Genomic DNA, 57,671 nt, shown 5'->3' with positions numbered 1-57,671 from the left:
CGTCTTCGCTCAGTTCGTCGGCTGCCATGAGCGGCTTGGTGGTCTCCCTGGCGACGGCCACCCACACGTCCTGCGCGATGTCGTCGGCCAGCTCCCGTGCCTGGAGACGGTCCATGCCGTAGTTCATCAGCTTGCGGGCCGCGTATCGCTCCAGGCGGCCCCCGCCGAACTCCGCGTACAGCTCAGCCAGCCGCTCCGACTGCTTGGGCGTGAGAGCGATGATCTCGCCCCGCTCCAGCTTCCGCCCCCCCGGGCCATTGCCCCGAGACGCGGTCTGCTCGGCCCTACGTTCCGTCTTGGTTCCAGGCATGATGGATTTGCCCCTTCGAGGGTCGGGGAGCGGCTGACTGCTTGGCGGTAGGTGGCCGCTCCTTGCTGTGTCGGGCCATGGCGACGTATGCGCGTCATGGCCCGCCTTGCGTTCCAATCTGGTGCGCACCAGTAGATTGGCATCTGGTGCGCACCAGATGCAAGGGGGTGTGCGCAGAATCCGTGAGGTCCGCGGTTGCTGCATGCTTCGAGGGAACGCCCGAGAAGGGGTGTGTCGGTAGCCAACAGGCCTTAATGGCCGGGGTGTTAAGACTGGTGTTAACCCCTTCCGACCTGCGGGATTTGGTGCATGCTGGTGTGAAGTCCGAACGGCCTAGCGACTGGGGGCGGTATGCGTGAGTGAACGGCTGAGGGAAGCTCGAAATGCTCGCGGTTGGTCTCAGGAACGTCTCGTGCGGGAGATCGAGCGATACGCCCGCCAGCACGCGCTTGACGTCCCGACGACCGCGAGCCTCCGCGTCTACGTCTCTGAGTGGGAGAACGGCAGGCGCAAGATCTCAGCGCGGTTCACAGCGATCCTCCGGCCTCTTCTTGGGCTCACTGATGGGGAGTTGCTCGGGGAGATGCAGACGGCCGGGCCGCCGCTGGTAGGCGGCTACGACGAGCTGATCAGCCGAATCGATTCGGCCGGGAGCGTCGGCCTCAGCATGGTGAAGACCTTCACTGATCAAACCGAGTTGTTCCGCACGATGGACAGGCAGATGGGGGCCGCTTCCCTCGTCGACCAGATGACGGGCCATCTGGCCCGGCTCGAAGATGCGCTCACGTTCGCTGTCCTCCCCGACACCCGCCGGCCGGTTGCTCAGGCGCTGGCTGCCGCCGCGACGCTCGCGGCCTGGCAGGCCCTGGACGCGGGGGCCGTCGAACGGGCTTGGCGAAACTACGAGTTGGGCAAGCGGGCGGCGCAGGAAGCCGGAGAGCCCATGTACCTTGCGCACGCCATGGCGGAACAGGCGTACGTGCTCGGCGAGGCGGGGCGGCCGGAACTGGCCGTGGCGCTCGTGCGCGACGCTCGCAGGGCAGCAGACGGCCACGTGTCGCCCCGCCTTCAAGCGTGGCTGTACGCGGCCGAAGCGGAGCTGTGCGCCAAGGCCGGGCCCGAACTGGCCGACGACTGCCGCCGGGCTCTGGACATGGCCGCGTCCGTGCTCCCGCCCGGCGATGACGCCAGGGACCCAGACATGTTGAGCATCTTCCTGAACGGCTCGCACCTGGCTCGCTGGCGGGGCAACGCCCTTGCGATGCTTGGGGACGACGACGCGGTGGGCAGCCTCTACCAGGCGCTTGACTCGCTCGATTCCACGTTCGTGCGCGCCGAATCCGGGCTGAGGTGCGACCTTGCCCAAGCGCACTTGGCGCGCGGCGAGTACGGCCAGGCGCAAGAACACCTGCGGACTGCGCGCCTACTGGCGAGCCGCACCGGATCGGCGCGGCATCGCCGTAGGATCGATCAACTCACGCAGAGGCTGTAGACGCGTTCGTCCTGTTCGCGAGCACGTGCAGCAGGGCAACGAGGGTGCCGGACCCCATGAGCTGACCGCGCCCCATCAGGTCGGGGATGTCGGCGAGCGGTACCCACTCGACGCGGCCCGCTTCCTCCGTGTCCGTCGGCTCGCCTACGTGCTCGGCACTGTGCGCTACGAAGATCTCGTGCGGCGAGTCCACCATCCCGACCATGGGCTGATAGGTGACGACGTGGTCAAGGTTGGCAGGGCGCCAGCCTGTCTCTTCCTCAACCTCCCGCGCGGCACACGCGCGGGCATCTTCGTCCGCGTCGACGATGCCGCCAGGGAGCTCCCAGCCCCACTGGTCCGGCACGAAGCGGTAGCGCCACAGCATGAGCACACGGTCTTGGTCGTCCAGCACGGCCGTGATTGCGACGTGCTGTAGCCGCACCACGTGGTGTTCAAAGCGCTTCACGCCCGGGGGCTCGACGTCGACCAGGTCGAGCCGGACCCAGCGGTTGTCATACACGGGCCGCTCGCCGTAGATCTGCCACGGTTCCAGCTCTCCCGAGCTGGCGCCCATGCGTCGCTGAGTGGGGGAGGACGCCGGCACTCGGTACGAACTCCGGCCGTGCACCTCCAGCACGCCTTCCGCTACGAGTCGAGCTAGCACCTGCCTCAGGGCGGTGCGGCCGATGTCGAGTTCCTCCGTCAGCGTGCGCTCAGACGGCATCTTGTCGCCCGGCGAGAACTTCCCCCCTCCGACCCACTCACGGATCGTGCGCTCCACCCGAGCCGTCTTGGTTTCTGCCATTCCCGCAGCACGCTCCCCATTCGTTGGCTGGTGCACACCAGCGTAGTCAGTTGGTGTCCTCCCCTGTGGGGGCCACCTTCAAGAGTCTTCAAGGCGTAGTACGGAGCGGCCTACGGCCGCGCGACCTTTGGCAGCTCGCTGCGCTCGCGCGCGACAGCCGTCGGAGCTCCCAAGCGCCATCGCGCGCTTCCGGCGGGCTCGTTGCCGCGCAAGAGACCACCCGGCGCGGGGTGTCTCTTCGGCGTTCTGGATGAGTCAGCGTCCGCAGCGTCCGCAACCTGCCCCCATCTAAGAGTCGCTCTGACCTGCGGAAACGCGCTACTAGTAACAGAGCGTGCCCGGACGCTGCGGACGCTAGCGGACGCTAAACATTTTGTTTAGCGTCCGCAGGAACAGTGCAGGTCGGAAGGGGTGGACGCCGCCCGGCGGACGCTGCGGACGCTATTTCCCCTCAACTCTCCAGTAAGAGAGTGAAGGACGGCTCTTCAGGTGAGGGCTCGCGGTGCGCACGGTTGCCTGTCCCCCTCTGAAGAGCCGTGGTGAGCCGCATAGAGCGGGAGGGCCCAGCGACACTCACCCACGTCTGCCGCCCCCCTTGGAAGGCCCCCGGACGGCATTCCAGGCGGGCGGGCAGGTCCGTCGCCCGCTCCTGGATTGCCGTCCTCGCGTACAAGCAAGAGGAGCACCACGGCGCCGCGGGGGGTGCTCCTCTTGCTTGTACGCGCCTTGCATTCGGCCGTCATCCCGCCCGATTTAGGGTGGTTGCAGCCGTCGGATGCATCGACAAGGCCGGTTGACCCCCTGCAACCGCCTCTGACCTGTGGGTTTCTCAGTTTCCACGGTTTCCGGGGAGGGGTCCCAATGCGCACGCGCGCGTACGGAGGCGGAAACTGCCGTCCCACGGCGCCTCCGTGAGGCCATTGGCGGCCGTTCGCCATCCCAAGGGTCTTCCACCCCTCGCGAGGGGGGCCAGGCACTCTGAGGGGCGTTCACGGCCTTCGCCCACACGGCGGTCGCCGCGCGAGCGCAGCGAGCTGCCAAGGGACGTGCGGCCGTAGGCCGTTCCTTCCTGCTCTTCCTCCCCCGACGCACTGGCAGCCTGCTGGCACCCCCCACTTGTCGCTTGTCGCTTGTCGCTTGTCGTGAGGAGGTAGGGCCGCACTGCGCGGGAGTCGAAACAGGCTCTGACCTGCGAGCCGACAAGCGACAAGACAAGCGACAAGCGACAAGCCTCCCAGGCCCGATAGCGATCCGGCCGGCGCCCCTCTCAGAAGCGCCGAACGGCACGATTCCGGGGTCTGCCCAGATAGCTCGCTAACCGCTAACGTGCTGGTCACGAGCGACTTTGGTCGCTAGCGGGGTCGCTAACGTTAGCGCTCCCTGCCGCTAGCGCTAGCGGCAGATCGGGCCCTGGCCCGGGCCGTCTGTGGGCCGTCCGAGGGCGGCCAGCGACGACAGACAACGACAGACGACGAGTGCTTCATCCCTGGTTGCGGGGGCATTGGGTACCCCATGTGCAGGTAGGCGAGACGTGTCACGAGTCTATGGTGATCAGGTGAGCGAGCAGACGACGACGTCGCGGCGGGTGGTGGTGGTCGGCGCGGGCATGGCCGGCGTGCAGACCGCGGTCGCCCTGCGGGAACAGGGCTTCACGGGCACGGTGCGGGTGATCGGCGCCGAGCCCCACCAGCCCTACGACCGCCCCCCGCTGTCCAAGGCCGTCCTGCTCGGCAAGGCCGAGGGATCCGCCTTCGACGTGGACTTCGAGGCGCTCGGCATCGAACTCGACCTCGGCCGCGAGGTGCTGGGCGTGCGCCCCGCCGACCATGAGCTGGACACCGCCGAAGGCCCGGTCCCGTACGACGTCCTGGTCCTCGCCACCGGTGCCGAACCGATCCGGCTGCCGGGCGCCGAGGGCGTGCCCGGAGTGCATCTGCTGCGCACCCTGGACGACGCCGAGCGGCTGCGGCCCGTGCTCGCCCGGCAGCACGACATCGTGGTCGTCGGCGCGGGCTGGATCGGCGCCGAGTTCGCCACCGCCGCGCGCGAGGCGGGCTGCTCGGTGACGGTCGTCGAGGCCGCGGACCGGCCGCTCGCGGGCGCGCTGCCCGCCGAGGTGGCCGCGCCGATGACCGCCTGGTACGCCGACAGCGGGGCCGAACTGCGCACCCACGCGCGCGTGGCGCGCGTCGAGCCCGGCGCGGTCGTCCTCGACGACGGCTCGCGGCTGCCCGCGGACGCCGTCGTGGTCGGCATCGGCGCCCGTCCCGCCACCGCCTGGCTGGCCGGCTCCGGCATCGAGCTCGGCGCGCACGGCGAAGTGGTGGCCGACGACCATCTGCGCACCTCCGCGCCCGACGTCTGGGCGGTCGGCGACTGCGCCTCCTTCCCCTCCGACCGGTACGGCGAGCGACTCCTCGTCCACCACTGGGACAACGCCCTGCAGGGCCCGCGCACGGTCGCCGCCGACATCATCGGCGAGGCCCCCGTGGTCTACGACCCGGTCCCGTACTTCTGGTCCGAGCAGTTCGGCCGCTTCGTCCAGTACGCCGGCCATCACGCCTCGGCCGACACCACCCTGTGGCGCGGCGACCCGACCGGCCCCGCCTGGACGGTCTGCTGGCTCCGCGAGGGCCGCCTGATCGCCCTGCTGGCGGTGGGCCGGCCCCGGGACCTGGCGCAGGGGCGGCGGCTGATCGAGGCGGGGGCGCGGATGGACCCGACGCTGCTGACGGACCCGGCGCGGCCCCTGAAGGCGGCGACGGTATAGCCCCTGGTCGGACGGGCCTGGCTTCCTGATGTCAGTGCGGGATGGCAGGCTTGTCCTGTGACCGAGATTGACGCAAAGATCGATGCTCTCGTCCCCGCCTGGCTCACCCTCCCCGACATCGCCGAACAGCTCGGCGTCGAGGTGACACGTGTGCGGCAGCTGGTCAAGGAGGGCCAGCTCATCGCCGTACGCCGTGGTGAGAACCGCGCGCTGCACGTCCCCGCCGCCTTCATCGACGGAGACAAGGTCGTCAAGGGCCTGTCCGGGACCCTGACGCTGCTGCGGGACGACGGCTTCACCGACGAAGAGATGCTGGAGTGGCTCTTCACCCCCGACGAGAGCCTGCCCGGCACCCCCGCGCAGGCCCTGAGCGAGAATCGCGGCACGGAGGTGAAGCGCCGCGCCCAGGCGCTCGCCGTCTGAACCGATCAACAGTCCCGGTGTACGGGCCGCGGGGCGCCCGGGGCCCGTACACCACCGATCACGGGGGAACACGTATGCCCGCCACCGCACGCGAGCGTCTCTCCGACGCCCGGTTGTACCTCTGCACGGACGCCCGCAAGCGCCAGGGCGACCTCGCCGAGTTCCTGGACGCGGCCCTGGCGGGCGGTGTCGACATCGTGCAGCTGCGCGACAAGGGCATGGAGGCCGCCGAGGAGCTGGAGCACCTGGCGGTCCTCGCCGACGCCTGCGCGCGCCACGGCAAGCTCCTCGCGGTCAACGACCGCGCGGACGTCGCCCATGCCGTGGGCGCCGACGTCCTGCACCTCGGCCAGGGCGACCTCCCGGTCCCGGCCGCCCGGGCGATCCTCGGCGACGACGTCCTCATCGGCCGCTCCACGCACGCGGACTCCGAGGCCGAGGCTGCCGCCGTCCAGGAGGGCGCGGACTACTTCTGCACCGGCCCGTGCTGGCCCACCCCGACCAAGCCCGGCCGGCATGCCCCCGGCCTGGACCTGGTCCGGCACACCGCCGCCCTCGGCACCGACCGCCCCTGGTTCGCCATCGGCGGCATCGACCTGGGCAACCTCGACGAGGTGCTGGACGCGGGCGCCCGCCGGGTCGTCGTCGTACGGGCGATCACGGAAGCGGACGACCCGGGGGCCGCGGCGGCGGAGTTCACGAAGCGGCTGCGGCAGGCGTAACGGCCCTCGAAGCCCGTATCGGGCCGTCAGCGGACGCCGTTTGTCCACGGACTGGACAACAACCCGACAATTCGGGCAAATGCCAGCCATCTGGTTGGGGGGACCGTCGCCCCCTGACTAACCTTCGGGTATGGCCCTCGGCACCGCATCCACCAGGTCGGACCACGCTCGTACCGTGCGCGAGATGCTCGCGACCGGCAAGACGACGTACTCCTTCGAGTTCTACGCCCCGAAGACCCCGAAGGGCGAGCGGAACCTGTGGAACGCGCTGCGCCGGGTCGAGGCCGTGGCGCCCGACTTCGTCTCCGTGACCTACGGCGCGGGCGGCACCACCCGTGCCGGTACGGTCAAGGCGACCGAGGCCATCGCCTCCGACACCACGCTCACCCCGATCGCCCACCTCACGGCGGTCGACCACTCGGTGGCCGACCTGCGCAACATCATCGGGCAGTACGCCGACGCCGGGATCCGCAACATGCTCGCGCTGCGCGGCGACCCGCCCGGCGACCCCATGGGCGACTGGGTGCCGCACCCGCAGGGCCTGACCTACGCCGCCGACCTCGTCGAACTGATCAAGACGTCCGGCGACTTCTGCGTGGGCGTCGCGGCCTTCCCCGCGATGCACCCGCGCTCCGCGGAGTGGGAGACGGACGTACGGCACTTCGTCGACAAGTGCCGGGCCGGCGCGGACTACGCGATCACCCAGATGTTCTTCGATCCGGAGGACTATCTGCGGCTGCGTGACCGGGTCGACGCGGCCGGCTGTGCGACCCCGATCATCCCCGAGATCATGCCGATCGCCAGCGTGAAGACGCTGGAGCGCATCCCCTCCCTCACCAACGCCGCCTTCCCGGCGGCTCTGAAAGAGCGGATCCTCACAGCAAAAGACGATCCGGCCGCTGTACGCTCCATTGGCATCGAATTCGCCACGGAGTTCTGCGCGCGGCTGCTGGCCGAGGGAGTGCCGGGTCTGCACTTCATCACGCTCAACAACTCCACGGCGACACTGGAGATCTACGAGAACCTGGGCCTGCACCACCCATCGCGGGCCTAGACCGGCCGCACCGCTGTACGACACACTGCGTAACGGCCACTGGGAGAGGGGCGTACATGGGCTGGACGGTCCTCTACATTGCGTTCGGCATCGTCGCGCTGTGGCTGCTCGGTGAGGTGCTGCTGCAGTACAAGGCACGCCTGCGCTGGCGGCTGCTCGCCTTCGTCGGCTTCCTGGGCGTGGTGCTCGGGGTGCTGATGCCGTCCGTGATCGTCATCGGTGTCGGCGCGGCCGCCTTCGCGGTCGGCCAGACCTACGTCACGCTGTCGTTCCGCCGCGGCTTCGCCTCCGGCTGGGCCGTGAACGCTCCGGCGCTGGGCGGCTCCAAGCGCCGCCGCGGTGAGCCCGACTACCAGGACCCGACCCTGGAGGTCTCCGACCTCGAAGCGGGCGAGGGCCACTACGGCGACGAGGGCGGCTACGGCCGCGACAGCGCCGGCTACGGCCAGGACGACGCCTACGACCGCGACGACGTCTTCACGCCCTCACGCCCGGCGGGGCCCTCGGCCGCCGAGACCACCGCGGTCTACGAGCCGCAGCCCATGCCGGAGGACACCGGCTCCTACGGCGTCTACGGCGCCCAGCAGGACCCTTCCTACGCGGCCGCGGCCCAGTCCCAGGACCAGTACGCGACCGCGTCCCAGGGCACGGACCAGGGCTACGGCTACGACGGCTACACCGGTTACGACCAGCAGCAGTACGGCTACGACCCCACCGGTCAGCAGCAGTACGCCGCCTACTCCGACCCGTACATGGGCAACCAGACCTACGGCGGCGGCTCGTACGACGCGGGTTACGGCCAGCAGTACGGGCAGCAGGGCTACGCCCAGGACCAGTACGTCACCGGCACCTACACCGGCGAGACGACCCCGTCCGGCGGGGTGTGGGTCCCGCAGCAGCGCAGCACCGACGACCCCTACGGCGGCGAACTCCCGCCGGAGCAGCAGTACCCGTACCAGAGCGGCCAGGGGCAGCAGGGCGGCGGGTACGACGAGCAGTACCGCTTCTGACTCCTCACTGAGAGCCCCGGAAGTCTGGTCCCTCCACGATCAGCCCGGCGACCAGCGCGCCCGACATGCCCGCGTGGGGGAGACCCCCGCCGGGGTGCGACCAGCCGCCGACGCTGAACAGGCCCGGTATCCGTGTGCTGTTGGCCGGGTACAGGAAGGTCCCCTCGGCCGCGGCCAGCGCGGGCGCGGGCACTGCGCCGCCCTCGGCGCCCGTCTCCGCCTCGGTGTGCACCGGCGTACGGACCTCGCGCCACAGCGTCCGCTCGCGCAGTCCCGGTATCGCGCGCTCGGCGGCCTCGACCATCCGGTCCGCGAAGGAGTCGGCGGCGCCGGGCGCGGTCCAGTCGTACAGCGTCCCTGAGGGCACCGTCGCGGTGAGGACCACCGACTCGTGCTCCTCGTCGGGCCTGAGAGCGGGGTCGTCCGGGCGGTCGACGCGGACCGTCGGCCGCGCGGGCGGCTCACCGAGCCCGAAGGAGTCCAACTCGGCCCTGCGGTCCGGGGCGTGCACCACCGTCCGGTGCGCGGCACCCGCCTCGCGCGCACCACGCAGCGCCAGACAGACCACGACCCGGCCGCCCGCTCCCCCCTCCGGCCGGGGCTCCACGTCCTCCACGCCGTACAGCTCCCGGCCGCGCACCAGCTCGCCCAGCCGCCACGGCCCGGTGCCGACCACGAGATCCGCCTCCGCCACCGTCCCGTCCGCGAGCTCAAGCCCTGCCGCCCGGCCGTCCTTCTCCAGGACCGCGGTCACCTCGGCGCCGAAGTGGAACTCGACCTTCCGAGCCAGGCACCGCTCGTACACCACACGCGCCAGCTCCCGTATGCCGCCGAGGACGTACCAGGTGCCGAAGGCGTGCTCCATGTACGGCAGGACGGCCGCGCTCGCCGGAGCGGCCTCGGGGTCCAGGCCGTACGCGAGCGCGTGGCTCTCCAGCAGAGCGGTCAGCCGGGGATCACGCAGCTCCCAGGCGCCGATCTCGGCGAGGGTGGCGGCCCTGCGGGTGCGCAGCAGGCGCTTGTGCGGGACCGCCGGATAGGGCTCGCGCTCGGCCAGCACCCGCCAGTTGGGCCACAGGGGCTCCTCCAGGAGCGGTCTGCGGCTGCGGTCCCAGGACTCACGGGCCCGGACCAGGAAGTCGCCCCAGCGTCCGCCCGCTCCCGCGCCGAGCGCCTCGTCCAGGGCGGCGACGACTCCCGCGCGCGAGGCGTTCGGCAGCGACACCTCGGTGCCGTCCGCGAAGACATGCCGCGAGGACGGGTCGACCTGGAGCAGCTCGACGCGGTCCTCCAGAGGCTCCTTGCCGGTCTTGACGAACAGATCACGCCAGACGGCGGGCAGCGTCAGCAGACCGGGGCCGGTGTCGAAGGAGAAGCCGTCCCGCTCGAAGCGGCGCACCGCTCCGCCGTACGTCTCCGTACGCTCGTACACCGCCACCCGGTGGCCCGCGACGGCCAGCCGGGCAGCGGCCGCCATCGCGCCCGTCCCGGCGCCGATCACCGCAATCCGTGCCATGTCAGGGACTTTATCCGCCACCACTGACAGTCACGGCGCCGGAGGCCGCCCGGCCTGCCGGCCCCCAGGCCCCCGGGCGAGGGGGAGTACCGACACGGACGCGATCGTGACCAGTGGGCGGCGGGTCGGCGTGGGCCTGCGGGCGCAGGGCTGAGTACGCGTACCTAGGCGGTGAGATGAGTACGCGCGCGGATGGGGGACGACCTGCGTGAACGAGAGAGTGGAGGCACGGAGAAAGGGCACGGCTCCGGCACCGGCGACACGGGGCGCCGGAACGGAGCCGCCCTCGATCCGCTCCTTCCGCCGGCCCGAGCGTCGGCGGAAGCGAGACACGGGGAACCCGGAGGAACGACCGGACGGGGGACCAACGGGGGAAACGGGGGAACGAAGGAAGCGCCGGTTCGCGGTGGCCCGTTGGGGGACATGGCCATCTCGGACCGGCGCTTTCGTGTGCGCGGAAGGCCTCAGCGCCGGCCGCTCACCCGTCCTTGAAGCAGCCGTGACAGCGCCGCGTGCACATCGTCCAGCGAGCGCTCCGGCTGGAAGGACTGCCAGTCCAGGGCGGCCACCAGGACCATGCCGACCAACGCGGCGGCGGTCAGCTGGATGTCGATCTCGTCGCTGAACTCGCCGTTCGCCACACCGTCGCGCAGCACGCCCTCCACCACGGCGACCACGTCCTGCCGCACCACCATGAGCGTGGACTGCCAGGCCCGGTTGGTGCGCCACAGCTCGGCCACGTACAGCTGGGTGAAGGCCGGGTAGGCGGCGATGAAGCCGAGCCCCGCGCGGATCATCGCGTCCAGGGCGTCCACCTTGCTGCCGCCGTCCCGGTCCGTGCGCTCGGCCGCCTCCTTCAGAGAGGCGGCGAGCAGGCCCACGCCGTGCCGCAGCAGCTCCTCGAAGAGGACCGACTTGCTCGCGAAGTTGTAGTAGACCGTGCCCTTCGCGACCCCGGCCCGCTCGGCGATCTCGTCCACCGTGGTGGCGGAGAAGCCCTGCTCGGCGATGAGCGTGACGGCGGCCTCGTAGAGCTTCTGCCGGGTGGCCTCACGGCGGGTGCTGCCGCCCGACGCGGCGCTGCTGCTTTCCATGGCCATGATTGTCCCGCGCGCGGTCACAGGCTCAGCTCCGGGTGCAGCCGGTCGAGGGTCCACACCTGGCGACGGCGCGCCGACAGCGCGGTCAGCGCGAGAGCCCCCGCGGTGAAGGCGACGAGCACCACGCACGCGTGCCAGACCGGTTCGAGGCCGCCGCCCGTGATGAGCCTTCTGAGGGCCTCCACGACATAGCTCATCGGCAGGAAGGGGTGCAGGGCGTTGAAGAAGCCCGGACTGGTCTGCACGGGGTAGGTGCCGCCCGCGGACGTCAGCTGGAGCATCAGCAGGGCGAGGACGAGGATCCGCCCGGCCGCCCCGAAGCGGGCGTTCAGCCACTGCACCAGGGACGCGAAGCACGCCGTCACCAGGAACAGGAAGCCCACCGTCCCGGCCGCGCGGGCCATCTGGAGCCCGACCGCCCAGTGCAGCACCGACATCAGGGCCACCGTCTGGAGCACCCCGATCGCCACCACCGGCAGCCAGCCCGCCAGCGCGATCCGCCATGCCGAGGCACCCGCGGCGAGCGCCCGCCGGTTCATCGGCGCGATCAGCATGTACGCCACCATCGCGCCCACCCACAGGGACAGCGGGATGAAGTACGGGGCGAATCCGGTGCCGTAGTTGGGCGCCTTGTGCAGGTCCTCGGAGACCAGCCGGACCGGGTCGGACATCACCTCGGTGCGCTCGTCGCGGTCGCGCTTGTCGTAGTCGGGGATCTGCTCCGCGCCGTCGTGCAGCCCGTCCGAGAGCTCCCCGGAGCCGTCGACGAGCTTGTACAGGCCCGCCTTGAGGTCCTTGGCGCCGGTCTTGAGGTCGCCGACGCCCTTGTCCAGGTCCGTGGCCCCGGTCTTGGCCGTACCGAGGCCCGTGTGGAGCTTCTCGGCACCCGCGGCGACCTTGGCGGCGCCCTCGTTCAGGTCGTTGATCTTGGTGACGGCGTCGTCGAGGTCCTCGGAGAGGCGGGGCGCGCGGTCGGCGAGTGCCTGGGCCTGCTTCTCCAGGGTGGCCAGATGCTTGTCGAGCTTGTCCAGGTTGCCGTCCTGGTCGCTGATCAGCGTGTTGACGTCATCGGCGACCGCGGCCACCTTCGCGGCGGCGGTCCTGGCCGTCTTCAGGTCCGCGCAGGCCGAGTCGGGCAGTGCGGCGTCCTCGCAGCGCGCCTTGTATACGCGGTCGAGGTCGGCGGAGGCCTTGTGGGCGTCCTCGGCCGCCGTCGGCGCGCGCTCCACGAGGGCGTCGAGGTTGTCGCGGATCGCCCCGGAGGCGTCGGCGACCGACTGGGCGGTATCGCCGATCGTCTTCTCGTTGTCCTTCAGGAACGGACCGACCTTCTCGGCGGTCGCGTTGACCTTGTCGGCGAGCGTCTGCGTGCCCTCGGCGACCTTCTTCGAGCCGTCCTCCAGATCGCCCGCGCCCTTGTCGAGCTTCTTCAGACCCTTGGCCAGCTTGCTGCTGCCGCCCTTGGCGTCCTTCAGCCCGTCGGCGAGGTCCCGCGAGCCCTTCTCGGCCTTCCCGATGCCGGTCTCCAACTTGTCGGCGCCCTTGGCGGCCTGCACCGTCGCCCCGTGGATGTCGGAGAAGGAGATGAAGATCCGGTCCAGGAAGGACCGCGAGGTCTTGGTCGACGCGGCGTCGCGGACCTCGCCGAAGACCGTCCGGGAGATCTGCCCGACGATGTAGTTGTTGGCGTCGTTGGTGCGTACCTGGAGGGCCCCGGTCTCCGGGGAGTCGCCCGAACTCGACGCGATCCGCCTGCTGAAGTCGGCCGGCAGGGTCAGCGACAGGTAGTACCTGCCGTCCTCCACGCCCGCGCGTGCCTCCTTCGCGCTCACCTCGTGCCAGTCGAAGACCTGGCTCTCGCGCAGGCCCTCCACGATGTCGTCGCCGGCCGCGATCTTCTTCCCGTCGGCCTTCGCGCCCTTGTCGTCGTTCACCAGAGCCACGGGGATCCGGTCCAGACGGCTGTACGGATCCCAGAAGGACCACAGGTACAGGGCGCCGTACAGCAGGGGCAGCACGAGCAGCGCGACCATGGCGGCGCGCGGCAGCTTCCCGCGCCCGAAGCGCCGGATCTCAAGCGCGGCCAGCTTCGGCGAGCGCATCGGCGGGCACCTCCTTCGCCTCGTCCTGGGAGACGGTCGACACGGCCACGGCGCCCTCCGGCGCCTCACTGCACACCGCCACCACCGTCGTCCCGGCCTCGGTGATCGACCTCAACAGCGCCCAGACCTCGGCCCGTTCGGCGTCGGAGAGCTTGAGGTCGGTGTCATCGACGCCGAGCAGCCCCGGCTCACCGATCAGCGCCAGCGCCACGGACAGCCGCAGCGCCTCCACCCGCTCCAGATCGCGTACCGCGGTCCTGGACCCCTTCGGCAGGGCCTCCCGGTCGAGCCCGGCGGCGGCCAGCGCCCGGTCGATCACCAGCCGGGTCTCCGTCGCCCGCTCCGCGCGCGGGCGCAGCAGTCCGCGCAGGGAACCGCCGAACCGCCGCTGGAGCAGCGCCCGTTCGCGCAGATGCTCGGCGACGGTGAGCGCCGGGTCGAGATCGGTGACGCCCGGGACATGGGCGAGGGCGCTGAGGCGCCGCGCCGCCGAGAGCTGCTTCGGCAGCCCGGCCTCGCCCACGGCGGCCGTGCCCTCGGTGGGCCTCATCCGTCCGGTGAGCGCGAGCAGCAGACAGGTGCGCCCGGATCCGGACGGCCCCTCCACCGCGATCAGTGAGCCCGGGTCCGCCTCGAAGGAAACCCCACGGAACGCCCATCCGCGGGGCCCTTCGAGACCAAGGCCCTGGGCCGTGACGCCGACTCCGGCCACGGCTCCCCCATCCCCTGGTTTGAACTGACTGGTCAGTGCAAAAACTAGCCCGAACTGTCGATCGAAGCAAAGGCGCAGGTCAGAACGGATTGTCAGTGCCATACCTCACGATGGGCACATACGGCACCCGTGCCGTCACACAGACGACAGGAGGTTCGTCATGGCCAGCTACCACGCAGCCGCCGCGCGTCGGCGCCGCGCCACCGGCCCTGCCCCCTCACTGACCGGCCCGGCGAGCGATGTGCACCCCGTGCTGCGCCGGGCCACGGCCCCGCCCGCCGCCCTCGACCTGCTCGCCCAGGCCCGCGCCGGACTCGACGAGGCCGCCGTCCTGGAGAGCCCGAACGAGCGCTATGCGACGGCCCACCTCGCCGCCCTGCGCACCGCCGCCGCCGTCCTCGCCGCCCGAGGGCGCCCGGAGCCCAGCCCCCGACGCCGGGCCCGCATCAGGAGCGCCTGGGAAGTGCTCCCCGAGATAGCACCCGAACTCGCCGAATGGAGCGCGCTGTTCGCCTCGGGGGCCCGGCGCCGCGCCCGGGCCGAGGCGGGCATCCAGGGCGCGGCCAGCCGCCGGGACGCCGACGACCTGATACGCGACGTGGCGATGTTCCTGCGCCTCGTCGAGCGGATGCTGGTCCTCCAGCCGGTCCTGCCCCAGCCCCGCCAGGACACCGACCAGAGGGAGAAGCAGGGCCCCGGCCAAGGCTTTCCGGACGCGGGCTGACGGCACCGCGGTGACCTGGACCGGCCCCGGAGGCAATAGGGTGGGACACGCCTGAAGCCGTCCCGCTCCGGTACTCCGGGCCGGGCGGCACCCCGTTCGCTCCGCCGTACCAGAGGCGGTGCCGCGCCGAGGAGTCAACAGCCGTGTCGGATCCGATGCGCCCGCCCGTCGCCCACCACCACCCTCAACCGACGTCGCTGCGCTCCGACCCCCGCCCTCGCGCCTCCATCCGCACCGCGGTGGTGTGGGAGGTCCTCAAGGACGCCCTCGACCGTCAGCTCAAGGCCACCGGTCGGGAGACTCTGGACGTCCTCGACGCCGGAGGCGGCAGCGGCAAGTTCGCCGTGCAGGTCGCGAGCCTCGGCCACCGCGTCACCGTCGTCGACCCCAGCCCCAACGCCCTGTTCGCGCTGGAGCGCCGAGCCGCCGAGGCCGGCGTGGCCGACCGGGTCCAGGGCGTCCAGGGCGACGCCCACGGCCTGTTCGACGTGGTCGAGCGCGGCAGCTACGACGCGGTGCTGTGCCATGGCGTCCTGGAGTACGTGGACGACCCGGCCGAGGGCGTACGCAACGCCGTGGCCGCACTGCGCCCCGAGGGCATCCTCAGCCTGCTCGCGGCCGGCCTCGGCGGCGCCGTGCTCGCCCGCGCCCTCGCCGGTCACTTCACGGAGGCCAAGCAGGCTCTGGAGGACCCGAACGGCCGCTGGGGCGCCGGCGACCCCGTGCCGCACCGCTTCACCGCCGAGCAGCTCACCGCCCTGGTAGAGGCCGCGGGCCTGCGTGTCGGCGCCGTGCACGGCATCCGGGTCTTCGCCGACCTGGTGCCCGGCGTCCTCGTGGACACCGAGCCCGGCGCCCTGGAGGCGCTGCTGAAGCTGGAGGAGGCGGCGGCCGAGCTGCCAGCCTTCCACTCCGTTGCCACCCAGCTCCATGTGCTCGGCGAGACGCGGGGGACCGCCGAGGCCTGAGCCGGCTCCTGAGGTGCGCCGCTGATCAGGTACTTGGCTGCACATGGAGTACGCCACAGGCCCCCCGATCGGGCGCTCAGCGCCGTATGATCGAGGGAGACCGCCCGGCATGACGGGTCGGCTGCTGGGGAATGCAGATCTCAGCGAGCCGGGACGTCCATGACGGATCCCGGTTGGCCAATTGGCGTAGAGGGGCGGGTTTCACGGGGGCGATTCCCTGCCTATCCTGAAGGGACCCCCGGGTCGCCCCGGCGACTGCACGATGAGGAGGACTCCGTGCCGCTCTCGGAGCACGAGCAGCGCATGCTCGAGCAGATGGAGCGAGCGCTGTACGCCGAAGATCCCAAGTTCGCGACAGCGCTTGAGGGAAGCGGGCTGCGCACGTACACCCGTCGCCGGGTGTACCAGGCGGTAGCCGGCTTCCTCGTGGGTATCGCGCTCCTCATGGCTGGAATGGTCGCCAAGCAGGTCTGGCTCAGCGTGGTGGGATTCCTCGTCATGCTGGGCTGTGCGGTACTCGCCGTGACCGGCTGGCGCAAGGCCCCCAAGCCGGGCGAACAGCCCACAGGCGGTCAGCAGGCCAGCCGTCAGGGTCGGACCAAGCGCTCGATGATGGACCGTATCGAGCAGCGCTGGCAGCGGCGCCGCGACGAACAGGGCCACTAGCGCAACGAGCCGCAGCTCCTGGACACACGTGAGGGGGCGACCACCGCAGGGTGGTCGCCCCCTCACGCACGCGTTCACGCCGACCAGCCGGCGTTCCCGGTCTCAGTTGTGCTGCCCCGACGGCTTGCTCACCGGCGGCCGGGCCGCGGACACCCGCGCCTTGACCCCGGCCCACCATGCCGCTGCCGCCCACACCACACGCACGGTCGAACGCGGCAGGAACAGCGCTCGAAGCCGGGTACTCCGGCTGAGCGTGGTCGGCAGGGCGGCGGCCACCCGGCGGACGTCCGCCGAGAGCCCCGGCGTCGGCTGCGGCCGCGGCGCGTACAGCACCTGCTCCACGGCGTCGGCCACCCGGTGCACCGAGGCCGCGGCCTCCGGGTCGAGGTGTCCCAGCCGTACGATCCGGGCCGCCGCCTTGCGCGGGGTCTGCGACTCGTCCGGCGCGATGCCGTAGTCCCACGCCGTGTCGGTCAGCTCCTGCCAGACCGCCAGGATGTGCGGGGCCGCGTCCGCCTCACCGCGGCCGTGCGCTCCGAGCCGTACGGCCCGGGTGCGCAGCCGCCACAGCATCGGCGACAGCGGGATCAGCAGGGCCGCGAGTCCGGCGAGGGACCAGGCCAGGGCGACGTACCACTTCGGGCCGTCGTCGTCCTTGGCCAGGGCGGCCTGCGGGGACTCGCTCGCGCACAGCTCCGGGTTGCCGGCCGCCGCGCAGCTCTCGCTCTCCGAGGGCGCGGCGCTCGGGGCCGAGCTCGCCGACTGGGTCGGCCGCGCCACGTCCGGCAGGGTGCTGCCGGGCGCCTGAGTCTGGGTGTACGACGGCACCGAGCCCCGGGTCGGGGTCGGCTCGAAGCGGGTCCAGCCGACGCCCTCGAAGTACAGCTCCGGCCAGGCATGGGCGTCCTTCAGGCCCACCGACACCGACTCGTCGCCCTGCGGGGTGCCGGGCGCGAAGCCCACCGCCACCCGGGCCGGTATGCCCAGCGAGCGGGCCATCGCCGCCATCGAGAAGGAGAAGTGGACACAGAAGCCCTGCTTGTCCCGCAGGAACCGGACGATCGCGCCTGAGCCGCTGCCGACCTGCACCTCGGTGTCGTACTGGAAGCCGCCGGTGACGGCGAAGTACTCCTGGAGCCTGACCGCCTGCTCGTAGTGGCTGTTCGCGCCCTCGGTGACCTCGCGCGCGGTCTGCGCCACCTCCTCCGGCAGCGAGGAGGGCAGCTCGGTGAACTCCCGCTTGATGGCCGCCGAGGGCTCAGGGGCGTCGGCGAGCTGATCGGCGGTCGGCTGCACATCGAGGCTGCGCACCGTGTAGGTCATGCCGCGGGTGTTCTGGCCGTGGTCGCCGACGAGGGTCATGCCGAGCGGTTCGTAACGCCAGTTGCCCTCGATGTCCACGCCGCTCGGCGGGTAGGGCATCGGCAGCCAGTCCTGGGCGTACCAGTTCGCGGCCGAGATCCGGGTCTCGACCTCCGCGCGCTTGGTGTCGGGGCCGAGGCCGATGGGGGTGGGGAACTCCTGCGGCACCGAGGTGATGTTCCGCTTGGACGGTTTCCAGGTGGTGCCGTCGAAGTCGTCCAGGGACACGATCCGCAGATACATGTTGGACAGGTCGTCGGTGTTGGTGCGCAGGGAGAGGACCTGGCGGTCCTCGTCCACGTTCAGGCTGTCGCGCAGCGACACCAGCGGGTTCACCGCGGAGATGGTGCCGCCGCTCCCGGACCCGGAGCCCACTCCGGTGCCCGCGCCGTCCAGCAGGCCGCCGCTCATCGCGGGCAGCCCGAGCGGCACCACCAGGGCGATGCCGAGCGCGACCACGCCGATCCGCCGCCCGGTGCGCACCGGTGCGACGGCGCCACTCGGCTCGCCGCTCGGGGTGCGCGGGGCGCCGCCGAAGACCCGGCCCCACTGCGAGAGCCGGTCCCGGCCCTCGGCCAGCAGCAGCATCAGATAGCCGGCCGCCGCGACCAGGAACCACAGCCAGTCGGCGCCGCCGTCGGAAAGACCCGCGGCGACCGAGTACAGGGCGAGCAGCGGCAGCCCGGCCGGGGCGGCGCTGCGGAAGGTCACCGCCAGGGTGTCCACCGCGAGACCGATGATCAGCACACCGCCGACGAGCATCAGCCGGATGCCGTCGGACAGCGGCGCCGGGATGGCATACCGCCCGACGTCGTCGGTGCCCGTCTGGAACAGGTCGGCGAAGCGCGTGAACGCCTCCGGACCCGGAATCAGCCCCAGCAGCGCCTGCTCCCGGGCGAAGGCCAGGGTCAGCAGCATCAGCGTGACCAGGGCCTGCGCGGCGACGGTCAGCGCCCGGGCCAGCGGCACCCGGCGGGCCGCCATGCCCACGCCGGTCTGCACGGCCAGCAGGAAGACCGCCTGGAAGAGCCAGGTGGCCTCCTCGACGAGCGGCAGCAGAGCGCAGGCCGCGGCCAGTGTGGCCACGGCGGCGCACAGTGCCAGTCGTGCCCGCCCGCTCATGCCGGTCCCTCCCCACCACTCGCGGCCACGACGCCTATGCGCTCACGGTCCGCCTGGCGCCACAGCTCCTCCAGGGAAGCGCCCCGCGGCACGCCCAGGGCCGTCCAGCCCGCCTCCCGCAGCATCCGCAGCCGCTCCCCGCTCCTGTCCAACGGCTCGGCCACGTCGGCCGGTTCCCGCACCCAGGTCTCGCTGTCCAGCAGGAAGGCGACCGCGCCCCCGCTGCGCTGGCGCATCTTGGCGGCCACCGCGGCCTGTTCCTCGTCGAGGTCGCCGAAGAACGCCACCAGCAGCCCCTCGTTCCCGCCGCGCAGCACGTCGTAGGCCCGGGACAGGCCGGTGCCGTCGGAGTGGTCGATCACCGCGAGGGTGTCCATCATCAGCCCGGCCGCGTCCGCCGACTCCTGGCTGGCCCCGGCGAAACCGTCGGCGCCCTCACCGGGCACCGAGCTGCCGGTGTCCGTCAACAGCCGTACCGAGAAGCCCCGCTCCAGCATGTGCACGAGGACGGACGCCGCGCCCGACACGGCCCACTCGAAGGCCGAGTCCGGCCCCGCGCCCTGGAAGGCCAGGCCCCGGGTGTCCAGCAGCACCGTGCAGCGGGCGCGCTGCGGCTGCTCCTCGCGGCGCACCATCAGCTCGCCGTAGCGCGCGGTGGAGCGCCAGTGCACGCGGCGCAGATCGTCGCCGTAGCGGTAGCCGCGCGGGATCACGTCGTCCTCGCCGGCCAGCGCCAGCGAGCGCTGCCGTCCGTCGCCGTACCCCTTGGCCTCGCCGCTCAGCCGCACCGGCGGGAGCGGCTCCACGCGCGGGATCACCGTCAGGGTGTCGTACGTGGAGAAGGACCGGGTCAGCTCGCACATGCCGAAGGGGTCGCTCAGACGCAGCTGGAGCGGGCCGAGCGGATAGCGGCCGCGCAGGTCGGAGCGGACGCGGTAGGACACCTCGCGGCGGCCGCCCGCCTCCACCCGGTCCAGCACGAAGCGGGGGCGCGGGCCGAGGACGTAGGGCACCCGGTCCTGGAGCATCAGCAGGCCGGTGGGCAGCCGGGAGACGTTGTCCATCCGCAGATGGACCCGCGCCTCGCTGCCGGCGGGCACGCGCGCGGGGGAGAGCCGGCGGCTGCCGGCGACCCGGTAGCGCGTGCGGTAGAGCACGGTCGCGCACACCAGGGGCAGCACCGCGAGCAGCAGACCCACGCGCAGCAGATCGCTCTGCCCGAGGACGTACGCGCAGATCGCGGCCGCCACCCCGGCGGCCAGGAAGGAGCGGCCGCGGGTGGTCAGACCCGCCAGCGCGGTGCGCACCCCGCCCTGCTCGCCCCGGTCGGCCTCCGCGTGCCCCGTCCCCCCGGTGCTCATCACAGCCTCCGCGGCGGCTGCTGGGGATACGCCGGGGTGCCGCGGCCGAGGCCGCCCAAGCCGCTCTGCTGGGGAGCCGCGGGCACCGGGGTGCGCTGCAGGATCTCCTGGACGACCTGCTCCGACGTACGGCGGTTGAGCTGGGCCTGGGCGGTGGGCAGCAGCCGGTGGGCCAGCACCGCCACGGCGAGCGCCTGCACATCGTCCGGCAGGGCGTACTCCCGGCCGCTCAGCGCGGCGGACGCCTTCGACGCGCGCAACAGATGCAGCGTCGCGCGCGGGGAGGCGCCGAGTCTGAGGTCGGGGTGGGTACGCGTGGCGGCGACCAGGTCCACGGCGTAGCGCCGGACCGGTTCGGCGACATGGACACCGCGGACGGCGTCGATCAGCTTCACGATGTCGTGCGCGTGCGCCACCGGCTGGAGGTCGTCCAGCGGGTTCACCCCGCCGTGGATGTCGAGCATCTCCAGCTCGGCCTCCGGGCTCGGGTAGCCGATGGAGACACGGGCCATGAAACGGTCGCGCTGGGCCTCGGGAAGCGGGTAGGTGCCCTCCATCTCGACCGGGTTCTGGGTGGCCACCACCATGAAGGGGCTGGGCAGCTCGTAGGTCTGCCCGTCGATGGTGACCTGCCGCTCCTCCATGGACTCCAGCAGCGCGGACTGGGTCTTGGGGGAGGCGCGGTTGATCTCGTCGCCGATCACGATCTGCGCGAAGATCGCGCCCGGCTTGAACTCGAAGTCCCGGCGCTGCTGGTCCCAGATGGACACACCGGTGATGTCCGAGGGCAGCAGGTCGGGGGTGAACTGGATACGCCGCACCGAACAGTCGATCGACCGTGCCAGCGTCTTGGCCAGCATCGTCTTGCCCACGCCCGGGACGTCCTCGATCAGAAGATGTCCCTCGGCGAGCAGCACGGTCAGCGAAAGCCGTACGACCTCGGGCTTGCCCTCGATCACTCCCTCCACCGAACTGCGGACACGCTCGACGGTGGCGGTCAGATCAGTGAGGCTCGCTCGATCGTCATAGGTCGTCACCCGGCCCTCCTCGGCCCGTTCTTTCCGGGCCGACGCTCTGCGATGCGGACCGGCCCACCCCGAAACACGGACACCACACGTGAAAAGTTCCGTGTGACGTCACACCCGCATTCTTGCCGCCGTTACCGATTCGTGTCACTCGCCTGTGGACAACTGTCAGCGATATGTCGGGTCTTACGGTCTTTTGGGCACCCCGGAACCGGAAATCAACAGCGAAACGACAGCTTTGGCGGGAGGTTACGCGGGGTCGATCTCGCGCAGCAGACCCGTCTTCACATCGAAGACGAAGCCGCGCACATCGTCGGTGTGCACCAGGAACGGCGAGGTCCTCACGCGCTGCATGGACTGGCGTACGTCCTGGTCGACGTCCCGGAAGGCCTCCACGGCCCAGGCCGGGCGCTGGCCGACCTCCATCTCCAGGTCGTGCCGGAAATCCTCGGTGAGGGTCTCCAGGCCGCAGCCGGTGTGGTGGATGAGGACGACGCTGCGGGTGCCGAGGGCCCGCTGGCTGATGGTGAGGGAGCGGATCACGTCGTCGGTGACCACGCCGCCGGCGTTGCGGATGGTGTGGCAGTCGCCGAGCTCAAGGCCGAGCGCGGCGTGCAGGTCGAGTCGGGCGTCCATGCAGGCCACGACGGCGACGTGGAGGACCGGGCGGGCGTCCATGCCGGGGTCGGCGAAGGCGGCGGCGTACCGCTCGTTTGCCTCGACGAGACGGTCGGTGACCGTGCCGCCGTCGGCTATGGAGCCGTGGGGACCTGCGGGAACCGATGCAGATGTCGTCATACCCATGACGGTACTGGTCACCTCCGGCCCCGTCCCGCTGTGAGAGGGGACAAAGAACGTCATTGAGTCCTGTTGTGAGCTAACCCACAAGGGGGGCACGAGCGCGCCTGTAGGAGTGAATTCCCCGGCTCCCGGCTTCACGCCGCCCCTGGGGCGCGACGCGCAGGCCGGTTGATTGACCGCGAGACAGGGTGGACTAAAGTGACGCGAAGCGGGAGGCGAGGCCTCCCTGCTGGACTGAACTTCCCGTAGGACCCGGCGCGCCCGCCGGAGATCTCCCCACGTGCGCGGCGCGTACGTACGGCTCGGCCTCCTCCCGCTCCCGGCCGGCTGACGCTTTTGGCGCCGGCAGGCCTCCCCTTCACTGGGGGTCCCCCAGCTTGCTGGGGGAGGGCGGGGACCCGGCAGTGCGTACCGCCCGCCGGACCTGAGAGGGCCCCTTGAGCAACAGTCGACACGTCCCGGTGATGCTCCAGCGGTGCCTGGACATGTTGGCCCCCGCCCTCCAGGCCCCCGGAGCCGTCGTCGTCGACTGCACCCTCGGCCTCGGCGGCCACAGCGAGGCCCTCCTCCAGCGGTTCCCCGAGGCCCGGCTCGTCGCCCTGGACCGGGACAAGGAGGCCCTGCGCCTGTCCGCCGAGCGGCTCGCGCCGTACGGCGAGCGCGCGACCTTGGTGCACGCCGTCTACGACGAGCTCCCGGATGCCCTGGAAAAGCTCGGCATCGCGCGCGTGCAGGGCATCCTGTTCGACCTCGGTGTCTCCTCCATGCAGCTCGACGAGGCCGACCGCGGCTTCGCCTACGCCCAGGACGCCCCCCTGGACATGCGTATGGACCAGACGACCGGAATCAGCGCCGCCGAGGTCCTCAACACCTACCCCGCCGGGGAACTCGTGCGGATCCTGCGCGCGTACGGCGAGGAGAAGCAGGCCAAGCGGATCGTGGCCGCCATCGTCCGCGAGCGCGAGAAGGAGCCCTTCTCCAACAGCGCGCGGCTCGTGGAGCTCATCCGGGACGCGCTGCCGCAGGCCGCCAAGCGCACCGGCGGCAACCCGGCCAAGCGCACCTTCCAGGCGCTGCGCATCGAGGTCAACGGCGAGCTGTCCGTGCTGGAGCGGGCCGTCCCCGCCGCCGTGAAGGCCCTTGACGTCGGCGGACGGATCGCCGTGCTGTCGTACCACTCGCTGGAGGACCGGCTGGTCAAGCAGGTCTTCGCGGCCGGGGCCGCCACCACCGCCCCGCCCGGGCTGCCCGTCGTCCCCGAGCGGTACCAGCCGCGGCTCAAGCTGCTCACACGCGGTGCCGAACTTCCCACGGAAGCAGAGATCGCCGAGAACCGTCGGGCGGCACCGGCGCGACTGCGCGGGGCGGAGCGCATCAGGGAGGACGTCGAGTGAGCCGCACTCACGGGAGGGCGAGTGAGTAGGAAACCCGAACTGAGGGGCAGGGCCGCCCGGCTCGCGCGGCTCTTCCCGGCGGGACCGGGCCAGGCCGCCCGCACTCCCTTCGTGCTCCTCGTCGTCCTGCTCCTCGGCGGCGGTCTGATCGGACTGCTGGTGCTGAACTCCGCCCTGAGCGAGGGCGCGTTCCGGCTCGACGACCTCCAGAAGGAGACCAAGAGCCTCACCGACGAGGAACAGGCGCTCCAGCGGGACATCGACGCCTACTCCGCCTCCGAGGCCCTTCAGCGCCGGGCCCGTGAGCTCGGCATGGTGCCCGGCGGCGACCCCGCCTTCCTCGACCCCGACGGCACGGTCAAGGGCGTCCCCTCCCCGGCCCCCGCCGCCCGCCGGACGGCCGTACGGAATCCGCTGGTGCTGGCCCCCGAGGCGTTCGCGACCACGTCCCCGACCCCCACGACCCCCGGCAGGTGACGGAAGAGTGGCCGACTCAGGCAAGCAACCGCCGCGCCGCCGGGTGCCAGGGCCCGCACGGCCCGACCGCCCCGTCGGCCGGCGCACCCAGGGCCCCGGCGCCCGCCCGGCCCGTCGCCCGGCACCGCCCCGCCCCGCGGCCCCCCAGGTCATCCGGCTGGGCAGCCCCCGCCCCCGGCTGCGCATGGTCGGCCTGGCGCTCACCCTCGTCCTGATCGCCTTCGTCGTACGCCTCCTCCAGGTGCAGGCCGTCGACGCCGGCACCTACGCCGCCAAGGCCGAGAAGAACCGGTACGTCGGCTACACCCTGGCCGCCGAGCGCGGCGGCATCACCGACCGCAACGGCGTGGCCCTCGCGGCCAGCGTGGACGCGTACGACATCACCGCCGACCCCACGATGTTCACGCGCAAGTCGCTGAAGGTCGGCGACGGACCCGAGCAGGCCGCCGCCCTGCTCGCCCCGATCCTCGGCCAGGAGCAGGCGGCGCTGACCAAGAAGCTCAAGGCGAAGGGCCAGTACGTCCTGCTCTCCCGCCGGCAGACCCCGCAGGTCTGGAAGCAGATCAAGGACCTCAAGACCGCGCTCGCCACCAAGGCGGACACCGACCCCGGCACCGTCAACGTCCTCGCGGGCGTCTTCTCGGTCGCCAGCAGCAAGCGCGTGTACCCCAACGGCGACCTCGCCGCCGGGATACTGGGCTGGGTCAACTACGACGGCAACGGCGGCGGCGGAGTCGAGCGGCAGCTCGACAAGGAGCTGTCCGGCAAGGACGGCAAGATCCGTTACGCCCAGTCCGGCGGCCGCCAGGTGCCCACCGCCGGTTCCACCGAGACGCCCGCCGTGCCCGGCAGCGATGTCGAGCTCACCATCGACCGCGACATCCAGTGGGCCGCGCAGAACGCGATCAGCGAACAGGTGAAGGAGTCCAAGGCCGACCGCGGCTATGTGATCGTCCAGGACACCAGGACCGGCGAGATCCTCGCCATGGCCAACTCACCCGGGTTCGACCCCAACGACCTCTCCAAGGCAGACGCGAACTCCCTGCACAACTGGAGCGTGGAGGACGCCTACGAGCCCGGCTCCACGGCCAAGGTGATGTCGATGGCCGCCGTACTGGAGGAGGGCGCGGCCACGCCGGACACGCATGTCGTCGTGCCCAACCGGCTGCACCGCGGCGACCGGCTCTTCAGGGACGACATCGACCACGCCACCTGGTACCTCACCCTCAACGGCGTGCTCGCCAAGTCCAGCAACATCGGCACCATCCTGGCGACCGGGCAGCTGGGCAAGACGCAGCAGGAGTCCAACCAGGTCCTCTACTCCTATCTGCGCAAGTTCGGCCTCGGCAGTTACACCGGGCTCGGCTTCCCCGGCGAGACCAAGGGCATCCTCGCGCCGCCGGACCAGTGGTCGACCTCGCAGCAGTACACGATTCCTTTCGGCCAGGGTGTCTCCATCAACGCGATGCAGGCCGCCTCCGTCTACTCGACGATCGCCAACGGCGGCGTACGCGTCGAACCCACCCTGGTGCGCGGCACGAAGGGCCCCGACGGACGCTTCACCCCTGCCCAGAAGCCCGAGAAGACGCGGGTCGTGAGCGCCAAGACGGCGAAGACCCTCGCCCGGATGCTGGAGTCGGTGGTGGACGACCGCGAGGGCACGGGCACCAAGGCGCGGATCCCCGGTTACCGTGTCGCGGGCAAGACCGGTACGGCCAACCGCGTGGATCCGGCCACCGGCAAGTACCACGGCTACACCTCGTCGTTCGCCGGATTCGCGCCCGCCGACCAGCCGCGGGTCACCGTCTACTGCGCCATCCAGAACGCCACCAAGGGCAGCTACTTCGGCGGCCAGATCTGCGGTCCCGTCTACAAGCAGGTCATGGAGTTCGCCCTGAAGACCCTCCAGGTACCGCCGACCGGGGCCCCGGCCGCCAAGCTCCCGGTCACCTTCACGCCCTGATCAGCCCCGAGCAGCCAGGAACCACCTCGTGACAACGATCACCCCCGATTCCGGGAACCAAGCAGCGTCCGCCGCCTCGCTTCGCTCCGAGGCGGGTGGGCCCGGTACGCTCACCGCCGTGCCACACGCTGATCAGTCCCAATCCACCCAGAAGGGTGCACCCGTGACATATCCCGGGCCGCCCAGGCCGGTCCAGGTCTCCGCCACACCCCTCGCGGAGCTCGCCGGCCAGCTGGGTGCCGCAAGGCCGGGCCAGGACGCGGAGGTCACGGGCATCACCCACGACTCGCGCGCCGTCCTCCCCGGCGATCTGTACGCCGCTCTGCCGGGCGCCCGGCTGCACGGCGCCGACTTCGTCACCCAGGCCGCGGGCCTCGGCGCGGTCGCCGTGCTCACCGACCCGACCGGCGCCGAACGCGCCGCCGCCACGGGCCTGCCCGTGCTGGTCGTGGAGGACCCGCGCGGACAGATGGGCGAACTGGCGGCCACGATCTACGGCCGGCCCGGCCGCGATCTGCTCCAGATCGGCATCACCGGAACCTCAGGCAAGACCACCACCGCCTACCTCGTCGAGGGCGGTCTGAAGACCGACCGCAACACCGGTCTCATCGGCACGGTCGAGATGCGCATCGGCGACGAGCGCATCAAGTCCGAGCGCACCACCCCCGAGGCCACCGACCTCCAGGCCCTGTTCGCCGTCATGCGCGAACGCGGTGTCGAGGCGGTCGCCATGGAGGTCTCCAGCCATGCGCTGGTCCTCGGCCGGGTCGACGGCTGCGTCTTCGACATCGCCGTCTTCAACAACCTCAGCCCGGAACACATGGAGTTCCACTCCGACATGGAGGACTACTTCCGGGCCAAGGCGCAGCTGTTCACGCCGAAACGCAGCAGGCTCGGTGTGGTCAACCTCGACGACGAGTACGGCCGCAGGCTCACCAAGGAAGCCACGGTCCCCGTCGTCACCTTCTCCGCCGAGGGACACCCCGACGCCGACTGGCGCGCCGAGGACGTCCAGGTCGGGCCCATGGACTCGACGTTCACCGTGATCGGCCCCAAGGGGGAGCGGATCAGCGCCCGCTCGCCGCTGGCCGGCCCGTTCAACGTGGCCAACACCCTCGCCGCGATCGTCGCGCTGGCCGTCGCCGGCCTGGACCCGCAGTCCGCCGCCGACGGCATCGCCGCGGTCCCGGGCGTGCCCGGCCGGCTGGAGCGGGTGGACGCGGGGCAGCCCTATCTCGCGGTCGTGGACTACGCCCACAAGACCGACGCCGTCGAATCGGTCCTGCGCGCCCTGCGCAAGGTCACCGAGGGCAAGCTGCACATCGTGCTCGGCTGCGGTGGCGACCGGGACCGGACCAAGCGCGCGCCGATGGGGGCCGCCGCGGCCCGCCTCGCCGACACCGCCGTACTGACCTCCGACAACCCCCGCTCCGAGGACCCCCTCGCGATCCTCGCGACCATGCTGGAGGGCGCGGCGTCCGTGCCCTCCCACGAGCGCGGCGAGGTGCAGGTCTTCGAGGACCGGGCCGCCGCGATCGCCGCCGCCGTCGCCCGGGCGCGGCCCGGGGACACCGTGCTGGTCGCGGGCAAGGGCCATGAGCAGGGCCAGGACATCGCCGGGGTGGTGCGTCCCTTCGACGACCGCCAGGTGCTTCGCGAAGCTATCCAGCAGACCCAGGGATGAACTTGTGATCGCCCTCTCTCTCGCCGAGATCGCAGAAGTCGTCGGCGGGCAGACGTACGACATACCGGATCCGTCGCTGCGGGTCACCGGACCGGTCGTCCGGGACTCCCGTGAGGTGGAGCCCGGCAGCCTCTTCGTCGCCTTCGTCGGCGAGCGCGTCGACGGCCACGACTTCGCCGCCGCGGTCGTCGAGGCGGGCGCGGCGGCCGTGCTGGCCTCGCGGCCCGTCGGCGTGCCCGCGATCGTCGTGGACGACGTCCAGCGGGCCCTCGGCGCCCTCGCCCGGCACGTCGTCGGACGGCTCGGCACCACCCTCGTTGCGCTGACCGGCTCCGCGGGCAAGACCAGCACCAAGGACCTGATCGCCCAGGTGCTGCGGCGCAAGGCGCCCACGGTGTTCACGCCCGGCTCGCTCAACAACGAGATCGGGCTGCCGCTGACCGCCCTGTCCGCCACCGAGGAGACGAAGTTCCTCGTGCTGGAGATGGGCGCCCGGGGCATCGGCCACATCCGCTACCTCGCCGAGCTCACGCCCCCGAAGGTCGGCCTCGTGCTCAACGTCGGCACCGCCCACATCGGCGAGTTCGGCGGCCGGGAGCAGATCGCCGAGGCCAAGGGCGAACTCGTGGAAGCGCTGCCCTCCTCGGAGGACGGCGGGGCCGCGATCCTCAACGCGGACGACCCCTTGGTACGGGCCATGGCCTCCCGTACGAAGGCGAAGGTGATCCTTTTCGGAGAGTCCGACGAAGCGGACGTACGTGCCGAGAACGTGCGACTCACGGACAGCGGACAGCCCGCCTTCATGCTTCACACACCCTCCGGTGCAAGCGAAGTGACCATGCGCCTGTACGGTGAGCACCACGTGTCGAACGCGCTCGCCGCGGCCGCCGTCGCCCACGAGCTGGGCATGTCCGCGGAAGAGATCGCCACCGCGCTCTCCGAGGCGGGCTCCCTCTCCCGCTGGCGGATGGAGGTCACCGAGCGCCCGGACGGCGTGACGGTCGTCAACGACGCCTACAACGCGAATCCCGAGTCCATGCGAGCCGCCCTGCGCGCGCTCGCGGCGATGGGCAAGGGGCGGCGGACCTGGGCGGTGCTCGGCAAGATGGCCGAGCTCGGGGACGAGGCGCTCGCCGAGCACGACGCGGTCGGGCGGCTCGCCGTCCGGCTCAACGTCAGCAAGCTCGTCGCGGTCGGGGGCAGGGAAGCGTCCTGGCTGCAACTGGGCGCATATAACGAGGGTTCGTGGGGTGAGGAGTCGGTGCACGTGTCCGACGCACAGGCGGCGGTCGACCTGTTGCGCAGCGAGTTGCGCCCAGGGGACGTCGTACTCGTGAAGGCGTCCCGGTCGGTCGGTCTGGAGAGCGTGGCGCAGGCGCTCGTCGAGACCGGTGCCGAGGGTGAGGTTGCCGCCCGATGATGAAGCAGATCCTGTTCGCAGGAGTCATTGGCCTCTTCCTGACGCTGATCGGCACCCCGCTGCTGATCAAACTCCTGGCCCGCAAGGGCTACGGCCAGTACATCCGCGACGACGGCCCGCGCGAGCACGCCAGCAAGCGCGGTACGCCGACCATGGGTGGTATCGCCTTCATCCTGGCGACGGTCGCCGCGTACTTCCTGTCGAAGCTCATCACGGGCAAGCCGCCGACCTACTCCGGTGTGCTGGTGCTCGGCCTGATGGTCGGCATGGGTCTGGTCGGCTTCCTCGACGACTACATCAAGATCGTCAAGCGGCGTTCGCTGGGTCTGCGGGCCAAGGCGAAGATGGCCGGACAGCTGCTCGGCGGCATCGCCTTCGCGGTGCTCTCGCTCCAGTTCGCCGACGCCCGCGGCAACACCCCGGCCTCCACGAAGCTGTCGTTCATCACGGACTTCGGCTGGACCATCGGCCCGGTGCTGTTCGTGGTGTGGGCGCTGTTCATGATCCTCGCGATGTCGAACGGCGTGAACCTCACCGACGGTCTCGACGGCCTCGCCACCGGCGCCTCCGTGCTGGTCTTCGGCGCCTACACGTTCATCGGCGTCTGGCAGTACCAGGAGTCCTGCGCCAACGCGCAGACCCTGACCAACCCGGGCGCCTGTTACGAGGTGCGCGACCCGCTCGATCTCGCCGTGGTCTCCGCCGCGCTGATGGGCGCCTGCCTCGGCTTCCTGTGGTGGAACACCTCGCCGGCCAAGATCTTCATGGGCGACACCGGTTCGCTGGCGCTCGGCGGTGTGCTCGCCGGTCTCGCGATCTGCTCCCGCACCGAGCTGCTGCTCGCCATCCTCGGCGGCCTGTTCGTCCTGATCACCATGTCGGTGGTCATCCAGGTCGGCTCGTTCCGGCTCACCGGAAAGCGCGTCTTCCGGATGGCGCCACTCCAGCACCACTTCGAACTCAAGGGCTGGTCCGAAGTGCTCGTGGTGGTCCGTTTCTGGATCATCCAGGGCATCTGTGTGATCGTAGGCCTGGGTCTCTTCTACGCGGGATGGGCAGCAGAAAAGTGACCTCCTCGGAGCCTCTCGACTGGCAGGGCAAGCACGTCACCGTCGCCGGGCTCGGCGTCTCCGGCATCCCGGCGGCCAAGGTGCTGCACGGCCTGGGCGCGCGGGTCACCGTCGTCAACGACGGCGACGACGCACGCGCGCGTGAACAGGCCGCGGAGCTGGAGGCGCTGGGCATCACGGTCCGCCTCGGCGACGGCGCCACCCTGCCCGAAGGCACCGAACTCGTCGTCACCGCGCCCGGCTGGAAGCCGGACAAGCCGCTGTTCACGGCGGCCCGCGCGGCCGGCCTGGAGATCTGGGGCGACGTCGAACTGGCCTGGCGCCTGCGCGGCCCCGACGCCGCGCCCTGGCTCGCCGTCACCGGCACCAACGGCAAGACCACGACGGTCCAGATGCTCGCCTCGATCCTCAAGGCGGCGGGCCTGCGCACGGCCGCCGTCGGCAACATCGGCGTCTCCCTGCTGGACGCGGTCCTCGGCGACGAGGAGTACGACGTCCTGGCCGTGGAGTTGTCCAGCTACCAGCTCCACTGGGCGCCGTCCCTGCGCGCCCACTCCGCCGCCGTCCTCAACCTCGCCCCCGACCACCTCGACTGGCACGGCTCCATGGAGGCGTACGCCGCCGACAAGGGCCGTATCTACCAGGGCAATCGCGTCGCCTGTGTCTACAACGTCGCCGAGAAGGCGACCGAGGACCTGGTGCGCGAGGCGGACGTCGAGGAGGGCTGCCGGGCCATCGGCTTCACTCTCGGCACCCCGGGCTCCTCCCAACTCGGCGTCGTGGACGGCATCCTGGTCGACCGCGCCTTCGTGGAGAACCGGCAGAAGAACGCCCAGGAGCTCGCCGAGGTCTCCGACGTCAACCCGCCGGCCCCCCACAACATCGCCAACGCCCTTGCGGCGGCGGCCCTCGCGCGCGCCTTCGGAGTGCCCGCCAAGGCCGTACGCGACGGTCTGCGGGCCTTCACCCCGGACGCCCACCGCATCGCGCATGTGGCGGACGTCGACGGGGTCGCGTACGTCGACGACTCCAAGGCCACCAACACGCACGCGGCGGAAGCCTCGTTGGCGGCCTACGAGTCGATCGTGTGGATCGCGGGCGGACTGGCCAAGGGCGCCACCTTCGACGAGCTGGTCGCCAAGTCGGCAAAGCGACTTCGCGGGGCCGTCCTCATCGGCGCCGACCGGGCGCTGATCCGCGAAGCCCTCGCGCGACACGCCCCGGAAGTACCGGTCGTGGACCTCGACCGGACCGACACTGGGGCGATGCTCGCGGCAGTCCAGGAGGCCCGGCGGCTCGCCACCGAGGGCGACACGGTGCTGCTGGCCCCGGCCTGCGCCTCGATGGACATGTTCGCCAACTACAACAAGCGCGGTGACGCGTTCGCGGAGGCGGTTCGCGAACTCGGCGCCGGCGCCTGACGGCGGGTCTCGGCCACCTAGGGTGCTTCGGGACCCTTGGAGGGACGGGTGACTCGGATGTGGCTCGGGTTCGGTGGGTGCGTGCGAGGAGCCGGTGATGTCCAGTAGCCGTACGGGCCGCCCCCCGGCCCAGCGAGCCGTCCGCCGTCCCGCCACCCCCCGGCCTCCGCGCGAGAACCCCCTCCTTCGGCTCTACACGCGCGCGAAGAAGGCCTGGGACCGGCCGCTGACCGCGTACTACCTGATCCTCGGCGGCAGTCTGCTGATCACCGTGCTGGGTCTGGTGATGGTCTACTCGGCCTCCCAGATCAAGGCGCTGCAGATGTCGCTGCCCGGCTCGTACTTCTTCCGCAAACAGCTGGTGGCCGCGCTCATCGGCGCCGGACTGCTGTTCGCCGCCTCCCGGATGCCGGTCAAACTGCACCGGGCGCTGGCCTACCCGATCATCGCGGGCGCCGTCTTCCTGATGGCGCTGGTCCAGGTGCCGGGGATAGGAGTCTCGGTCAACGGCAACCAGAACTGGATCTCCGTCGGCGGCCCCTTCCTGCTCCAGCCCAGCGAGTTCGGCAAGCTGGCGCTGGTGCTGTGGGGCGCCGACCTGCTGGCCCGCAAGCAGGACAAGAAGCTGCTGACCCAGTGGAAGCACATGCTGGTGCCGCTGGTCCCGGTCGCCTTCATGCTGCTCGGGCTGATCATGCTCGGCGGCGACATGGGTACGGCGATCATCCTGACGGCGATCCTGTTCGGCCTGCTGTGGCTGGCGGGAGCCCCGACCCGGCTGTTCGTGGGGGTGCTGTCGATCGCCGGTCTGATCGGCCTGATCCTGATCAAGGCCAGCCCGAACCGGATGGCCCGCCTCCAGTGCATCGGCGCCACCGACCCGGGCCCGGGGGACAGCTGCTGGCAGGCGGTGCACGGGATCTACGCCCTCGCGTCCGGCGGAATCTTCGGATCCGGACTGGGGGCGAGCATGGAGAAATGGGGGCAACTCCCCGAAGCCCACACCGACTTCATCTTCGCCGTCACCGGTGAGGAACTGGGCCTGGCGGGGACGCTGTCGGTGCTCGCCCTCTTCGCGGCTCTAGGCTATGCGGGTATCCGCGTGGCCGGACGCACGGAGGACCCCTTCGTGAGGTATGCCGCGGGAGGCGTGACCACCTGGATCACCGCTCAGGCGGTGATCAACATCGGTGCGGTGCTCGGTCTGCTGCCGATCGCCGGTGTCCCCCTCCCGCTGTTCTCCTACGGAGGGTCCGCCCTGCTGCCGACCATGTTCGCCATCGGGCTGCTGATCGCCTTCGCACGCGACGAGCCCGCTGCGCGGGCGGCGCTATCGATGCGGCAACCCCGCTTTGGTAGAAAGCGGGGTGCCGGGGGCTCTGCTGCGACCAGGGAGCCTCGGAGATGGAACACGATGCGACGGCGCGCCTCGGCGGCGCGTACGTCCGGAGAGCGGTGAATTTCGGTGCATGTCGTACTCGCCGGCGGAGGAACCGCGGGCCACATCGAGCCCGCGCTCGCCCTCGCGGACGCCCTGCGCAGGCAGGACCCGACCGTGGGGATCACGGCCCTGGGCACGGAGCGGGGTCTTGAGACCAAGCTCGTTCCACAGCGCGGTTACGAGCTGGCGCTGATCCCGGCCGTACCGCTGCCGCGCAAGCCGACCCCCGAGCTGATCACCGTCCCGGGCCGGCTGCGCGGCACGATCAAGGCCGCCGAGCAGATCCTGGAGCGCACCAAGGCGGACGCGGTCGTCGGCTTCGGCGGCTACGTCGCCCTGCCCGGCTACCTCGCCGCCAAGCGCCTCGGTGTGCCGATCGTGATCCACGAGGCCAACGCCCGCCCGGGTCTCGCCAACAAGATCGGTTCGCGGTACGCCGCCCGGGTCGCCGTCTCCACCCCGGACAGCAAGCTGCGCGACGCCCGCTACATCGGCATTCCGCTGCGCCGCTCCATCGCCACCCTGGACCGGGCCGCCGTACGCCCCGAGGCCCGCGCGCTGTTCGGGCTCGACCCGAACCTGCCGACCCTGCTCGTCTCCGGCGGCTCGCAGGGCGCCCGGCGGCTGAACGAGGTCGTCCAGCAGGTCGCGCCCTGGCTCCAGCAGGCCGGGATCCAGATCCTGCACGCGGTCGGCCCGAAGAACGAACTGCCGCAGGTGCACCAGATGCCGGGAATGCCCCCGTACATCCCGGTAGGTTACCTGGACCGGATGGATCTCGCGTACGCCGCTGCCGACATGATGCTCTGCCGCGCGGGCGCGATGACCGTCGCCGAACTCTCCGCCGTCGGACTCCCGGCCGCCTATGTCCCGCTGCCCATCGGCAACGGCGAACAGCGGCTGAACGCCCAGCCGGTGGTCAAGGCCGGCGGCGGACTGCTGGTCGACGACGCGGAACTCACCCCCGAGTGGGTGCAGCAGAACGTCCTGCCCGTGCTCGCCGACCCGCACCGGCTGTACGAGATGTCCCGCGCCGCAAGCGAGTTCGGCCGCCGGGACGCCGACGACCTGCTCGTCGGCATGGTGTACGAGGCGATCGCCTCGCACCGACGCTAGGACCGTATGACGGAGGGCAGGCAGCGTGGCCGGATCGACGACCGCCGAGCGCGGTGAACGTCAGCAGCAGTCGTCCGGTCCGCCCCCTGCCCGGCGGGTGCGGCCACCACGGCTTCGTACGATCATCATCCTCGCCGTCGCGCTCGTGCTTCTCGGGGCGGGCGGCGTCTGGGTGTTGTACGGGTCGAGCTGGGTGCGCGTCGAGCGCGTGACCGTGTCGGGGACCCGGGTGCTGACGCCCGAGCAGGTGCGCGAGGCCGCCGACGTTCCGGTCGGATCGCCGTTGGTTTCCGTCGACACCGATGCCATCGAGGCGCGACTGAGGCGGAAACTGCCGCGAATTGACGTGGTGGACGTGGGCCGGTCCTGGCCCGATGGAATCGGGCTGAAAGTGACCGAGCGAACCCCGGTTCTGATTGTGCAAAAGGGCAAAAACTTCGTCGAAGTGGACGATGAAGGTGTCCGATTCGCCACGGTTTCCGAGGCCCCGAAAGGCGTTCCCGTGCTGGAATTGGCGCTCTCCCCGTCCGGTTCCTCCGCCGCGAGCCTGCGTCGCTTCGGCGAGGACCGGCTCGTGCGCGAGGCGGTCCGCGTCGCCGGTGCCGTTCCGGCCGCCGTCGCCCGCGACACCCGGACGGTCAAGGTCCGTTCCTACGACGACATCTCACTGGAGTTGGCCGACGGCCGGACCGTCGACTGGGGCAGCGCCGAGAAGGGAGCGGCGAAGGCTCGCACACTCCTCGCTCTGATGAAAGCCTCGCCGGACGCGCGGCACTTCGACGTCGGCGTTCCCACCGCCCCTGCGTCATCGGGGAGTTGACGCACATCCGCGCAGGTCAGCACCCTGGTTGGGCACTGCTATGGCTGATCACATAGGGTGAAAAGAAAAACGGGAGGTTCGGCGTGTTCGTTGAACGGGCGCCACTTGTCGACTTAGTGTCCTGTTCAGAAGATTCCAAGGAACGGACATACTGGTAACCCTAAACTTCAGGGTTAGGGTTCGGGTCGGCGAAACGGACCGTCCCATTCGGCATCAGTCGTCGGATCGCGGGCCAACCGCGAGGCGGCGACACGTAACTCGAGGCGAGAGGCCTTCGACGTGGCAGCACCGCAGAACTACCTCGCAGTCATCAAAGTCATCGGTGTCGGCGGCGGTGGTGTCAATGCCATCAACCGGATGATCGAGGTCGGTCTCAAGGGCGTCGAGTTCATCGCCATCAACACTGACGCACAGGCGCTGTTGATGAGCGACGCCGACGTCAAGCTCGACGTCGGCCGTGAACTCACCCGCGGACTCGGCGCCGGAGCCAACCCGGCCGTCGGCCGCAAGGCCGCCGAGGACCACCGCGAGGAGATCGAGGAGGTCCTCAAGGGGGCCGACATGGTCTTCGTGACAGCCGGTGAAGGCGGCGGCACCGGCACCGGCGGCGCGCCCGTCGTGGCCAACATCGCACGCTCGCTCGGCGCTCTCACCATCGGCGTGGTCACGCGCCCGTTCACCTTCGAGGGACGGCGCCGCGCCAACCAGGCCGAGGACGGCATCGCCGAGCTCCGCGAAGAGGTCGACACCCTCATCGTCATCCCGAACGACCGGCTGCTGTCCATCTCGGACCGCCAGGTCTCGGTGCTCGATGCCTTCAAGTCGGCCGACCAGGTCCTGCTCTCCGGTGTCCAGGGCATCACCGACCTCATCACCACGCCCGGTCTGATCAACCTCGACTTCGCCGACGTCAAGTCGGTCATGTCGGAGGCCGGTTCGGCCCTCATGGGCATCGGCTCGGCCCGCGGCGACGACCGCGCGGTGGCCGCGGCCGAGATGGCGATCTCCTCGCCGCTGCTGGAGGCGTCCATCGACGGCGCCCGCGGTGTGCTGCTCTCCATCTCCGGCGGCTCGGACCTCGGCCTGTTCGAGATCAACGAGGCCGCCCAGCTGGTGAGCGAGGCCGCCCACCCCGAGGCCAACATCATCTTCGGCGCGGTGATCGACGACGCCCTCGGCGACGAGGTCCGGGTCACCGTGATCGCGGCCGGCTTCGACGGGGGTCAGCCGCCGTCGAAGCGGGACAACATCCTCGGCTCGTCCTCGGCCAAGCGCGAGGAGCCCACTCCGGTACGGCAGACCGAGGGCCGTCCGTCCTTCGGCTCGCTCGGCAGCGTCACGCCGAAGGAGGAGCCGGCGCCCGCTCCCGAGCCGGCCGCCGACATCCAGGTCGGCCCGCCGGTCCCGCCGTCCCGGTCCTACTCGGACAGCGCGGCCGAGGAGCTGGACGTGCCGGACTTCCTGAAGTGATAGGACAGCGCGACACCGTGAGCGGCGCGCACTTCGCCTTCACCGACAGGTGGGGCGGGGTGAGCGCCGTTCCGTACGAGGAGCTCAACCTCGGCGCGGCGGTCGGCGACGACTCCGACGCCGTACGAACCAATCGCGAGCTGGCGGCCAAGTCGCTCGGACTCGACGCGGGCCGGGTCGTCTGGATGAACCAGGTGCACGGCAACGACGTCGTGGTGGTCGACCGGCCCCGGGGGGAGCATCCGGTGCCGAAGGTCGACGCGGTCGTCACCGCCGAGCGGGGTCTGGCCCTCGCCGTTCTCACCGCCGACTGCACGCCCGTCCTGCTCGCCGACCCGGTCGCCGGAGTCGTCGCCGCGGCCCACGCGGGCCGGCCCGGCATGGTCGCCGGAGTCGTGCCCGCCGCGCTACGCGCGATGATGGAACTGGGTGCCGAGCCGTCCCGGATCGTCGCCCGCACCGGGCCCGCCGTCTGCGGCCGGTGCTACGAGGTGCCCGAGGAGATGCGCGCCGAGGTGTCCGCGGTCGAGCCGGCGGCGTACGCCGAGACGAGCTGGGGTACGCCCGCGGTGGATGTGACCGCCGGAGTGCACGCGCAGCTCGACCGGCTCGGGGTGTGCGACCGGGAGCAGTCGCCGGTGTGCACGCGCGAGTCGGGCGACCACTTCTCGTACCGCCGCGACCGGACCACGGGCCGGCTCGCGGGCTATGTCTGGCTGGACTGATGGGGCATGACAGAACGTAAGGACGAACTCGCCGGAAACCTGGCGAAAGTCGAGGAGCGCATCGCCGCGGCGTGCGTGGCCGCCGGGCGTAAGCGCGAGGAGGTGACCCTGATCGTGGTCACCAAGACCTACCCCGCGAGCGATGTGCGGATCCTGTCGGAACTCGGTGTGCGCCATGTCGCCGAGAACAAGGACCAGGACGCGGCGCCCAAGGCGGCGGAGTGTTCGGATCTGCCCCTTACTTGGCACTTTGTCGGTCAGCTTCAGACCAACAAGGTGCGATCCGTGGTCGGTTATGCGGATGTCGTGCAGTCCGTCGATCGTTCCAAGCTGGTGACGGCCCTCTCCAGGGGGGCCGTACGGGTGGAGCGCGAGGTGGGCTGTCTCATCCAGGTCGCGCTCGACGCCGGTGAGCGCGAGCGAGGGGAGCGGGGTGGCGTAGCACCTGGCGGAATCGAAGAGTTGGCCGACCTTGTCACCGAGGCTCCTGGGCTGCGGCTCGACGGGCTGATGACGGTCGCACCTCTGACCGGAGAGTACGCGGGACGTGAACTGGCGGCGTTCGAGCGGTTGATGGATTTGTCGACCGACCTGCGCCGAGCCCATCCGGCTGCGAACATGGTCTCGGCAGGAATGAGTGCGGACCTCGAACAGGCCGTGGCGGCCGGAGCGACACATGTGCGCGTCGGCACTGCGGTACTCGGAGTCCGCCCGAGGCTCGGGTAACGTCGCCAGGAAGTCGGACCACAGCAGAAAATATGGTCATTACCGCTGAACAGCGGGCGTAACGACCTCGTGGATCGCGGGCACTTGGCAGTCGTCAGCCGATCCACCACAGAGCGGAGGACTCAGAGCATGGCCGGCGCGATGCGCAAGATGGCGGTCTACCTCGGCCTCGTGGAGGACGATGGGTACGACGGCCGCGGTTTCGACCCCGACGACGACTTCGAACCCGAACTCGATCCCGAGCCCGAGCGGGACCACCGACGGCATGAGCCGTCGCACCAGTCGCACGGTTCACATCAGTCCCAAAGGGACGAATCGGTACGAGTGGTGCAGCCATCGGTGCCGCGCGACCCGGTGCCCCACGCCGCTTCGCTGGGCGCGGAATCCGGGCGCCCGGCGCGAATCGCGCCCGTGGCATCCATCACACAAGAACGTCAAAGCCTGGAGAAGAACGCGCCGGTGATCATGCCCAAGGTCGTGTCGGAACGAGAGCCGTACCGGATCACCACGCTTCACCCGCGGACCTACAACGAGGCCCGTACCATCGGGGAACACTTCCGTGAGGGCACTCCGGTGATCATGAACTTGACTGAGATGGATGACACAGATGCCAAGCGACTTGTCGACTTTGCGGCGGGTTTGGTGTTTGGTCTTCACGGCAGCATCGAGCGGGTGACGCAGAAGGTGTTCCTGTTGTCGCCTGCTAACGTCGATGTCACGGCGGAGGACAAGGCCCGCATCGCAGAGGGCGGGTTCTTCAACCAGAGCTGAGACGCACAACCGGAAACAGCAGTACAGAACAGAGCAACACAACGCAGTACCGCAGCAGCACGGAACATGGGGAGAGGGAAGCAAGGGTCATGAGCGTGGTCCTGGATGTCGTCTATATCGCGCTGATGTGCTTCCTCATCGTGCTGATCTTCCGGTTGGTCATGGACTATGTCTTCCAGTTCGCCCGCTCGTGGCAACCCGGCAAGGCGATGGTGGTCGTTCTGGAGGCCACCTACACTGTCACTGATCCACCGCTCAAGCTTCTGCGGCGGTTCATTCCGCCGCTGCGTCTCGGGGGCGTGGCGCTCGACCTGTCCTTCTTCGTACTGATGATCATCGTCTACATCCTGATCTCGATCGTGAGCCGGCTGTGAGCGATGTGAACTACCGTCTTGCCGAATGCCGACGACTACGTTGAGGTGAAGAGATGCCGTTGACCCCCGAGGACGTGCGGAACAAGCAGTTCACGACCGTCCGCCTCCGAGAAGGCTATGACGAGGACGAGGTCGATGCCTTCCTCGATGAGGTCGAAGCCGAACTGACGCGCCTGCTCCGCGAGAACGAGGACCTGCGCGCCAAACTGGCCGCGGCCACGCGCGCTGCTGCCCAGAACCAGCAGAACATGCGCAAGCCTCCGGAGGGCCCCGGTCCGCAGGACCAGCAGCAGGGTGGCATGCCGCAGCAGGGTGGCATCCCGCAGCAGGGTGGTATGCCGCAGCAGGGTATGCGAGGTCCGGGCGCTCCGGTGCCCGCCGGCATATCGGGCCCGCCGCAGCAGCAGATGGGTGGCCCCATGGGTGGCCCGCCCCAGCTGCCCAGCGGCGCACCGCAGCTGCCCGCCGGTCCCGGCGGTCAGGGTGGCCCGCAGGGCCCCGGTCCGATGGGCCAGGGTCCCGGTCCGATGGGCCAGCCACCGATGCAGCAGCAGATGGGCGGTCCGATGGGCGGCCCCATGGGCGGCCCGATGGGCGGCCCCGGTCAGGGCCCCGGTGGCGACAGCGCCGCCCGTGTCCTCTCGCTGGCCCAGCAGACCGCCGACCAGGCGATCGCCGAGGCCCGTTCCGAGGCCAACAAGATCGTCGGCGAGGCGCGTTCGCGTGCCGAGGGGCTTGAGCGTGACGCTCGTGCCAAGGCCGACGCCCTTGAGCGGGACGCGCAGGAGAAGCACCGCGTCGCGATGGGCTCCCTGGAGTCCGCTCGCGCCACGCTGGAGCGCAAGGTCGAGGACCTGCGCGGCTTCGAGCGCGAGTACCGCACGCGTCTGAAGTCCTACCTGGAGTCGCAGCTGCGTCAGCTGGAGACCCAGGCCGACGACTCGCTGGCCCCGCCGCGCACTCCGGCCACCGCCTCGCTGCCGCCGTCCCCGGCGCCGTCGATGGCCCCGGCCGGTGCGAGCGCCCCGTCGTACGGCGGCAACCAGGGCATGGGCAGCGGTCCGGCTCCGGCCGGCCCCTCCTACGGCGGTCAGCAGCAGATGTCCCCGGCGATGACCCAGCCGATGGCTCCGGTCCGTCCGCAGGGTCCGTCCCCGATGGGTCAGGCTCCCTCGCCGATGCGTGGGTTCCTGATCGACGAGGACGACAACTGACGGCCAGTAGTACGCCTTAGGCGTCGGCAGCGTTCAAAGGGGCGGGCCCCGGATTTCGATCCGGGGCCCGCCCCTTTTACTCGCGTTGACAGCAGGAAAGGGCCCGGCCTCCGAACTGGAGACCGGGCCCTTCACATGCCTACGCCTTGCGCAGGCGGAACGTCAGGGACAGGCCCTCGTCCGTGAACGGGGTGCCGTAGCTGTCGTCCGCCTCGCCCTGGGCGAAGTCCGTCGCGAGGACTTCGTCGGCGATGAGCTCCGTGTGCCCCGACAGGGCCGCGACCGTCGCCGGGTCGGTCGAGAGCCACCGCAGCGCGATCCTGTCGGCCACGTCGAGGCCGCTGTTCTTGCGGGCCTCCTGGATCAGGCGGATCGCGTCACGGGCCAGGCCCGCGCGGCGCAGCTCCTCGGTGATCTCCAGGTCCAGGGCGACCGTAGCGCCCGAGTCGGACGCCACCGACCAGCCCTCGCGCGGGGTCTCGGTGATGATCACCTCGTCCGGGGCGAGGGTGATCGTCTCACCGTCGACCTCGACCGATGCCGTGCCGTCGCGCAGGGCCAGGGACAGCGCGGCCGCATCGGCCCCCGCGACGGCCTTCGCCACGTCCTGGACGCGCTTGCCGAACCGCTTGCCCAGGGCGCGGAAATTGGCCTTCGCGGTCGTGTCCACCAGGCTGCCGCCGACCTCGGAGAGGGACGCCAGCGACTCGACGTTCAGCTCCTCGGTGATCTGCGTGTGCAGCTCGGGGCTGAGGGAGCCGAAGCCGGTCGCCGCGACCAGTGCACGCTTCAGCGGCTGGCGGGTCTTGACGCCCGACTCCGCGCGCGTGGCACGGCCGAGCTCCACCAGGCGGCGCACCAGCACCATCTGCTTCGACAGCTCCGGGTCGATGGCGGTGAGGTCCGCCTCCGGCCACGCCGCCAGGTGCACCGACTCCGGGGCGCCCGGAGTGACCGGCACGATCAGGTCCTGCCAGACCCGCTCGGTGATGAACGGGGTCAGCGGGGCCATCAGCTTGGTCACCGTCTCGACGACCTCGTGCAGCGTGCGCAGCGCGGCCTTGTCGCCCTGCCAGAACCGGCGCCGCGAGCGGCGGACGTACCAGTTCGACAGATCGTCGACGAACGCCGAGAGCAGCTTGCCGGCGCGCTGGGTGTCGTACGCCTCCAGAGCCTGCGTCACCTGGTCGGTGAGCGCATGGAGTTCGGACAGCAGCCAGCGGTCCAGCAGCGGACGGTCGGCCGGGGCCGGGTCCGCGGCGGAGGGCGCCCAGTTCGACGTACGGGCGTACAGGGCCTGGAAGGCGACCGTGTTCCAGTACGTGAGCAGGGTCTTGCGGACGACCTCCTGGATCGTGCCGTGGCCCACGCGGCGGGCCGCCCACGGGGAGCCGCCGGCCGCCATGAACCAGCGGACCGCGTCGGCGCCGTGCTGGTCCATCAGTGGGATCGGCTGCAGGATGTTGCCCAGGTGCTTGGACATCTTGCGGCCGTCCTCGGCGAGGATGTGGCCGAGGCACACCACGTTCTCGTACGACGACTTGTCGAAGACCAGGGTGCCGACCGCCATCAGCGTGTAGAACCAGCCGCGGGTCTGGTCGATGGCCTCGCTGATGAACTGCGCCGGGTAGCGGGACTCGAACAGTTCCTTGTTCTTGTACGGGTAGCCCCACTGCGCGAACGGCATCGAGCCCGAGTCGTACCAGGCGTCGATGACCTCCGGCACGCGCGTGGCCGTCTTCGCGCAACTCGGGCAGTCGAAGGTGACGTCGTCGATGTACGGGCGGTGCGGGTCGAGGTCCGACTGGTCGGTGCCGGTCAGCTCGGTGAGCTCCGCGCGGGAGCCGACGACCGTGAGGTGGTCGTCCTCGCAGCGCCAGATCGGCAGCGGGGTGCCCCAGTAGCGGTTGCGGGACAGCGCCCAGTCGATGTTGTTGTTCAGCCAGTCACCGAAGCGGCCGTGCTTGACCGTGTCGGGGAACCAGTTGGTGTTCTCGTTCTCCTGGAGGAGACGGTCCTTCACGGCCGTGGTGCGGATGTACCAGGACGGCTGCGCGTAGTAGAGGAGCGCGGTGTGGCAGCGCCAGCAGTGCGGGTAGCTGTGCTCGTACGGGATGTGCTTGAACAGGAGGCCGCGCTGCTGGAGGTCCTCGGTGAGCTTTTCGTCCGCCTTCTTGAAGAAGACGCCGCCGACCAGGGGGACGTCCTCCTCGAAGGTGCCGTCCGGGCGGACGGGGTTGACGACCGGCAGACCGTAGGAGCGGCAGACCTTGAGGTCGTCCTCACCGAAGGCGGGGGACTGGTGGACCAGACCCGTACCGTCCTCGGTCGTGACGTAGTCGGCGTTGACGACGAAATGCGCCTCCGCCGGGAACTCGACCAGCTCGAAGGGGCGTTGATAGGTCCAGCGCTCCATCTCGGCGCCGGTGAACGTCTGGCCGGTGGTCTCCCAGCCCTCGCCGAGGGCCTTGGCGACCAGCGGTTCGGCGACGACGAGCTGCTCCTCGCCGTTGGTCGCCACGACATAGGTGACCTCGGGGTGGGCGGCGACCGCGGTGTTGGAGACCAGCGTCCAGGGCGTCGTCGTCCAGACCAGGAGCGCGGCCTGGCCGGCCAGCGGACCGGAGGTGAGCGGGAAACGGACGTACACGGACGGGTCGACGACCGTCTCGTAGCCCTGCGCCAGTTCGTGGTCGGACAGGCCGGTGCCGCAGCGCGGGCACCAGGGGGCGACCCGGTGGTCCTGGACCAGCAGGCCCTTGTTGAAGATCTCCTTCAGCGACCACCAGACGGACTCGATGTACTCGGGGTCCATCGTGACGTAGGCCTCTTCGAGGTCGACCCAGTAGCCCATGCGGGTCGTCAGCTCGGAGAAGGCGTCGGTGTGCCGCAGCACGGAGTCACGGCACTTGGCGTTGAACTCGGCGATGCCGTACGCCTCGATGTCCTTCTTGCCGCTGAAGCCGAGCTCCTTCTCCACCGCCAGCTCCACCGGGAGGCCGTGGCAGTCCCAGCCGGCCTTGCGGGCCACGTGGTAGCCGCGCATGGTGCGGAAGCGGGGGAAGACGTCCTTGAAGACGCGGGCCTCGATGTGGTGGGCGCCGGGCATGCCGTTGGCGGTCGGCGGGCCCTCGTAGAAGACCCACTCGGGGCGGCCCTCGGACTGCTCCAGGCTCTTGGCGAAGATCTTCTGCTCGCGCCAGAAATCGAGCACGGCGTGCTCAAGGGCGGGCAGGTCGACCTGGGCGGGTACCTGGCGGTACGTCGGCGTTGTCATCTGCGAGCTTCCTCCGGCGGACTTGCTGCCTTCCGTCCGGAGGGACGAGAGCTACGTCTGTCGTTACGCCGTCTTCGGCGCGCTCCCGCGGTACCACCCTCCTTGGCCCGCCGACGCTCTGTGTGCCTCGGTGAGCCCCCTCATTGGGGTCGCGATGCCGGTTCTACTGGCCCGCATGGGGCTTTCTTCCGGCGGCTCCGGGGTGATCTTCACGTCGCGCTCGCCCCCGGGCTTCCACCGTCCCCGGGTCGCTCTGGGCTGCGTACGCCGCTACTCGTCCCCATCCACGCTTCTCGCTGCGCCCAGTGTACGGCGCCGCGGGGACAGCGGCCGACCGGTTTTCCGGCGTCCGGGGGCGAGGGCCGGGTGTGGCCTGCGATGACCCGAATGGCGCGGTACGGGTGTTCGGATTCTGGGACGCCGAGGTCGGCGGATTACCCGGCGGGGAGCTGGGCAATACGCATGCAGGTCGGCCGCGCGGCATCCGCGAGGCGGGCGAATCGGGCGGTGTGCCCCATTGCCGCGGGACTCAAGTCGATTTATCGTCCCAGCACGATTCGCGAGCAAGATCACAATATGTGAAGGGGCCGCGGCCATGGTGGCGAAGAAGACCGCCGTACAGCAGTCGGCGTCCGGCAGGGCCACGAAAGCCTCCGGCGGTGCGGCCAAGGATGTGAGCGGGAAGAAGAGCACGCGCGGGGGGTCCACGAGGAGCTCCGGAGGGGCCGCGAAGCCGGTGAAGACCGTGCGGGGGCACGGCACCGAGGAGGGCGGGACCACGGCGGGCAAGAAGACCGCCGCGAAGAAGAGTGCGGCCAAGAAGACCGCCGCCAAGAAGGCGACGGCTTCGAGGGCGGCTCCCGCGAAGAAGGCGGCCGAGGAGGAGGCGGCGGTGAGACCGGCGGCCAAGAAGGCGGCCGCGAAGAAGACCGCGAAGAAGGAGACCGCGAAGAAGGCGGCGACGAAGAAGACGGCCGCCAAGAAGGCCGTAGCGAAGAAGACGGCGGCCAAGAAGGCCGTAGCGAAGAAGACCGCGGCCAAGGAGGCAGTGGCGAAGAAGGCTCCGGCCAAGAAGGCCGAGGCCAAGAAGGCTCCGGCCAAGAAAGCCGTGGCCAAGAAGAGCGCCGCCGAGAAGAAGAGCGCGGCCAAGAAGAGTACGGCCAAGAAGGCGGGCGCGGCCGAGGCCGCGGAGCAGACGGGAGCCACGACGGTGGTTGCGAAGAAGACTCCTGGCACGGCCACGGCGGCGAAGACCGCCGTTCCCAAGGCACGCGTCTCCGCGGCGGTGGAGCCGGGCGAGCTCGCGGTGCGCCCCGGTGAGGACCCCTGGACCCCGGGGGAGGTCGAGGAGGCGCGCGCCGAGCTGCTGTCCGAGGTGGAGCGGCTGCGGGCCGAGATCACCTCCTCCGAGCAGTCGCTCGCCGGTCTCATGCGGGACTCGGGGGACGGTGCCGGCGACGACCAGGCCGACACCGGCACGAAGAACATCACGCGGGAGCACGAGCTTGCGCTCGCCGCCAACGCGCGGGAGATGCTCATCCAGACCGAGCGCGCCCTGGAGCGGCTGGACTCGGGCACCTACGGGCTGTGCGAGAACTGCGGGAACCCCATCGGCAAGGCCCGTATGCAGGCCTTCCCGCGCGCGACGCTGTGCGTGGAGTGCAAGCAGAAGCAGGAACGCCGGTACTGAAGGCCCGGTCGGGCGTGCCGTACCCTCGTCCTCAGTCAGGTACCTAGGTTGAGGGACTCACGTGGCAGAGGCGGAGCGCATCATCGGTACGCCGGAATCCCCGGACGGGGCTGAGGCCGAGCCGGAGCAGTCATCCGGTCCGCAGGGACAGGGGGGCGGCGAGGCGCGGCCCAAGGGGAAGCGGCGGATCGCCGTGCTGTTCGCGGTCGCCGCCTTCGCGTACGCCCTCGACCTGATCAGCAAGATGATCGTGGTGGCCGAGCTTGAACATCATGAGCCCATCGAGATCATCGGGGACTGGCTGAAGTTCGAGGCGATCCGCAACGCCGGCGCGGCCTTCGGCTTCGGCGAGGCCTTCACCGTGATCTTCACGGTGATCGCGGCGGCCGTGATCGTGGTGATCGCCCGGCTCGCCCGCAAGCTCTACAGCCTGCCCTGGGCCATCGCGCTGGGTCTGCTGCTGGGCGGTGCGCTGGGCAATCTCACCGACCGGATCTTCCGCTCGCCGGGCGTCTTCGAGGGCGCGGTCGTGGACTTCATCGCGCCCAAGCACTTCGCGGTGTTCAACCTCGCGGACTCGGCGATCGTGTGCGGCGGCATCCTGATCGTGCTGCTGTCGTTCAAGGGGCTCGACCCGGACGGCACCGTCCACAAGGGCTGAGCGCGCGGTCGGGAGTGTCTCACCCGTCCGGCATACTCGACGGGTGAGCACGATTCCCGAGATCCGTACCCTGCCCGTGCCGGACGGCCTGGAGGGCGAGCGCGTCGACGCCGCCATCTCCCGCATGTTCGGCTTCTCCCGTACCAAGGCCGCGGAGCTCGCAGCGGCGGGCAAGGTGCTGGTCGACGGCGCGGCTGTCGGCAAGTCCGAGCGTGTGCGCGGAGGTGCCTGGCTCGAGGTCGAGATGCCGCAGGCGCCCGCGCCGGTGCAGGTGGTGGCCGAGCCGGTCGAGGGCATGGAGATCGTGCACGACGACGATGACGTGGTCGTGATCGTCAAGCCGGTCGGGGTCGCCGCGCATCCGTCGCCGGGCTGGACCGGGCCGACCGTGATCGGCGGTCTCGCGGCCGCCGGGTACCGGATCTCGACGTCCGGTGCCGCCGAGCGGCAGGGGATCGTGCACCGGCTCGACGTCGGTACGTCGGGTCTGATGGTCGTCGCCAAGTCCGAGTACGCGTACACGTCGCTGAAGCGCCAGTTCAAGGAGCGCACGGTCGACAAGCGGTACCACACGCTGGTCCAGGGGCACCCCGATCCGACCAGCGGCACCATCGACGCGCCCATCGGACGGCACCCGAACCACGACTACAAGTGGGCGGTCACGGCCGACGGCAAGCCGTCCGTCACGCACTACGACCTCATCGAGGCGTTCCGCGCGGCCTCTCTGCTCGATGTGAAGCTGGAGACCGGCCGCACCCACCAGATCCGCGTCCACATGGCCGCGCACCGCCACCCCTGCGTCGGCGATCTGACCTACGGCGCCGACCCGACGCTCGCCAAGCGCCTGCGGCTGACCCGGCAGTGGCTGCACGCCGTCCGGCTCGGCTTCGAGCACCCCGGGGACGGGCAGTGGGTGGAGTTGTCCTGCGACTACCCCGACGACCTCCAGCAGGCCCTGGACCAGGTGCGCGAGGAGACCTACGGATGACCCCGGAGCCGTACGTCGTGCGGGTCGCGTCGGAGACCGCCGACCGTGAGGCGTGCTTCGCGGTGCGCCGGGAGGTCTTCGTCGTCGAGCAGGGTGTGCCCGAGGAGCTGGAGTACGACGCCTACGACGCCGTAGCGGTGCATGTGCTGGCCGTGCGCAGGACGGGGTGCCGCTCGGGGCCGGGCGCCTGCTGTACGGCGAGGCCGCCGTGGCGAAGGTCGACGGCGACCTGTCCGTGGGCTCGCTCGGGCGGCTCGCGGTGACCAAGGCGGCGCGCGGGCTCGGGGTCGGCGCGGCGCTGGTGCGGGCCATCGAGGACGCGGCACGCGCGCGTGGGCTCAGGGCGGTGGATCTGCACGCGCAGACCCAGGCGCTGGGGTTCTACGAGCGGTTGGGGTACGAGGCGTACGGGCCGGAGTTCCCCGACGCGGGGATTCCGCACCGGTCGATGCGGCGCGCTGTGTAGCTGAGCGCGCCGGCACCCTCAGCGACTCGTCCTGGGCGGCTCGTGGGCTCGCCGGGAGGGGGAGCCGTCCGGTGAGCGGGGCGGGGGCGTGAGGCCTGGCGGCAGGGCCGCGTCCGCTGTGTTGACCCGGGGGAGCGCGTACGCATGCGCCGTCGACAGCCAGGCGATCATCTGTTCGCGGACCGTCACCCGTACCGTCCAGATGTCGTCCGCGTCCTTCGCCGTCACCAACGCCCGTACCTCCATGGTGTTCGGGGTGGAGTCCGTCACCGACACATCGCACGCGCGGCCGTCCCAGGCCGGGCACTCGCGCAGGATGTCGCGGAGTTTCTCGCGCATCAGGTCCACCGGCGCGGAGTGGTCCAGGTGCCAGTAGACGATGCCGGTCATCTGGGCGCCGCCCCGGGACCAGTTCTCGAACGGCTTGGAGGTGAAGTAGGAGACGGGCATCGTGATGCGGCGCTCGTCCCAGGTACGGACCGTGAGGAAGGTCAGCGTGATCTCCTCGACCGTGCCCCACTCGCCGTCCACCACGACCGTGTCCCCGATGCGCACCATGTCGCCGAAGGCGATCTGGAGCCCGGCGAACATATTGCTCAGCGTCGACTGGGCGGCCACCCCCGCGACGATGCCGAGGATGCCCGCCGAGGCCAGCAGCGAGGCGCCGGCGGCGCGCATCGCGGGGAAGGTCAGGAGCATCGCGGCCACCGCGACCACGCCGACCACCGCCGCCACCACGCGTGTGATGAGCGTCACCTGGGTCCGTACCCGCCGGACCCGGGCCGGGTCGCGGTGGGCGCGGGCGTAGCGGGTGTACGTCGTCTCGACGATCGCCGCCGCGATCCGGATCACCAGCCAGGCCGCCGAGCCGATCAGCACCAGCGTCAGGATCTGCCCGATCCCGACCCGGTGCTCCTCCAGCACCTTCGCCGAGTCGTACGACCCTCTCAACAGGGCCGCGCACAGCACGAGCTGGTAGGGGACGCGGGCGCGGCGCAGCAGCCCCCACAGCGGGGTCTCGCCGTGCCGTGCGTCGGCCTTGCGCAGCAGCAGGTCTGTGGCCCACCCGATGAGCAGCGTGAGCACGACCGAGCCACCGATGACGATCAGCGGGCGCAGTACGTTCTCCATGGGTCCGACCGTACTGGCACGATGGCTTCATGAACATCATGCTCTTTCACTCGACCTACGGCCCGCGCCCCGCGGTGCGCCAGGCCGCGGACCGGCTGCGCGAGGCCGGACACGAGGTGTGGACGCCGGACCTCTTCGAGGGCCGTACGTTCGACACCGTCGAGGAGGCCATGGCGTTCAAGGACGAGATCGGCAAGGACGAACTGCTCAGGCGTGCCGTGCTGGCCGCCGCGCCCTATTCGGAACGGGGCCTGGTCTACGCCGGGTTCTCGCTCGGCGCGTCCATCGCGCAGACCCTCGCCCTCGGCGACGAGAAGGCGCGCGGTCTGCTGCTTCTGCACGGCACCTCCGACATCGCGCCGAACGCCTCGGTGGACGAACTGCCGGTGCAGCTGCATGTCGCCGAGCCGGATCCGTTCGAGACCGACGACTGGCTGAGCGCCTGGTATCTCCAGATGGGCAGAGCAGGCGCCGATGTGGAGATCTACCGGTACGCCGGGGCCGGTCACCTCTACACCGACCCCGACCTGCCGGACTACGACGCCGAGGCGGCCGAGGCCACCTGGCGGGTGGCGCTCGGCTTCCTCGACTCGCTCTAGTCGGTTCAGCCGGCCGCTCGGTACGCCGCCCAGTTCTGCTGCATGCGCGTCACCTGGCCCGCGGTGAACTGGTACATGCAGGAGTCGTACGTGTAGTCCATGAAGTTGTGGATCGGGTCGACGCCCGCCTTGCGGGTGCAGGTGTCCCGGCCCTCGGGGCACTCGTAGGCGGCGCTCTTCTCGGCCGGGGTGTCCTCGACGTAGTCGCCGTTGCCGTTACAGCCGCCCTGGAAGGTGTGGTACAGGCCCATCCAGTGGCCGACCTCGTGGGTGGCGGTGTCGCCCTCGTTGTAGTTGGCGGCCGAGCCGCCCGGCAGCGACTCGTCGAGGAGGACCACGCCGTCCATGGACGGGCTGGAGTTGTAGGAGCTGGGGAAGGTGGCCCAGCCGAGGAGGCCGCCGCCGAGGTTGGCGGTGTAGACGTTGAGCGCGTTCGCGCCGCCCTTGCGCAGGGCGGACTTCATCGCCTTCTCCTCCGCCGAGCCGTAACCGACGTTGTACCAGGCGGCGTTGTCGGTGTAGTCGGTGCCGGCCAGCGTGAACTGGTAGCCGGAGTCGGTGTTTCCGTTGCCCTGGCCGGCGAACGCGGCGTTGAGGACGTTCATCTGGGCGGTGATGTCGGCGGAGCTGAGCTGTCCGGCGGCGCCGCTGTGGATGACGTGGAAGTACACCGGGATGGTGGTCGACGCGGCGGCGGCAAGGCTGCGGCTGCCGGAAGCGGGCAGCTTGTCGAGCTTCTTCTTCAGATCCGCGTCCATCGCCTGGGCCTTGGCGGCGCTGATCTCGTTGGGCTCGGCGACGCCCTCGCCGGCGTGCCCCGGACGGGCCTCACGGGCCGCGGAGTGACCGGCCTCCTCCTCGACGCACTCGGCGGCCGGAGCCTGGGCCGCCGCGACACCCGTAGGTGCGGACAAGGGGGAGAACATCAGGGTTCCGGCCACCATGGCCGTGCCGATGAGGCGTCTGCGCGTAGAGGGGGTTATCCGGGCAAGCGCACGCATGCTGACTCCTAGCTGATGCGTTGGGGAGGACGGGCACAGGGGTCTTCCTGGCCGCCGCCCGGAGATTACGTGTACATGCCTAGGTCAGAAGAGAAACGTTTCGGCCAATCGGAATCTCGAACAAACGGGGTGAATGGCGATGCCCGGCAGGTGGCGCGCCCGGAACTGAAGCGCGGTTCGCGCCACCCGCCGTTGGCCGAAAGTCGCCGCTGAAACGCGGGTTTTACACGGGGTCGTACGTCCGCTCGACCTTCTGCGTGCCGTTGCGCGTGCGGTACGAACGGGCCCAGGACGCCGTCGCGTCGGCCTTCGTGCGGTCGGACAGGACGTAGTAGTCCATCTGCGCGCGGTCGGCCGTGATGTCCAGGACGCCGAAGCCGTGCCGGTCGGTGTCGACCCAGTGGACGTGCCGGTTGGCGGCCTTGATGATCGGCGAGGCGAGCGCGGAGACCGTGCCCTCGGGGACCTTCACTATGTCGTCGAGGTTGTCGGAGGTCACCGAGGTGACCACGAACTCCGTGGCGGCCGAGGCGGACAGCGGGTACGTACCGGCGTTCACCGGCACGTCGTTGGCCCACGCCATGTGGATGTCGCCGGTGAGGAACACCGTGTTGCGGATGGCGTTGGAGCGCAGATGGGCGAGGAGTTCACGGCGGTCGTCCGTGTAGCCGTCCCACTGGTCGGTGTTGACGGCGAGTCCCTCCTTCGGCAGTCCGAGCAGCTCGGCGAGCGGCTTGAGGAGCTCGGCGGAGAGGGAGCCGATGGCGAACGGCGAGATCATCACCGAGTTGCCGACCAGACGCCAGGTGGTGTCGGAGGACTTCAGGCCCGCCTTCAGCCAGTCGAGCTGGGCGCGTCCGGTGAGCGTGCGCTCCGGGTCGTCGACCGAGCCGTTGCCCACGGAGGCCTGCTGCGAGCGGAAGGAGCGCAGGTCCAGCAGCGAGAGGTCGACGAGCTTGCCGAAGCGCAGACGGCGGTAGGTGGTGCCGGCGAGGGCCGGACGGACCGGCATCCACTCGAAGTAGGCCTGCTTGGCGGCGGCCTGGCGCGCGGCGTAGGTGCCCTCGGCGCCCTCGGTGTGGTTCTCGGCGCCGCCGGACCAGGCGTCGTTGGCGATCTCGTGGTCGTCCCAGATCGCCACGCACGGCGCGGTCGCGTGCAGGGCCTGGAGGTCGGGGTCGGTCTTGTAACGCCCGTGCCGGGTGCGGTAGTCGGCGAGGGTGAGGATCTCGTGCGCCGGCGCGTGCTGCCGTACGACGGTGTCGCGGGTGCCGTACTCGCCGGTGCCGTACTCGTAGATGTAGTCACCGAGGTGCAGCCAGGCGTCCAGGTCGCCGCGGACCGCGAGATGGCGGTACGCCGAGAAGTAGCCGGCCTCCCAGTTGGCGCAGGAGACCACGCCGAAGCGGAGGTTCGCCACGGCCGCGTCCGCCGCCGGCGCGGTGCGGGTGCGCGCCGCCGGGGAGTCGGTGCCGCCCGCGGAGAAGCGGAACCAGTAGTCGGTGGCGGGCGCGAGGCCGCGGATGTCCGCCTTGACCGTGTGGTCGGAGGCGGCGGTGGCGGTGGTGGAGCCCTTGGCGACGATGTGCGTGAACGCCCTGTCCGTGGCGACGGTCCAGCTGACCTCGGTGTCCGGGCCGAGCCCGGAACCGGGTATCGCCTCGGGGGTCGGGGTCACACGGGTCCACAGCAGGACGCCGTCGGGCAGCGGGTCGCCGGAGGCCACGCCGTGCAGGAAGGCGGGGGCTTCGTTGGCGGCGCGCGCGGGTATCGCGGCGGCGAGCGGTGCTGCGACGAAGGTGGCGCCGGCGGTGGCCGCCGCGGCCTTGACGACCGTACGGCGGCGCGGGGCAGGGGTGTTGAGCGGCTCGGATGATCTGTATCGACTGGTCACGAGCGATCAGGTTACTGACCGGTATGAACGAGAGCGGGCGAACTCGTAAAAGTTCGCCCGCTCTTCGTCTCTCGGTCGGCCTGAGCCGTGGGTTCAGGCCTTCAGCGCGCCGTCGACCAGCGTGTTGAACTCCTCCACCGTCAGCGGCGGGTTGCCCTGGTCGGTGGTGAGCGTCTTGCCGTCCAGCACGAAGCTCGGGGTGCCGTTGACGTCGTCCTCGTTGGTGTCGAAGGTCTTCGACATGGCCAGCGCCCAGGCGTCGTAGGTGCCGTTCTTCACGGCGTTCTGGAACTCGGTGTTGTTCTTCAGGGCGTCGACGGTGTCGGCGATCTCGATCAGGTAGTCGTCGTCCTTGAACTTGTCGTCCGACTCCTCCGGGTGCCACTTCGCCGAGTACAGCGCCGTCTTGTACTGGAGGAAGGCCTCGTCGCTGACGTTCAGCGCGGCGCCGAGGGCGCTCATCGCGTTCTTGGAGCCCTCGCCGTTGCTGCCGACCTTGCCGTCGCCGAGCTGGTCGCCGTCGAGGAAGGTGCCGCCGATGAACTGGATCTTGTACTTGCCGTCGTCGAGGTCCTTCTCGACCGTCGAGCCGACCGTCTGCTCGAAGGAGGCGCACACCGGGCAGCGCGGGTCCTCGTAGACCTTGAGGGTGTTTTTTGCGCTGTCCTTGCCGATGACGACGGTCGTGCCGTCGGTGCCCGTGGTGTTGGCCGGGGCGACGACCTTCTCGTCCTGCACGGCCTCCCAGTGGCCGGGCTTGTTGGACTGGACGACGGCGTAGCCGATGCCGCCGGCCGCGGCCAGCACGCCGACGACCGAACAGGCCACGACGATCTGCCGCTTGACCTTGCCCCGCTTCGCCTCGCGCTCACGCTCGACGCGCAGCCGCTCGCGCGCCGCCGACTTGGCCGCCTGGCTGTTCCGCTTGCTCATGTCTGTTTTCTCCATGGGGACGCGCACACGTCGTGTGTGCGGAATACGTAGGGGTGGACTGCTGATGCTCAGGCGAAGGCGGCCGAGCACGGCGGTCCACGCCGTCCCAGGGAGTGCACGAGGATCCGCTCACGGGCGGAGGCGGTACGGCGGACAAGGCGCGGAAGCCGGCGCGGCGACCGGGCCGGCCGTACCGTCACGGCGGCGACCGCCAGCAGCAGCGGCCGGAAGGTGGTGGCCGCGACCGCGCTCAGCAGCTGGGCCAGCGCGCGCTCGCCGCGGCGCAGCCAGGCGGCGGCGACCAGGCCGACCGAGACATGGGCGGCGAGCAGCAGCCAGGCGGTCTGTGCGTCGGCGTGGGCGAGGAGGGTCGCGAGCCGGTCGGTGCCGGTCTTCTCGCTGACCGTGGTCAGCGCGGTGCCGACACGGGTGCCGTCGCCGCACAGCACGTCCAGGCCGACCGAGCGCAACGGACCCGCGACGGGGCCGCCCGCAGTGCCGTAACAGACGTGCTGGCCGGTGGTGAAGACGGTGTCGGCAGCCAGCTCCAGCGGGATCAGCAGGGCGGCGATCCGCCCGAAGCCGCGCTCACGCCCGGCCAGCGCGTAGGCGACCACGAACACGGTGGCGGCGACCAGGGCCACCGTGTTCAGCGGCAGCGGGACCCGGGACAGCAGCACGTGCGACGCGGTGCTGAGCGTCACGACGAGTGCCGTGAACAGCGCCGCGCGGAGCGCTCGTAGCTGGGTCCCGGATATGTCCATAGCGCAGGAGAGTCTGTCACGGAGGGCTGTAAGGGACCCCTAAAGGATTCCTGTGAACGCCCCTTTTGTCATAGGCCGGTTGGTACAGCCTTCTGTCACAGTCCGGGAATCCGGCCGTTGCGGAAGAGGTCCACGAAGATCTGGTGGTCGGCACGCGCGCGTGCGCCGTAGTCGTGCGCGAAGTCCACCAGGAGCTCGGCGAAACCGTCCTCGTCGGCCGCGATGGCCGCGTCGATGGCCCGCTCGGTGGAGAACGGCACCAGGGACTCGCCAGAGGTGTCGTCCGCCGCCGAGTGCATCGACGCCGTCGCCCGGCCGAGGTCGGCGACGACCGCCGCGATCTCCTCCGGGTCGTCGATGTCGTCCCAGTCCAGGTCCACGGCGTACGGCGAGACCTCCGCGACCAGCTGACCCGCGCCGTCCAGCTCGGTCCAGCCCAGCCACGGGTCGGCGTGCGCCTGCAGGGCGCGCTGGGAGATCACCGTGCGGTGGCCCTCGTGCTGGAAGTAGTCACGGATCGCCGGGTCGGTGATGTGCCGGGAGACGGCCGGGGTCTGGGCCTGCTTGATGTAGATCACGACGTCGTTCTCCAAGGCGTCGCTGTTGCCCTCGAGGAGGATGTTGTACGACGGCAGACCGGCCGAGCCGATACCGATGCCGCGGCGGCCGACGACGTCCTTCACGCGGTAGGAGTCCGGGCGGTCCAGGGACGACTCCGGCAGCGTCTCCAGATAGCCGTCGAAGGCGGCCAGCACCTTGTAGCGGGTGGCCGCGTCCAGCTCGATGGAGCCGCCGCCCGGGGCGAAGCGGCGCTCGAACTCGCGGATCTCGGTCATCGAGTCCAGCAGTCCGAACCGGGTCAGCGCGCGGGCGTCGCGCAGGGCGTCCAGCAGCGGGCCCTGGGCGGAGTCCAGGGTGAAGGGCGGTACCTCGTCGCTCTTGGCGCCGGTCGCGAGCGCGTGGATCCGCTCGCGGTACGCGCCCGCGTACACCTCGACCAGCTCGGTGATCTGCTCGTCGCTGAGCGCCTTCGCGTACCCGATGAGCGCCACGGAGGCGGCGAAGCGCTTGAGGTCCCAGGTGAAGGGGCCGACGTAGGCCTCGTCGAAGTCGTTGACGTTGAAGATCAGGCGGCCGGTGGAGTCCATGTACGTGCCGAAGTTCTCCGCGTGCAGGTCGCCGTGGATCCACACGCGCGAGGTGCGCTCGTCCAGGAACGGGCCGCCCCGCTTCTCTGCGTCGAGGTCGTGGTAGAAGAGGCCCGCCGTGCCCCGGTAGAACGCGAACGCCGAGGCCGCCATCTTCCGGAACTTCACGCGGAACGCGGCCGGGTCGGCGGCCAGGAGCTCGCCGAACGCGGTGTCGAAGACGGCGAGGATCTCCTCGCCGCGGTGCTCGTCGCTGAGCTTCGGGACCGACATCGCTGGGTGCCTCCTGGTGCAGTGCATGTACGACAGCGTCTCTGCCGTTACCAACGCACGACGGTACGTCGGAGTGCCCACCGAGTGTCAGTGCCGCGGCATAGACTTCGACGCTGACCCCAGAACTGTCCGCCAGCCCGTCGCCGAGTGTTTCCCCTGGAGGCCGCACCGTGTCAAAGCCGCCGTTCACGCACCTGCACGTCCACACCCAGTACTCGCTGCTGGACGGTGCCGCGCGGCTGAAGGACATGTTCAACGCGTGCAACGAGATGGGCATGACCCATATCGCCATGTCCGACCACGGCAACCTCCACGGCGCGTACGACTTCTTCCACTCCGCGAAGAAGGCCGGGGTCACCCCGATCATCGGGATCGAGGCCTATGTCGCCCCCGAGTCCCGGCGCAACAAGCGCAAGATCCAGTGGGGCCAGCCGCACCAGAAGCGGGACGACGTCTCCGGTTCCGGTGGTTACACCCACAAGACGATCTGGGCGGCGAACGCGACCGGACTGCACAACCTCTTCCGCCTCTCCTCGGACGCGTACGCCGAGGGCTGGCTGCAGAAGTGGCCCCGGATGGACAAGGAGACCATCTCCCAGTGGTCCGAGGGGCTCATCGCCTCCACCGGCTGCCCCTCCGGCGAGCTCCAGACCCGGCTGCGCCTCGGCCAGTACGACGAGGCGCTGAAGGCCGCCGCCGACTACCAGGACATCTTCGGCAAGGACCGCTACTTCCTGGAGCTGATGGACCACGGCATCGAGATCGAGCGCCGGGTCCGCGACGGACTGCTGGAGATCGGCAAGAAGCTCGGCATCCCGCCCCTGGTGACCAACGACTCGCACTACACGTACGCGCACGAGGCGGGCGCGCACGACGCCCTGCTGTGCATCCAGACCGGCAAGAACCTCTCCGACCCCGACCGCTTCAGGTTCGACGGCACCGGCTACTACCTGAAGTCCACGGACGAGATGTACGCCATCGACTCCTCGGACGCCTGGCAGGAGGGCTGCCGCAACACGCTCCTGGTGGCCGAGCAGATCGACACCACGGGCATGTTCGAGAAGCGCGACCTCATGCCCAAGTTCGACATCCCCGAGGGCTACACGGAGGTCACCTGGTTCAAGGAGGAGGTCCGCCGCGGCATGGAGCGCCGCTTCCCGGGCGGTATCCCCGAGGACCGGCAGAAGCAGGTCGACTACGAGATGGACGTCATCATCCAGATGGGGTTCCCTGGGTACTTCCTCGTCGTCGCCGACTTCATCATGTGGGCCAAGAGCCAGGGCATCGCGGTCGGTCCGGGCCGTGGTTCGGCGGCGGGTTCGATCGTCGCGTACGCCATGGGCATCACCGACCTCGACCCGATCCCGCACGGCCTGATCTTCGAGCGGTTCCTGAACCCCGAGCGCGTCTCCATGCCCGATGTCGACATCGACTTCGACGAGCGCAGGCGCGTGGAAGTGATCAGGTACGTGACCGAGAAATACGGCGCCGACAAGGTCGCCATGATCGGCACCTACGGCAAGATCAAGGCGAAGAACGCCATCAAGGACTCCGCGCGCGTGCTGGGGTATCCGTACGCCATGGGCGACCGCCTCACCAAGGCGATGCCCGCCGACGTCCTCGGCAAGGGCATCGACCTCAACGGCATCACCGACCCCTCGCACCCGCGCTACAGCGAGGCCGGCGAGATCCGTGCGATGTACGAGAACGAGCCGGACGTGAAGAAGGTCATCGACACCGCCAAGGGCGTCGAGGGTCTGGTCCGGCAGATGGGCGTGCACGCCGCCGGCGTGATCATGTCCAGCGAACCCATCGTCGACCATGCCCCGATCTGGGTGCGGCACACGGACGGCGTGACCATCACGCAGTGGGACTACCCGCAGTGCGAGTCGCTCGGCCTGCTGAAGATGGACTTCCTCGGTCTGCGCAACCTGACGATCATGGACGACGCCGTCAAGATGGTGAAGTCCAACAAGGGCATCGACCTCGACCTGCTGGCCCTTCCGCTCGACGATCCGACGACCTTCGAGCTGCTCCAGCGCGGTGAGACCCTCGGCGTCTTCCAGTTCGACGGCGGCCCCATGCGCTCGCTGCTGCGCCTGATGAAGCCCGACAACTTCGAGGACATCTCCGCCGTCTCGGCGCTCTACCGTCCCGGCCCGATGGGCATGGACTCGCACACGAACTACGCGCTGCGCAAGAACAAGCTCCAGGAGATCACCCCGATCCACAAGGAGCTGGAGGAGCCCCTCGAAGAGGTCCTCGCGGTCACCTACGGCCTGATCGTCTACCAGGAGCAGGTGCAGAAGGCCGCCCAGATCATCGCCGGGTACTCGCTCGGCGAGGCCGACATCCTGCGCCGGGTCATGGGCAAGAAGAAGCCCGACGAACTGGCGAAGAACTTCACCATCTTCCAGGCCGGCGCCCGCAAGAACGGCTACAGCGACGAGGCCATCCAGGCCCTGTGGGACGTGCTGGTCCCGTTCGCCGGCTACGCCTTCAACAAGGCCCACTCGGCCGCGTACGGACTGGTCTCGTACTGGACCGCCTACCTGAAGGCGAACCACCCCGCCGAGTACATGGCCGCGCTGCTGACCTCCGTCAAGGACGACAAGGACAAGTCGGCGATCTACCTCAACGAATGCCGTCGTATGGGCATCAAGGTGCTCCCGCCGAACGTCAACGAGTCGGTGCACAACTTCGCCGCCCAGGGCGACGACGTGATCCTCTTCG

Annotated in this window: 47 protein-coding genes and 1 pseudogene (1 of these 48 running past the window's edge); 31 read left to right on the top strand and 17 right to left on the bottom strand. The window is 70.3% G+C overall.

Annotated features, from left to right (window positions below; all coding sequences use genetic code 11):
- A protein-coding gene (locus H4N64_RS23445) for a sigma-70 family RNA polymerase sigma factor (RefSeq protein WP_186284378.1) crosses the window boundary here: on the bottom strand, window positions 1-310 show its start. It extends 599 nt beyond the left edge of the window; only the first 310 of its 909 coding nucleotides appear in the window; it begins with the start codon at window positions 308-310; its stop codon lies off the left edge, out of view.
- Between the two features lie 412 nt (window positions 311-722).
- On the opposite strand from H4N64_RS23445, the gene H4N64_RS23440 reads away from it, so the two are divergent.
- A complete protein-coding gene (locus H4N64_RS23440; RefSeq protein ID WP_336246789.1) occupies window positions 723-1,802 on the top strand; it encodes an XRE family transcriptional regulator in 1,080 nt (359 codons plus the stop codon).
- On the opposite strand, the gene H4N64_RS23435 is transcribed toward H4N64_RS23440, so the two are convergent.
- A complete protein-coding gene (locus tag H4N64_RS23435) occupies window positions 1,786-2,589 on the bottom strand; it encodes an NUDIX domain-containing protein (protein ID WP_186284376.1) in 804 nt (267 codons plus the stop codon). The two genes, H4N64_RS23440 and H4N64_RS23435, sit on opposite strands and share 17 nt — an antisense overlap.
- Before the next feature lie 1,606 nt (window positions 2,590-4,195).
- On the opposite strand from H4N64_RS23435, the gene H4N64_RS23430 reads away from it, so the two are divergent.
- From H4N64_RS23430 to H4N64_RS23410, 5 genes are all read left to right on the top strand, one after another.
- Window positions 4,196-5,359, top strand: a complete 1,164-nt coding sequence (locus tag H4N64_RS23430; protein ID WP_260859927.1) for an NAD(P)/FAD-dependent oxidoreductase — start codon at window positions 4,196-4,198, stop codon at window positions 5,357-5,359.
- A 57-nt stretch (window positions 5,360-5,416) separates the two neighbouring features.
- Window positions 5,417-5,782, top strand: coding sequence for a helix-turn-helix domain-containing protein (locus H4N64_RS23425; protein ID WP_186284374.1), 366 nt, complete (start codon window positions 5,417-5,419; stop codon window positions 5,780-5,782).
- Window positions 5,783-5,856: 74 nt separating this feature from the next.
- Window positions 5,857-6,504: a thiamine phosphate synthase gene (thiE, locus tag H4N64_RS23420; protein WP_186284373.1), complete on the top strand. Its 648-nt coding sequence runs from the start codon at window positions 5,857-5,859 to the stop codon at window positions 6,502-6,504.
- A 130-nt stretch (window positions 6,505-6,634) separates the two neighbouring features.
- On the top strand, window positions 6,635-7,558 hold the full coding sequence (gene metF / locus H4N64_RS23415; RefSeq protein ID WP_186284372.1) for a methylenetetrahydrofolate reductase [NAD(P)H]: 924 nt from the start codon (window positions 6,635-6,637) through the stop codon (window positions 7,556-7,558).
- A 56-nt stretch (window positions 7,559-7,614) separates the two neighbouring features.
- Window positions 7,615-8,568 carry an SCO2102 family sporulation regulator gene (locus H4N64_RS23410; protein WP_186284371.1) on the top strand — a complete coding sequence of 318 codons (954 nt, stop codon included), beginning with the start codon at window positions 7,615-7,617 and terminating at the stop codon, window positions 8,566-8,568.
- Window positions 8,569-8,572: 4 nt separating this feature from the next.
- Here the strand turns inward: H4N64_RS23410 and H4N64_RS23405 are convergent, their stop codons facing one another.
- The 4 genes from H4N64_RS23405 to H4N64_RS23390 form a co-directional block, all read right to left on the bottom strand.
- On the bottom strand, window positions 8,573-10,084 hold the full coding sequence (locus H4N64_RS23405) for a phytoene desaturase family protein (protein ID WP_186284370.1): 1,512 nt from the start codon (window positions 10,082-10,084) through the stop codon (window positions 8,573-8,575).
- A gap of 464 nt (window positions 10,085-10,548) precedes the next feature.
- Window positions 10,549-11,178, bottom strand: a complete 630-nt coding sequence (locus H4N64_RS23400) for a TetR/AcrR family transcriptional regulator (protein ID WP_186284369.1) — start codon at window positions 11,176-11,178, stop codon at window positions 10,549-10,551.
- Window positions 11,179-11,201: 23 nt separating this feature from the next.
- Window positions 11,202-13,286, bottom strand: a complete 2,085-nt coding sequence (locus H4N64_RS23395) for a YhgE/Pip domain-containing protein (protein ID WP_186284368.1) — start codon at window positions 13,284-13,286, stop codon at window positions 11,202-11,204.
- Window positions 13,258-13,998, bottom strand: a complete 741-nt coding sequence (locus H4N64_RS23390; RefSeq protein ID WP_186284367.1) for an ATP-binding cassette domain-containing protein — start codon at window positions 13,996-13,998, stop codon at window positions 13,258-13,260. The genes H4N64_RS23395 and H4N64_RS23390 overlap by 29 nt, the downstream gene beginning before the upstream one ends.
- A 160-nt stretch (window positions 13,999-14,158) precedes the next feature.
- Here H4N64_RS23390 and H4N64_RS23385 point away from each other — a divergent pair, with 160 nt between their 5' ends.
- The 3 genes from H4N64_RS23385 to H4N64_RS23375 all read left to right on the top strand — a co-directional run bounded on the left by H4N64_RS23385 (window position 14,159) and on the right by H4N64_RS23375 (window position 16,356).
- On the top strand, window positions 14,159-14,722 hold the full coding sequence (locus tag H4N64_RS23385) for an SAV_6107 family HEPN domain-containing protein (RefSeq protein ID WP_186284366.1): 564 nt from the start codon (window positions 14,159-14,161) through the stop codon (window positions 14,720-14,722).
- A gap of 143 nt (window positions 14,723-14,865) precedes the next feature.
- Window positions 14,866-15,690, top strand: coding sequence for a methyltransferase (locus tag H4N64_RS23380; RefSeq protein WP_186284365.1), 825 nt, complete (start codon window positions 14,866-14,868; stop codon window positions 15,688-15,690).
- A gap of 276 nt (window positions 15,691-15,966) precedes the next feature.
- Entirely contained in the window at window positions 15,967-16,356 is a 390-nt protein-coding gene (locus H4N64_RS23375; protein ID WP_186284364.1) for a DUF3040 domain-containing protein, read from the top strand.
- A 102-nt stretch (window positions 16,357-16,458) separates the two neighbouring features.
- Here H4N64_RS23375 and H4N64_RS23370 read toward each other — a convergent pair whose 3' ends face one another.
- The 4 genes from H4N64_RS23370 to H4N64_RS23355 form a co-directional block, all read right to left on the bottom strand.
- Complete coding sequence (locus H4N64_RS23370; RefSeq protein WP_186284363.1) at window positions 16,459-18,840, bottom strand: transglutaminase TgpA family protein; 2,382 nt, start codon at window positions 18,838-18,840, stop codon at window positions 16,459-16,461.
- Window positions 18,837-20,201, bottom strand: a complete 1,365-nt coding sequence (locus H4N64_RS23365) for a DUF58 domain-containing protein (RefSeq protein ID WP_186284362.1) — start codon at window positions 20,199-20,201, stop codon at window positions 18,837-18,839. Before H4N64_RS23365 ends, H4N64_RS23370 begins: the two co-directional genes overlap by 4 nt.
- Complete coding sequence (locus H4N64_RS23360; RefSeq protein ID WP_186284361.1) at window positions 20,201-21,238, bottom strand: AAA family ATPase; 1,038 nt, start codon at window positions 21,236-21,238, stop codon at window positions 20,201-20,203. Before H4N64_RS23360 ends, H4N64_RS23365 begins: the two co-directional genes overlap by 1 nt.
- A 237-nt stretch (window positions 21,239-21,475) precedes the next feature.
- The gene (locus H4N64_RS23355; RefSeq protein ID WP_186284360.1) at window positions 21,476-22,024 is read right to left on the bottom strand and encodes a beta-class carbonic anhydrase; all 549 of its coding nucleotides are present in this window, start codon (window positions 22,022-22,024) and stop codon (window positions 21,476-21,478) included.
- Between the two features lie 440 nt (window positions 22,025-22,464).
- Between H4N64_RS23355 and rsmH the strand changes: the two genes are divergently transcribed.
- The 16 genes from rsmH to H4N64_RS23275 all read left to right on the top strand — a co-directional run bounded on the left by rsmH (window position 22,465) and on the right by H4N64_RS23275 (window position 40,113).
- Window positions 22,465-23,421, top strand: coding sequence for a 16S rRNA (cytosine(1402)-N(4))-methyltransferase RsmH (gene rsmH, locus H4N64_RS23350; protein ID WP_186284359.1), 957 nt, complete (start codon window positions 22,465-22,467; stop codon window positions 23,419-23,421).
- A gap of 21 nt (window positions 23,422-23,442) precedes the next feature.
- A complete protein-coding gene (ftsL, locus tag H4N64_RS23345; protein WP_186284358.1) occupies window positions 23,443-23,898 on the top strand; it encodes a cell division protein FtsL in 456 nt (151 codons plus the stop codon).
- A 7-nt stretch (window positions 23,899-23,905) separates the two neighbouring features.
- Window positions 23,906-25,861, top strand: a complete 1,956-nt coding sequence (locus H4N64_RS23340; RefSeq protein WP_186284357.1) for a penicillin-binding transpeptidase domain-containing protein — start codon at window positions 23,906-23,908, stop codon at window positions 25,859-25,861.
- A 163-nt stretch (window positions 25,862-26,024) separates the two neighbouring features.
- Window positions 26,025-27,545: a UDP-N-acetylmuramoyl-L-alanyl-D-glutamate--2,6-diaminopimelate ligase gene (locus H4N64_RS23335; protein ID WP_186284356.1), complete on the top strand. Its 1,521-nt coding sequence runs from the start codon at window positions 26,025-26,027 to the stop codon at window positions 27,543-27,545.
- Window positions 27,546-27,549: 4 nt separating this feature from the next.
- Window positions 27,550-28,965, top strand: coding sequence for a UDP-N-acetylmuramoyl-tripeptide--D-alanyl-D-alanine ligase (locus H4N64_RS23330; RefSeq protein WP_186284355.1), 1,416 nt, complete (start codon window positions 27,550-27,552; stop codon window positions 28,963-28,965).
- Window positions 28,962-30,035 (top strand): phospho-N-acetylmuramoyl-pentapeptide-transferase, encoded by a 1,074-nt coding sequence (gene mraY / locus H4N64_RS23325; protein WP_186284354.1) that lies wholly within the window; start codon window positions 28,962-28,964, stop codon window positions 30,033-30,035. Before H4N64_RS23330 ends, mraY begins: the two co-directional genes overlap by 4 nt.
- Complete coding sequence (murD, locus tag H4N64_RS23320; RefSeq protein WP_186284353.1) at window positions 30,017-31,456, top strand: UDP-N-acetylmuramoyl-L-alanine--D-glutamate ligase; 1,440 nt, start codon at window positions 30,017-30,019, stop codon at window positions 31,454-31,456. The genes mraY and murD overlap by 19 nt, the downstream gene beginning before the upstream one ends.
- Window positions 31,457-31,553: 97 nt before the next feature.
- Window positions 31,554-32,915, top strand: a complete 1,362-nt coding sequence (gene ftsW, locus H4N64_RS23315; protein WP_186284352.1) for a putative lipid II flippase FtsW — start codon at window positions 31,554-31,556, stop codon at window positions 32,913-32,915.
- A gap of 6 nt (window positions 32,916-32,921) precedes the next feature.
- Window positions 32,922-34,013, top strand: coding sequence for an undecaprenyldiphospho-muramoylpentapeptide beta-N-acetylglucosaminyltransferase (gene murG / locus H4N64_RS23310; RefSeq protein ID WP_186284351.1), 1,092 nt, complete (start codon window positions 32,922-32,924; stop codon window positions 34,011-34,013).
- 25 nt (window positions 34,014-34,038) lie between these two features.
- Window positions 34,039-34,833 carry a cell division protein FtsQ gene (ftsQ, locus tag H4N64_RS23305; RefSeq protein ID WP_186284350.1) on the top strand — a complete coding sequence of 265 codons (795 nt, stop codon included), beginning with the start codon at window positions 34,039-34,041 and terminating at the stop codon, window positions 34,831-34,833.
- A gap of 279 nt (window positions 34,834-35,112) precedes the next feature.
- A complete protein-coding gene (gene ftsZ, locus H4N64_RS23300) occupies window positions 35,113-36,303 on the top strand; it encodes a cell division protein FtsZ (RefSeq protein WP_186284349.1) in 1,191 nt (396 codons plus the stop codon).
- Complete coding sequence (gene pgeF, locus H4N64_RS23295; protein ID WP_186284348.1) at window positions 36,300-37,028, top strand: peptidoglycan editing factor PgeF; 729 nt, start codon at window positions 36,300-36,302, stop codon at window positions 37,026-37,028. Before ftsZ ends, pgeF begins: the two co-directional genes overlap by 4 nt.
- A gap of 6 nt (window positions 37,029-37,034) precedes the next feature.
- Window positions 37,035-37,754: a YggS family pyridoxal phosphate-dependent enzyme gene (locus H4N64_RS23290; protein ID WP_186284347.1), complete on the top strand. Its 720-nt coding sequence runs from the start codon at window positions 37,035-37,037 to the stop codon at window positions 37,752-37,754.
- Window positions 37,755-37,883: 129 nt separating this feature from the next.
- Window positions 37,884-38,525, top strand: coding sequence for a cell division protein SepF (locus tag H4N64_RS23285; RefSeq protein ID WP_186284346.1), 642 nt, complete (start codon window positions 37,884-37,886; stop codon window positions 38,523-38,525).
- 89 nt (window positions 38,526-38,614) lie between these two features.
- Complete coding sequence (locus H4N64_RS23280) at window positions 38,615-38,899, top strand: YggT family protein (protein WP_007448661.1); 285 nt, start codon at window positions 38,615-38,617, stop codon at window positions 38,897-38,899.
- Between the two features lie 53 nt (window positions 38,900-38,952).
- Complete coding sequence (locus tag H4N64_RS23275; RefSeq protein WP_186284345.1) at window positions 38,953-40,113, top strand: DivIVA domain-containing protein; 1,161 nt, start codon at window positions 38,953-38,955, stop codon at window positions 40,111-40,113.
- 139 nt (window positions 40,114-40,252) lie between these two features.
- On the opposite strand, the gene ileS is transcribed toward H4N64_RS23275, so the two are convergent.
- Window positions 40,253-43,390 (bottom strand): isoleucine--tRNA ligase, encoded by a 3,138-nt coding sequence (ileS, locus tag H4N64_RS23270; RefSeq protein ID WP_186284344.1) that lies wholly within the window; start codon window positions 43,388-43,390, stop codon window positions 40,253-40,255.
- Between the two features lie 595 nt (window positions 43,391-43,985).
- Here ileS and H4N64_RS23265 point away from each other — a divergent pair.
- The 4 genes and pseudogenes from H4N64_RS23265 to H4N64_RS23250 all read left to right on the top strand — a co-directional run bounded on the left by H4N64_RS23265 (window position 43,986) and on the right by H4N64_RS23250 (window position 47,195).
- Window positions 43,986-45,080 (top strand): TraR/DksA family transcriptional regulator, encoded by a 1,095-nt coding sequence (locus H4N64_RS23265; protein ID WP_186284343.1) that lies wholly within the window; start codon window positions 43,986-43,988, stop codon window positions 45,078-45,080.
- A 61-nt stretch (window positions 45,081-45,141) separates the two neighbouring features.
- The gene (gene lspA, locus H4N64_RS23260; RefSeq protein WP_186284342.1) at window positions 45,142-45,741 is read left to right on the top strand and encodes a signal peptidase II; all 600 of its coding nucleotides are present in this window, start codon (window positions 45,142-45,144) and stop codon (window positions 45,739-45,741) included.
- 43 nt (window positions 45,742-45,784) lie between these two features.
- Complete coding sequence (locus H4N64_RS23255; RefSeq protein ID WP_186284341.1) at window positions 45,785-46,729, top strand: RluA family pseudouridine synthase; 945 nt, start codon at window positions 45,785-45,787, stop codon at window positions 46,727-46,729.
- Window positions 46,726-47,195, top strand: a pseudogene (locus H4N64_RS23250) (GNAT family N-acetyltransferase). The gene H4N64_RS23255 and the pseudogene H4N64_RS23250 overlap by 4 nt, the downstream one beginning before the upstream one ends.
- A gap of 18 nt (window positions 47,196-47,213) precedes the next feature.
- Here the strand turns inward: H4N64_RS23250 and H4N64_RS23245 are convergent.
- The gene (locus H4N64_RS23245; RefSeq protein ID WP_186284340.1) at window positions 47,214-48,326 is read right to left on the bottom strand and encodes a mechanosensitive ion channel family protein; all 1,113 of its coding nucleotides are present in this window, start codon (window positions 48,324-48,326) and stop codon (window positions 47,214-47,216) included.
- A 29-nt stretch (window positions 48,327-48,355) separates the two neighbouring features.
- On the opposite strand from H4N64_RS23245, the gene H4N64_RS23240 reads away from it, so the two are divergent.
- Window positions 48,356-48,925 (top strand): dienelactone hydrolase family protein, encoded by a 570-nt coding sequence (locus H4N64_RS23240; RefSeq protein ID WP_186284339.1) that lies wholly within the window; start codon window positions 48,356-48,358, stop codon window positions 48,923-48,925.
- 5 nt (window positions 48,926-48,930) lie between these two features.
- On the opposite strand, the gene H4N64_RS23235 is transcribed toward H4N64_RS23240, so the two are convergent.
- The 5 genes from H4N64_RS23235 to H4N64_RS23215 form a co-directional block, all read right to left on the bottom strand.
- A complete protein-coding gene (locus H4N64_RS23235) occupies window positions 48,931-49,926 on the bottom strand; it encodes a zinc metalloprotease (protein ID WP_186284338.1) in 996 nt (331 codons plus the stop codon).
- Window positions 49,927-50,149: 223 nt separating this feature from the next.
- Window positions 50,150-51,820, bottom strand: coding sequence for an alkaline phosphatase D family protein (locus tag H4N64_RS23230; protein WP_186284337.1), 1,671 nt, complete (start codon window positions 51,818-51,820; stop codon window positions 50,150-50,152).
- 93 nt (window positions 51,821-51,913) lie between these two features.
- Window positions 51,914-52,753: a thioredoxin domain-containing protein gene (locus H4N64_RS23225; protein ID WP_186284336.1), complete on the bottom strand. Its 840-nt coding sequence runs from the start codon at window positions 52,751-52,753 to the stop codon at window positions 51,914-51,916.
- A 68-nt stretch (window positions 52,754-52,821) separates the two neighbouring features.
- Window positions 52,822-53,517 carry a hypothetical protein gene (locus H4N64_RS23220; protein WP_186284335.1) on the bottom strand — a complete coding sequence of 232 codons (696 nt, stop codon included), beginning with the start codon at window positions 53,515-53,517 and terminating at the stop codon, window positions 52,822-52,824.
- Window positions 53,518-53,612: 95 nt separating this feature from the next.
- The gene (locus H4N64_RS23215; RefSeq protein WP_186284334.1) at window positions 53,613-54,938 is read right to left on the bottom strand and encodes a DUF2252 domain-containing protein; all 1,326 of its coding nucleotides are present in this window, start codon (window positions 54,936-54,938) and stop codon (window positions 53,613-53,615) included.
- Window positions 54,939-55,108: 170 nt separating this feature from the next.
- Here H4N64_RS23215 and dnaE point away from each other — a divergent pair.
- Window positions 55,109-57,671, top strand: a 2,563-nt coding sequence (gene dnaE / locus H4N64_RS23210; RefSeq protein ID WP_186284333.1) for a DNA polymerase III subunit alpha, incomplete at its 3' end; no start/stop codon positions are given.

Source organism: Streptomyces cupreus (assembly GCF_014257025.1).
Taxonomy (GTDB): Bacteria; Actinomycetota; Actinomycetes; order Streptomycetales; family Streptomycetaceae; genus Streptomyces; species Streptomyces cupreus.
This window is presented reverse-complemented; position numbering and strand designations above follow the sequence as displayed.

Bases quoted from the DNA above. Each gene is read 5' to 3' on its own strand.
- H4N64_RS23435 (WP_186284376.1), bottom strand. From the start codon at position 2,589: ATGGCAGAAACCAAGACGGCTCGGGTGGAGCGCACGATCCGTGAGTGG.
- H4N64_RS23430 (WP_260859927.1), top strand. From the start codon at position 4,196: ATGGCCGGCGTGCAGACCGCGGTCGCCCTGCGGGAACAGGGCTTCACG.
- thiE (WP_186284373.1), top strand. From the start codon at position 5,857: ATGCCCGCCACCGCACGCGAGCGTCTCTCCGACGCCCGGTTGTACCTC.
- metF (WP_186284372.1), top strand. From the start codon at position 6,635: ATGGCCCTCGGCACCGCATCCACCAGGTCGGACCACGCTCGTACCGTG.
- H4N64_RS23410 (WP_186284371.1), top strand. From the start codon at position 7,615: ATGGGCTGGACGGTCCTCTACATTGCGTTCGGCATCGTCGCGCTGTGG.
- H4N64_RS23405 (WP_186284370.1), bottom strand. From the start codon at position 10,084: ATGGCACGGATTGCGGTGATCGGCGCCGGGACGGGCGCGATGGCGGCC.
- H4N64_RS23400 (WP_186284369.1), bottom strand. From the start codon at position 11,178: ATGGAAAGCAGCAGCGCCGCGTCGGGCGGCAGCACCCGCCGTGAGGCC.
- H4N64_RS23395 (WP_186284368.1), bottom strand. From the start codon at position 13,286: ATGCGCTCGCCGAAGCTGGCCGCGCTTGAGATCCGGCGCTTCGGGCGC.
- H4N64_RS23385 (WP_186284366.1), top strand. From the start codon at position 14,159: ATGGCCAGCTACCACGCAGCCGCCGCGCGTCGGCGCCGCGCCACCGGC.
- H4N64_RS23370 (WP_186284363.1), bottom strand. From the start codon at position 18,840: ATGAGCGGGCGGGCACGACTGGCACTGTGCGCCGCCGTGGCCACACTG.
- H4N64_RS23365 (WP_186284362.1), bottom strand. From the start codon at position 20,201: ATGAGCACCGGGGGGACGGGGCACGCGGAGGCCGACCGGGGCGAGCAG.
- H4N64_RS23355 (WP_186284360.1), bottom strand. From the start codon at position 22,024: ATGACGACATCTGCATCGGTTCCCGCAGGTCCCCACGGCTCCATAGCC.
- mraY (WP_186284354.1), top strand. From the start codon at position 28,962: ATGATGAAGCAGATCCTGTTCGCAGGAGTCATTGGCCTCTTCCTGACG.
- murD (WP_186284353.1), top strand. From the start codon at position 30,017: ATGGGCAGCAGAAAAGTGACCTCCTCGGAGCCTCTCGACTGGCAGGGC.
- ftsW (WP_186284352.1), top strand. From the start codon at position 31,554: ATGTCCAGTAGCCGTACGGGCCGCCCCCCGGCCCAGCGAGCCGTCCGC.
- H4N64_RS23290 (WP_186284347.1), top strand. From the start codon at position 37,035: ATGACAGAACGTAAGGACGAACTCGCCGGAAACCTGGCGAAAGTCGAG.
- H4N64_RS23285 (WP_186284346.1), top strand. From the start codon at position 37,884: ATGGCCGGCGCGATGCGCAAGATGGCGGTCTACCTCGGCCTCGTGGAG.
- H4N64_RS23280 (WP_007448661.1), top strand. From the start codon at position 38,615: ATGAGCGTGGTCCTGGATGTCGTCTATATCGCGCTGATGTGCTTCCTC.
- H4N64_RS23275 (WP_186284345.1), top strand. From the start codon at position 38,953: ATGCCGTTGACCCCCGAGGACGTGCGGAACAAGCAGTTCACGACCGTC.
- ileS (WP_186284344.1), bottom strand. From the start codon at position 43,390: ATGACAACGCCGACGTACCGCCAGGTACCCGCCCAGGTCGACCTGCCC.
- H4N64_RS23265 (WP_186284343.1), top strand. From the start codon at position 43,986: ATGGTGGCGAAGAAGACCGCCGTACAGCAGTCGGCGTCCGGCAGGGCC.
- H4N64_RS23245 (WP_186284340.1), bottom strand. From the start codon at position 48,326: ATGGAGAACGTACTGCGCCCGCTGATCGTCATCGGTGGCTCGGTCGTG.
- H4N64_RS23240 (WP_186284339.1), top strand. From the start codon at position 48,356: ATGAACATCATGCTCTTTCACTCGACCTACGGCCCGCGCCCCGCGGTG.
- H4N64_RS23235 (WP_186284338.1), bottom strand. From the start codon at position 49,926: ATGCGTGCGCTTGCCCGGATAACCCCCTCTACGCGCAGACGCCTCATC.
- H4N64_RS23225 (WP_186284336.1), bottom strand. From the start codon at position 52,753: ATGAGCAAGCGGAACAGCCAGGCGGCCAAGTCGGCGGCGCGCGAGCGG.
- H4N64_RS23220 (WP_186284335.1), bottom strand. From the start codon at position 53,517: ATGGACATATCCGGGACCCAGCTACGAGCGCTCCGCGCGGCGCTGTTC.
- H4N64_RS23215 (WP_186284334.1), bottom strand. From the start codon at position 54,938: ATGTCGGTCCCGAAGCTCAGCGACGAGCACCGCGGCGAGGAGATCCTC.